Here is a 55750-nt window from a genome sequence, read left to right as displayed (position 1 = left end):
AGTCGCCAACCCGAGGAATGATGGGATATACCGCAAACCACAGATAGTCACGGCTGGGCATATTAGGGTTAGACGGCATTGGAATTTTTGCTAGCACCTGAACTTTATAGCCGTTCCCTGAGTATGCGGTCGGTGACAGCGGGGCTGGCTGGCTGGTGCGTTTTCGTTGGGTGCTAGGACGAGATTTAGCTGTAGACGATTTCGAGGCTGATTTGGATAGTGATTTCGACGATTTGGCAGGCTTGGCTGATTTTTTAGATGGTTCGGTCGGGGAGTTGAGTGGCTCGGGAGACGCTAAAGATAATTCTGTTGGAGTCTGGGGCTTAGGAATATCCTCGACAGGCGGTGTTTTTTTACCCTTTTGCATAAAGGGATTGCCGATAAACGGATTACCTTGCGCATCATCCATAGCTACCCCCAAAATTTGTTGTGGCTAACGTAGCACAGGTTGCCAACTCATAGGCAAGTTGGCTTGACATCTAGCCCTAGGGGTTAGATCGAGCTGGCCCCAACTCGATGGGGAAACCCAAGTTTCCCCATCAGTCGCCGAAAAGCGGTGCAAAATATAGTTCATGGGCAATTATTGGTCTTCACAGACATTCATATACGCTTCAGCATGCTTTATTCATCAGGTTCACGTTCAGTCAATCTCACGTATTTGATCTTAGAAGCGCTGAGAATGGCTCCGGCGTCGATTCCTTATTATGTCAGTCAGTTTTTGGCAGAGAGCTTTCCTGGGAAAGTCATTTTAGAAGGGGATAGCTACTACTTTGACTTACGTAAATATGCTGAAGAGGGGCTATGCACAACCCAAGTAATCAGTACGGTTGAGCTGCCACCAGGATATGCGGCCAGTGCCCGTGAAGCGGTTGTGCATAACCATGTGATGACCCTATGGGACGCAAAAAAACAAAAGCTTCGCTATGAGCAGAAGAACTTTTGTTTTGAGGTGCAGTGGCAAAGCCATAGATTAATGGTTTTGCAGCTTTCTTGGCCCCAAGGCTATTTTGACGACTGCGAATATTATTGGATTTTGGCAGATACCCAGGCTATTGCCGATGACTTTTTTACAGCCGTTTGTAAGTGGAATTCCCAGGTACGCGAAGAGGTTTTGGTATTTGAAGGTGGATTTTGGCAAAAAAACCGTGACCTGTATGCATCGATTAAAAGCGCTACGTTAGAAAATCTGGTGTTAGCTGGCACTCTTAAGGAGGATATTTATGAAGATGCCCAGCGATTTTTTGAATCTCAGTCAATGTACGCTGAGTACGATGTGCCCTGGAAACGAGGGTTGTTATTTATTGGCCCACCAGGGAATGGCAAAACCCACATGGTGAAGGCCCTGGTGAATTCATTGGGGTATCCCTGCTTATATATCAAAAGCTTTAAAACTCGTCAGAGCAGTGATACGGACAATATGCGTCTTGCCTTTAATCGAGTTCGGGAGGCAGCGCCATGTATCGTAGTCATTGAGGACTTAGATGCTCTGGTGGATGATGAAAACCGTTCGTTCTTTTTGAATGAATTGGATGGGTTTGCCCTCAACGATGGGGTGTTGATGATTGCTTCAACCAATCATCCGGAACGGTTGGATATTGCAATTTTGGAGCGGCCCAGTCGATTTGATCGTAAGTATCATTTTGAAGCACCGGAGGTTGCGGATCGGGTGGCATATTTGCAGCTGTGGAATCAAAAGTTGAACCCAGTAATGCAGCTCTCGATGCCTGAAATTAATGCGATCGCAACTGCCGCTGGAAACTTTTCCTATGCATATCTCAAAGAGCTACTCCTATCAGCCAGTATGGTTTGGGTACAAAAGCGTACACCGGGAACCATGGCTAGCATTATGACTGAGCAGCTTGAAAAGTTAAAAACCCAAATGGAGAGCCAATCCTCTGAAACTGCTTCTGAGGCGAGTGCTCGTAGCAACCACAGTGCAACTGAGGTGAATGGTACGGTGCCGGAACAATCGGCGGCTGAAGCAATGACTTCAGACCCTTAAGCGATGCAGCCGTAAGTGCTGCTGCTCTAGGACCGCAAATAGCTCACTAGAGCCCGTAGGCCTAAATCATAGCTATTGACACCAAAACCACAAATTTGCCCAATGGCAACGGGAGCAATGTAGGAATGGTGGCGAAAGGCCTCGCGCTTATGAATATTACTCAGATGGACTTCAACCGTTGGTAGCGCCACTGCTGCGATCGCATCACGAATAGCCACACTTGTATGGGTATAAGCTCCAGGATTTATTAACAATCCCTGATACTTGTCAACAGCTGCCTGTATAGCATCTACCAGGTCACCCTCATGATTAGACTGATAACAACTAACACTAACGCCTAAATCCTTCGATAGAGCGTGCAAAGCGTTATTTATATCCTCAAGGGTTTGACGACCGTATACCTCAGGTTCGCGCTTCCCTAACATATTCAAGTTGGGGCCATGAAGCACCAAAACAGTATCCAATGAGTTACCTAAAAACTACACATTGAATACTATCAGACTTAACTTATCAGAGCCTAGCCATCGTAGCGATACACGCTAGAAATCAAATAAAGCCAGTCAAATTAATGTTTTATAACTATCAAACGTTAACGACGACGATCGTTAACTGGGATAGGAATTGCTTCTGGCTCCGGCTGTGCTGAAGGGCCAAGGAGAGAATCTAAAACTCGGTTTACCCAGTTCTTCAGCTTTTCCAGAATTTTGCCAATATCCATGAGCCAGGTTGCTCCTAATCTCATCTGATGCGGTTCATTTGAAGAACCATTATAAGTTCCAAAAACAGTAGATCAACTCGAAGTAAACTTCAGTGAAGTTATTTATGGAATTATTCACTATGATAACGAATTGGCAGAAATGATCAAGGTACGGCCAGCGCTACTTTGGCATCTATGCAGAACAGGCACTATTCAACAGCGCTCGCCGTAGGACATCTAATGCCGTATTGCGGCTCATTAATCGAATCCACTCACGACTTTTACGATGGCCAAAACGACACTCAATGTGCCACGTCTTGGTTCGGTTGGCCACACCGATAAATACTAAGCCTACGGGTTTCTCAGCGCTACCACCACCAGGTCCAGCCACACCTGTAATGCTGACTCCCCAATCGGTGGCCAGTCGTTGGCGGACACCGGCTGCCATTTGTTGAGCTACTGGTGCACTGACAGCCCCATGACTGGCCAAGTCCTTCGCAGAAACGTCAAGGAGGTGTTCTTTAACGGCGTTGTCATAGGAAATAATCCCGCCCATAAAATAGGCTGAACTACCTGGAACAGCTGTAATCATGGCACCTAATCCGCCGCCGGTACAGGATTCGGCTATGGCCAGGGTGGCTTGGTGTGCTAAGAGCAGACGACCAACGGCATCGCCCAGGGTGTCATCGTCTTCTCCAAAGCAATCGATGCCGCCGATAGCTTTGATTTCCTTAGCAACAGGGTCGATTAGCTGTGCAGCTTCTGCCAGACTGTTGGCCTTAGCGGACACCCGCAGCTTGATCACACCATCACTGGCATAGGGGGCTACCGTAGGGTTCTCCAACTTAAGCAAGGTATCAACTTTGGCTGCTAGTCCTGATTCACTGGCACCCCAAAACTTCAGGGTGCGGCTGTGGATAATCCCGTTGCTCCATCCTTGGGCTTGCAGATATGGAATTGCCGTGGTTTGCCACATGGTATGCAATTCACGCGGCACCCCTGGAAAGGTGAGCATGTGCAATCCGGGGCGTGGTTGCCACAGAATGCCAGGAGCCGTACCTTGAGGGTTAGGTAGCACATCTGCCCCCTCAGGCATTAATGCCTGCTTACGGTTGTTGGCACTCATGGTGCGATCTCGCTGCGCCAATTTTGCTGTAATGTCAGCCAAAACTTCAGCATTTTCGACTAAGGGTACCCCAAAAAAGTCCGCAATTGTTTCGGTTGTAATGTCATCTGGTGTGGGACCTAGGCCACCGGTAAAAATTAGCAATCGTGATCGTTCACAGGCAATTGCAATGGCCCGCGCTAACCGCAGGGGATTATCACCAACAACGGTTTGATAATGATGGGAAATCCCGAGCTTAGCTAACTGTTGGGCTAAGTATTGGGCATTGCTGTTGAGAATGTCACCTAAAAGTAGCTCAGTTCCCACGCATATGATTTCTGCACTGCCGGTCATGATGGTTGGACAGGGGATAAGGGGATAAAAAAATGCTGTTTAAACTGCCCTGTGTTGGTTGATGGTAAAGCATTTCTTGCTGGTTTGATCCGATACTTGAAAGGTATAGGCGCTTGTCGGCAAGGGTGACACTATGGTCGCTGGAAAAAGAATGGGCTGGCCCAGGTGGTTAATTGGCATTGTCATCGGTTCCTGGGTACTGCGGATACTGATTGCATGGCTATTACCCCCTGGATTTGATGAAGCCTACTATTTTTTGTACACCCAGCATTGGGATTGGAGCTATTTTGATCATCCTGTGATGGTGGCGCTGACAACGGCGTTAGGGCCTTGGCTAACGGGATATATTTCCCCGTTGACTATACGGTTGGGGGCGCTGGTGCTGTATGGGGTGAGCACCGGGTTGCTCTATCTCAGTGCTCGACGGTTGTTTGATGCAACTGTGGCGATGTGGACAGTTGCGATCGCATCTCTGTGCCCCCTGTTTATCTTTAGCTTCGGTCTGCTAGCAGCTCCAGATAACGCGTTGATCCTTTGGTGGTCGGCAGCTGCCTATGTGGCCACAGTAGAGTTTTTTCCGAAGGATCAATCATATCGGCCCACGGCCAAACTTGTGTTGATAGGGTTACTGCTGGGTCTTGCCTGTTTGAGTAAATACCATGGCTTTATCCTCGGGCTGAGTGTAGTCGGGTTTTGCTTAACCAGTGTCCGACATCGACGAGCGCTGCTATCTCCATGGACTGGTGTAGCGCTGTTAGTGTTTTTCCTGACGCTGTTACCGCTGATTTACTGGAATATTCAACATAATTGGCTGTCCTTTGGATTTCACTTGTCTACCCGGTTTGATAACGACACCAGCAGGCTGCAGTTTAACGTACTGAATATGGTCGGTGTGTGGCTGGTGGGGATAGCGTATTTGTTTCCGTCCTTGGGTTTCCCCCTATGGTGGGTCAGTGGTCGCAGTCTTTGGCAAAGCCCGAAGGGCGGGTTACGGCAGCGGTTTGTGCTGTGGTTGGGGTTACCTATCGCGGCTGGGTTTACTTTGCTAGGCGGCGTCACTCATATCTATCCAGCCTGGCCTGCCCCAGGGTTGTGGAGCCTAAGCTTGTTGCTGGCGAGTGCTATGACGGCCTGGTCGTTGCGCACCATCAGACGTTGGTTGGTGGGGAGTGCCCTGGTGATGGCAGCGTTATTGTTGTTTGCCCTGGGGCATGTGGTACTGGGAACTTTGCAGCGTCCCGGTGGCGTGTTGCCATTGATTGCGCCGGAGGTAGATCCGACTACAACGATGATTGATGTGGTGCAGTTGCGACGGTTGTTGCAAGATGGGGAGTTGGGAGATGCGATCGCAACAACTGATTTTCTAGTAACCAATGAGTTTTGGCTCAGCGGCTATGTAGACATGGCCATTAGCCCTATGACCTCAGCCCCTGTGATGGCCTTCACCCAAGACCCCCGCGGTCACGCTATCTGGTTTACACCAGCTGATTGGGCTGGCACTTCAGGCTTATTTCTAACTATTGCCGACTACGACCAAAGCCAAATTCGAGCAACCTATGTTCCATATTTTGAAAAGTTCGATCTCCTCAAAAGCGTCGCAACACAGCGAGCAGGAGGAACTACCGAAACATTCTATATCTACGACGTGGGTGAGTTACGCCAGCCCTACGAATATCCCTATTAAAATCAACCAGTAGACGTAAGCTGGAGCCGGTATCTTTTGACTAGCCCTAGGTGCAATGAATGATGGCTGTTGAGAAGACCTATGGCTCTTTAGCGCGCATGACGCTTTGCTCGCCAGCTCGTATAACTTAGTAGTGCTGTTGAACCTAAGGCATAGACAATACCGCTGGGCATCCCCGAAAAAGCTAGTGCTAGACTGCCTACCCACAAAGTCAGGGCATAAATGAACAGCACAGTAAAACGATGAGAAAGCCCGGCATTCAAGAGCCGATGGTGTAGATGGCGCTTATCCGCCACAAACGGTGACAAACCACGACGCAGGCGAGCTAGAATGACTGCCGACATATCCAGAATAGGGACAGCCAGTATCAGTAAGTAGGGTAAGAAAACAGCAGCGGTAGTCACCCCCTTCACCAGACCGATGACCCCAATCCCTGCCAGAGTAAAGCCCATGTAATAGGCTCCACCATCCCCCATAAAGATCTGAGCCGGGTTGAAATTGTACTTTAAAAAGCTCAGCGCCCCCCCAGCTAGAGCCGCCGCAATAATAGCTGCAGCTGGCTGCTCCATAAATAGAGCAACCAGCATCATCACAATGGCTGCAATGCCAGAAACCCCAGCTGCTAGGCCATCTAAACCGTCAATCCAGTTAATGGCATTGGCCATACCCACTAGCCAGACAACCGTCAGGGGTAAGCTGATCCAGGCGTCTAATTGGACAATGTCTAACCCTGGAACAGAGATAAAGGCAATATCAACTCCCACATACCAGGTAATCGATGCCACAATGGCCTGCATTAGTAAACGGCTGACGGCTGAGAGCCCAAATAAATCATCTAAAAGACCAATTAAGAAAAATGCCAGGCCCCCTAGAGTCACTCCCCAAATTTCAGCTTCAGGCTCATTGACAAGTTGTTGACCTTGCGCATCTACAAAACCGCCAGTATTCCAGACAATTAATAAAGCGACGACCGTGCCCAGAAAGATAGATACGCCTCCGAGCCTTACCATAGGAACCTTATGAACCTTACGTCCCCCAGGCATATCAACTCGACCACTGTGTAACCCAATTCTCTTGATTATCGGCGTGGCTACAAGTACCACAGCGGCTGACAGTGTAAAAGCCAGGAGGGGATATATCTGAAAGGGCATGGGTGACAGAGAATGATAGGAGACGACGTAAGCTATCTAATGAACTCAATACAAAAAAGCTGACAGCATACACAACGATCACCGTCACACTAGCAGGTTTTTTAAATCTTTCAAGCGGCTATTTATAAGGTTCAGACTGCCGTTGGCAATTTCTCAAAGAAATTTTCTATGTAAATTGCTATCCGCAGACATTTGTCAAATATCTGACACGTTATGAGCATCTGACTTCGCAGCCGTAATTTATAAAAGCATGAGCTAGCCGTAATATACATCGGCTAGCTCACTGCTAGGTGCTTCCTAAGCAAATAAAGCCTCGGCCTGGTGCAGGTGCGGATACAGTGGAAAACGCTCGCAGAGAGCTGCGACACGATTGCGACAATCAGCCTCAACACTATTATCTTCAGGGGATAACAGCCGATCAGCAATAATGTTGGCAATCTCTTTGAACTCTTCAGTGCCCAACCCGCGAGTCGTCATCGCTGGTGAGCCCAAACGCAGACCGCTGGTCACAAATGGAGATTCAGGGTCAAAAGGAACAGTATTTTTATTGGCGGTAATATTGACCATGCTGACCAAAGCATCAGCTCGTTTCCCAGTCATGCCAATAGAGCGCAAATCAACTAAAACCAAGTGATTATCAGTACCGTCTGACACCACCTTAAAGCCTCGTGCCTGTAATTGAGCTGCTAGGGCCTGGGCATTGGCAATAACTTGTGAACAGTAAGCTTTGAAATCGGGTTTGAGAGCCTCACCAAAAGCAACGGCTTTAGCGGCTATCACATGCTCTAATGGTCCTCCCTGACTACCAGGAAAGACAGCCTTGTCGAATTTTTTGCCCAAATCTGGATCGCTGGTCATAATCAATCCACCCCGAGGACCTCGCAATGTTTTGTGGGTGGTGGTGGTGACTACATGACAATGAGGAATGGGGTCAGGATGATGACCGGTAGCCACTAACCCCGCAATGTGAGCAATATCAGCCATCAGGTAAGCGTCAATCTCATCAGCAATCGCTCGGAATTTATCAAAATGAATGGTCCGAGGATAAGCAGAATAGCCACAAATAATGATTTTGGGCCGATGCTCTAGCGCTAACTTCCTGACTTCATCGTAGTCGAGCTGTTCAGTTTCCCGACTGACACCATATTGCACAACGTTGAACCATTTCCCCGAAACATTGACCGGAGAGCCATGGGTAAGATGGCCACCATGGGAAAGATCCATGCCCATGATGGTGTCGCCAGGCTGGAGCAAGGCTAGAAAAACAGCGAAATTAGCTTGGGCTCCCGAGTGGGGCTGTACATTGGCGTGGGCGGCTCCAAATAGCTGCTTAATGCGCTCAATGGCCAGGGCTTCGGCCTGATCGACAAATTCACACCCGCCGTAGTATCGCTTGTTTGGTAGGCCTTCCGCATACTTATTAGTTAAGACGGAACCTTGTGCGGCCATCACTGCAGGTGATGTAAAGTTCTCACTAGCAATAAGTTCCAAATGCTCTTGTTGCCGCTGCCGCTCGCTTTCAATGATGGCAGTGATGTCTGGGTCAGTTTGTCTCAAAAAGTCAAAATTAGTGGTCATGGGGATGGATACTTTATATGGACAGGCTTAGCTAGCTCAGGAGTCAAGACAGGGAAATGATTCTTGTCGGCTTTACCAGCAAACTATAGTACCGTGCTGCTATGGCCCCTACCAGCCTATTAATCAAAAGCCTATATCTGTTTCAAGCAGTCGATTAATTGAAACTTGCACAAAGTTAATGTTACGTTTCTGTATCAGAATGTAACGCTTGAAAATCTATAATGGATGAAATTCACGAAAACACGTGAGTAATCTCTGCTATTGGGCGCTAGCAAATGCCTAAGAGCAGTAAAGTGAATTTAATTTGCCATACTGTGGCAGAAAAATCATCCACTGCTTTTTGACTCGCTACTAGCTCTTGACGCTTTTTGCATAAGAAGGATACCCATGCTGTTGCAACCCACCACTAAAGTCTCGCCTGCGTCTAAGTTGGCTTCTGTAGACGAGTCATACGAGCGCTGCCGACAAATCACAGCTAAATACTCGAAGACATTCTATATGGGTACTATGCTCATGTCTGAGGTCAAGCGTCGTGCTATCTGGGCCATTTATGTATGGTGTCGACGGACTGATGAGTTAGTGGATGGACCGTCTGCTAAATTCACAACTGAAGCCACATTAGACGACTGGGAGGAGCAATTAGAGTCTGTATTTTCGGGCTATCCTCAAGACGATTATGATGTGGCAATGGTGGATGCTCTGGATCACTTTTCTCTAGATATTCAGCCTTTTCGCGACATGATTTCAGGCCAGCGTATGGACTTGCAATGTTCGCGATACGAGACCTTTGAGGACCTGAAGCTCTACTGCTACCGAGTTGCTGGCACGGTAGGTTTGATGTCTACAGTTGTTATGGGAGTTGATCCCGAGTACAACACAGCGCCATGGGCTAAAGCATTACCCTGTCCTAAGGAAGAAGCGATTGCTTTGGGTATTGCTAACCAGCTCACCAACATTTTGCGTGATGTGGGAGAAGACGCTCGTCGTGGTCGCATCTATTTGCCCCTTGAGGACCTTGAGCTATTCAAATATAGCGAAACAGATTTGATCAATGGGGTAATTGATGAGCGTTGGCGGTCGTTGATGCGTTTCCAGATTCAGCGTGCATTAAAGTTTTATCGGAAAGCAGAGGGTGGTATCAGCGTATTGAGTCCAGATGCTCGTTGGCCAGTTTGGTCAGCTCTCATGCTTTATCGTAAGATTCTGGATGTAATTGCTGAAAACCAGTACGACGTCTTTAATCGACGAGCGTTTGTCCCGACAGTACGTAAGCTGCTGTGTCTGCCTCCTGCATTATTACGTGCTCGTGTACTCTAACAAATGTTAGTATGGCCCCTCACCTGGCCATATAGCTCTTAAAAAAGAATGCCAAAACAAAACGGCACCGAGGCTTCAAGCCTCGGTGCCGTTTTGTTCGATTTGATTGTTGAGACTTCCCAGGTAGACGCTAAGAAATCGCTATTAGGAAGCCGTTGTTTGAGCAGCCAGCATTTCCTTTAGCTTAGCTAGATCAGAAGCCCACCGAGGATCGGGTTGAGTGCTTTCAGGAGCTGGTGAAGAGTAACTGGCAGGTTTACGTCCACCACCACGCTTATTGCCACCTTTACGGTTGCCACCAGCATTACTGCTACTTCCGCCCTCGTTTTCCTTGCTACGTGGCATAGCTTTCTCAACTTTGAGGGTAATGTCCTGTAGAGGCTGACCGTTGTACTTGCTGACAAGAACATCTGCGATTTCATCAGTTTTAACAGTGACGAAACCAAAGCCACGACATTTGCCGGTTTTCCGGTCAGCAATCAACTTGACGGAAACGATATTATCAACATCTTCTGCGAAAACAGCCTCAAACTCCTCGCGTTCTAAGTCACGGGGTAGATTGCCAATATATAAGCGCACTGACATGGGATACCTCTTAAACAAATCTAAAAAACAATTGCGGCGGATGGGTAAATAAAACTGAGCCAACTAACTTTACTAGTGGTTGAGAACCTCTAGAAGAAAACCTGGAGCTGTGGCTTTAACCGATTTGACAAGTGACGAACCGCAGCAAAAAACAATTGGCCATCGTAAGCGAGCGACTATTTTGATGAGTTCAAACCTCAACTTGGACGGTTTGCAAAAATCACCTTCAAACCCTGGTAGCAGTCAACCAAAATGACTATCCATTACTATCCCTACCAGGAATATCTCATTAGATGAAATGAGAAACAGGCCGTATATCTACACCATCAAGGTATCACGCTGTCCGATGCCAAGCCAAGCTATTCAGTGGTTTTTTTGGTGAAGGCTCTCTAAAGATAACGTAGAGTACATTAACAAGCTTAGCCCTTGTTGCCCTAGTTTTTCGATTCAAAATACCGGAGTCTGAAGATTATTGAGTGGTAAAGGTATTGAGATAAGTAAATGTTCTGGGCTCATAAGATATAGTTTGTCAACGACAGCAGATGCTAATTGTTCATAAAAAAACCAGCCACTCAAGTAGGGCTGGCTTGCTGTGTTGAGAGTAGGAGAACCCGATGCCTAACACCAAATTGCCAAAGGCTAATTTGGAAGCGAAGTTAGGCGACCAGTATTCGTTAATAAAATTTAACATTTTATAAAAATGAATGCAATGCCAGGATTTAGGCTGACTGCCTGGCATGTTTTCTGGGGTTAGATTGGTTTGAGTTCTGAATAACAGTGCTTTTGGTATCACTAAGGCTGCCAGGTGATGAATTTCAGGCAGGCTAAGCGATCGCTGTCTGATTTTGCAACTAACCCCCTCTAAAGATGATCCATAGACCGTAGCTCAGGGAAATAAGGCTAATGATGACTGACCAGATGGGATGCTGAGAGGGTTTGATTTGGTTGGGCTGGGTTTGGATCTGATCGATATCAATCCATAGCTGATGACCTCGGCGGAACCAGCCCGTGACCTGCAGGTGTTGGTTTAGTAATGGAACGAGTTCTCTGGTGTTGCTCAGAGGGCCTAGATAGGGCATATAGTGCAGGGCAATACTGCCCTGGGTCGTCTGTAGTCGCCATTCTTGACCTAACCAGTTTGCCAGGTCTGGGCGACCTGTTAAGGTGCCGCTAATTTTGATTGGTCGTTGGCTCAGGGGAATAAGTGTGGGGTCGGTTTGCCAGGTTGTCAGTTTTTTGTCGCTAGTGGGTGGTATGTCTGCGATCTCTGGAAAGAATGGGTTGATTCGCAGCAGTTGGCCGGTTGCTGCACAAATGAGGGGAATACCAATGAGAATACTTTGGTCCTGGTAGAACCAGGCGAGGAGAGGGAAGTCGAGGCTTGTTGCGATCGCACCGATCAACCACATGATTACAGCAATCCCCAGACCAATAGCCAAGCCAGACCAGGCTCCCCCCTGCACTAGCAGATTGCGCCAATCTTCTCCCGAGAGACCCCGCGAACCATTATTTAATTGTAAATGCGCAAAGCTAAGACTGGGCTTGAGTCGCCAATGCCGACCATAGGCGCTAAGGGTATAGAGTCTATCCCCTAGTGGGGGACGAGCCTGATTAATTGAGAGCCAATGACGTAATGGATTCAATGCTCCCCATGCATAATCACGGGCTGATTTGCCAGCTCGGTGTGGCCCCACTGGCAACATTAGGTCCAGGCTTTCCAACAAAGGAGGTGTATATCCCTGTTGATCAACAGCAGCGGTCATTGTATATGCAATTTTGGCCAAAGCGCGTACAAGGCCATTAGGGTTACCTGTGAGTTCAGCGGTGGTACGATCTCGATAGGGAACCCGCGTACGTGCCAACCCGCACCCTACTTTTGCCAGTAACCAGAAAAGACTGTAGCTCAGAGTCGCCACACCACCCGCTGCTAGCCGGAGGCTCCTTGATCGTTCCGTTCCCCATCGCGCCAAAAACCAATAGGCCCGATGCAACCCCTGCAATAACAACCCATGAGTAGACAAAAACACCCAATCTAACGTCGACCAGTGACTCATTTCATACATGATTAATGCCGCCAACTCGTCGGGCTCCAACTGATCAAGCAGTCCCTGACTCACTACAAGCTGGCCATAGCGAGGTCGCCATCCATAGGAAAAAATCAGAGGAAGTTCACTGCTAATCAACTGAATTTTAGGAAACGGCCAACGTCGTTTGGCGCAGAGACGTCGTAAAAGTTGTACCGCTTCTGGGCTGTAGGTTTGTAACTTTGAGCTGGTGAGTTGATCGGTGGGGCGCAGCAGCAAGGGCCACAACCATGTGGCAGCAATGGTCAGAATACCTAGACTAATTAGGACGGTCCAGTACTGGGGCTCCCAGAAAATATTGCTAACCCGAAAGTTGATGGGTAATAGTCGCCTTAGAAACTGGAGATAATTGCCCGTGGACGTTAGGGCAGTTGCTACCAGCCAGCGCACTACCAAAAAAAGAATTGGAATAGTCGTCATTTGGGCAAACCAAAGTCGCCCTACACTCACCTTGCCTAAAGATTTCAACCGATTGAGTCGATCTCCTTTGGCCCAGGTCTCAGGTCCATTGGCTGTAGACTTTAATCGATTAGGTAAAACATCTTGGGATTGCTCAGGGACAATCTGAGTAGGGTCTTCTAAGGGATTGGGGGGTGGGCTGGGTGTAGTTGCAATTGATGAACTGGGTGTAGTTGCAATTGATGAACTGGGTGTAGTTGCAATTGATGAACTGGGTGTAGTTGCGATTGATGGATTGTTGTTGTCAGACCCGTCGGGCGTTTTGGGAGCATTGCCGTCCTCAAGTTCTAGAATTTCTCGACGGTTGAGTGTTTGATAATGAAAGAGGGATGAGCGATGTGTGCCAGTAGAGTCAGAAATGTTGTCTAGGGATGGGGACTCTGTATTCGATACTTTGTTGAGACTGGGCCTGTCTTTAATAGGCTTATCTGCAGATTTGTCGGTATCACCTTCAGGTTCGCTCTGAAAGGGAACAAATCCGCTAGTCTCAGGCACAAAGCCACTAGCTACATCAGAGATGTTATGGGATTGTTGAGGAGATATCTCGGCGTCTAGCTGTTTTACTTTATCGTGAGCCCATTGCCGAATAGCGGGACTGCGACTGTTTAGCAGGGGTTGACACAGTTCGTGAGCCCGAACATTGTTTCCTTGAGCTTTATAGGCACGGATAAGTCCCATTTGGGCCTTGAGCCGATAATTGGTACTGACTTCACCAGACTGACTAAGCTGCTGAAATGTTGAGATCGCACGCTCATAGTCTTTTTGTTTAAGTGCAGCTAACCCAACTTTAATCAACTGTTCTGGCGATTTATCCAAACCCATGCAAATATCCTCTGATGTCATTGACGGCAGTGCGGGGATTGTGCCGCAATCTTAGCGCGAATGATCAGAAGATGCCCGAGAAGAGGTTGGTGGAGGGGCAGCTAACATTTGTTCTACCATTGTGTAGAGAGTCTCCTCATCATCACCAGTCAGCTGACGATCCTTCAGCTCAATTAAACCAGCAGCCAGGGGCTGTGCTCGTTTTTTATAGACATTGTTCGCTGTTAAAAGATCGACAAAAATCTCTCGTTCAATTTGATGACGATCGGCGTCATCTGGCAGTGGAGTGCCGTAAGCAACATTGTCGACTTCATACTTAAGTAGAAAAATCAATGCGTTGCAATATGTTTGCAACAAATTTTGAAGACTGCGTGTATCCAGCTCCAGACGATCAAATCCTACCTCTCCCTCGATGCGTAATTCAACAATAGGTTGTTGATCGGGGAAGAGTCGTTTTTGATTAATCGCTTGATCAATTGTCTTAAGTGAAAGTCCTTCAATATCTTCTAATGCCTCATGTCCTCGAAGTTTCAAGCTCAGTCTGGTGATGGGTCGCTGGCGGTAATTAGTCTGGAGCTGGGCATTAATCTGCCCAGCATCAATATTGACTAATAGCGCCCCTCGTTCAAAGCTAGCTTCGTCTACATTGTTAGCTTCAAGAGAGCCAGGGTTAAAGACCCAATTATCGACAGTGTAGTGTTTGTGAATATGTCCCAATCCGAGATAGTCGACACCAGCCTCTTTGAGGGGGAGTAAATCGCTATAGCGAAGTGCTCCGGAGTAGCGAGCAATTTGACCTTCTAAGCCATGGTGAAACAGTAAAACAGTTGAACCAGGACCTGTAGGCAGTGTCTCTATCGCTGTGGCAATTTGCTCAATGGCCTTAGGTGCAGCGGCACCGTACCAGCTAGCGCCCAGGACTCGTACGCCGCAATCAAGATCAATGTAGCTCCCTCGTTTTGTTTTTTCATTCCAGGGAAGATACAAGGTGTCATCAGAGCCTGGCTCTAGCAACTTGAGCAATCCCCAGTCTGAGAGGTAGCGTAGCCAGCTGGTTTTGGTTCCATAGGGACAGTTATCGTGGTTTCCTTCAATCGCGATAACTGGAATTTCAGCTGCCTGTAGTTGCTGAAGACAGAGCTGAGCCTGGTTCAAGATGGCGGGTTGAATCATCCGATGCTCAAACAGATCACCCGCAATGGCTACAAAATCTACGTTTTGCTGGATGGCGTAACGCTCAAATACATCCCACAGGGTATGAAAAAAATCCTGGGTTCGCACCTTGCTGCTATAGCGATCAAACCCCAGATGCACATCGGCAATATGTAGAAATTTCGCCATGATTTAATGTATGCCAGCACTGCCGTTGGCTAACTGTCTTAAACAGGAGTCTCAGTTTCAGCGGCCAATTGCTCTAGCTTAGCTTGTTGATCTTGAGTGATGCAGGATTGCACCATAGTCTCAATGTCTCCTTCTAGGGCGGGGGCCAGACTGAAGTTTTGTCCTAGGCGATGGTCGGTGACTCGGTTATCTTTGTAGTTATAGGTGCGAATTTTTTCTGAGCGAGAGCCTGTTCCGACCTGTGAGCGACGCATGTCGGTTACTTCAGCTTGCTGTTCCTGGAGCATCATTTCATAGAGCTTGGCTCTCAAAATTTGCATGGCTCGCTCTCGGTTTTGTAGCTGCGATCGCTCTTCGGTACAAAAAATGCGAATGCCTGTAGGTTTGTGAAACAAATCAACCGCCGTCTCCACCTTATTGACGTTTTGTCCACCGGCACCCCCAGAACGAGCCGTGGTTAACTCAATATCTTTTGGATCAATTTTGACTTCCACATCATCGACCTCTGGCATGACCGCCACAGTGGCTGTTGATGTATGCACACGACCACTCGTCTCAGTAGCAGGGACTCGCTGTACACGATGAACACCTGCCTCAAACTTGAGCTTGCTATAAACCTGATCGCCGGTAATCTCCAGAATGGCTTCTTTACAACCACCCATGTCAGCGACCGACTGGCTAACCGTCTGCACTTTCCAACCCTGACCTTCAGAGTAGCGCGAATACATTCGTAACAGGTCTCCAGCCCAGATACCCGCCTCATCACCTCCGGTACCCGCTCGAATCTCCAACATAATATTTTTATCGTCGTTGGGATCACGGGGCAGTAGCAAAATTTTGAGGCGCTTTTCTTGGGAGGCAATTGTTGCCTGCAGTTCCTTGACTTCCATGGCAGCCATTTCCCGCAGCTCTTCGTCACCCGCAGACTCTTTAAGGACCTCCTGAGCACCCTCATAGTCTGACTGAGCTTTTTTCCACTCGTTATAGGTGGTAATAGTTTCCTCTAGTGATGCTCGGGCCTTGGCAATTTTTTGAAACTCATCTGGGTCTCTAGCCACATCCGGATCGGCAAGGCGGCGGGTCAGTTCTTCAAAGGTTCGATCAACTGACTGTAGTTTGTCGAGGAGATATTGCTCAGCCATGGAATTTACCTAATAACGTCAGCAGGTTAGTGCCACAAGAAATGTCAAATAAAAAATATCCGAAAGATACAATGATCCTTCGGACACAAAATAACTTGACTAGCTGCTAGCCTTCAGCGCTGTCGGTGGTTTTTTTCGTATCGTCAGCCATGCCATACTTCCGTAGGAAGCGCTCAACACGACCTTCAGTGTCAATGATCTTCTGAGTACCGGTATAAAAGGGATGGTTACCAGACCAAACGTCCACATGGAGTTCAGGCTTAGTAGAGCCTACGGTCATAATCAATTTGCCGTCGCAGTAAACCTTAGCGTCAGGGTACCACTCAGGATGAATATCAGCTTTGGGCATTTTTCTGTTCCGGGAATGAAATAATTGGTAAAACAAACGATATCCAAACTTAACGCTTGGAGAACTGGGAGGCTTTACGGGCTTTCTTCAAACCGTACTTCTTACGCTCTTTGCAGCGAGGATCACGGGTCAAATAACCTTCAGTCTTCAAAGGGCCACGGTTAGCAGGGTCTAGTTCGCAAAGAGCCCGAGCCACACCTAGCTTGATGGCATCAGCTTGACCTGTGAGCCCACCGCCACGAACATTGACCAAAATATCGTAATCACTCTCAAGTCCGAGAGTTTCTAATGGTGCTTTGGTAGCTGACATATAGGCTGCGTTGTTTTGCAGGTGGGTTTCACCAGGTTTGCCATTGACGACGAGCTTGCCATCTCCGGGCACCAAACGGACACGGGCAACAGACGCTTTGCGTCGGCCTGTACCCCAATAAACAACGCGATCGGACTGTCCTTCTGACATGGAACTATGCTCTCCTATAAATATTACGAGGTCTGCTGGGGCTATCAGATATTGATGGCTTCAGGCTTCTGAGCTGCGTGAGGATGCTCAGGGCCAGCGTAAACTTTCAAATTTGTAAACAGCTTGCGTCCTAAAGCATTCTTAGGCAGCATTCCCTTGACAGCTTTTTCAATAATTCGTTCAGGAATTCGGTTCTGAAGTTGGTCAAATGTTTCAACCTTCATACCACCGGGACGTCCAGAATGACGACGATAGAGCTTCTGTTGGCGTTTGTTGCCAGTAACATCTACCTTCTCAGCATTAATTACAATGACAAAATCGCCAGTATCCATATTTGGAGTGAAGGTGGGCTTATTTTTCCCACGCAGAATACTGGCAATTTCAGTTGCTAGACGGCCAAGTCTTTTATCGGCGGCATCGACAACGTACCATTTCTTGTCAATTTCTTGGACTGGGGGAATGTAGGTCTTAAACATGCTTAGGCTCTGATATCAACGATCTAGATGAAAGGTGGCCGCCACGATTATGAGGATGCTGGGTGACATCTCATCAGATTGCCCACAGCAATCTAAACAGCCAAATTCTGTATGGTGGAATGCAGCGTTAGCTGTGGTTGTGTATCAAACCATGCATCCGATGCAAAGGGGAAATGCTGGTAACCTACCCGCAACAGGCATAATCCCCGAGCAGGTGCGGCATGCTTGACTAAGTCACGACGCCCTAACTGCCAAAGTTCAGTAAAAGCAGCAGGGGTCAGACGACCTCGCCCCACGTTCACTAGCAAGCCCATCACCAGGCGCACCATGCCGTAGAGAAAACCAGCAGCCTGCAGCTCAACTTGAACAAACGGTCCACGCCGGGAACACTCAGCCGCTTGCAACTCAACCCATGAATGGGCACGACTAGATCCCGCGCGATGAAACGCAGTTAACTCATGATAACCCAACATGGGGGTTAATGCTGACTGCATTAGCTGTTCGTCCAGAGGTTCATGGTAAAAGTGCCATGTATAGGGACGAACGAAAAGGTTGGGGTACGCATCGGTGTAGATGGTATAGCGATAGCGTCGCCATTTGGCCGAATACTGGGCATGCCAGTCATCCGGGACATGGGCTGACGCTCGCACGACGATGTCTTCACTTAATCGATGGTTAAGGATAGAGGCCCAACGATACGCTGGAATAACCTTAGGCGCATCAAAATGGGCTACTTGGGCGGCTGCATGTACCCCTGTATCAGTCCGCCCCGCTCCGTGGATGGTTGTGCGAGTCCCCAACAGTGACTCAATGGCTAACTCAATCTCTGCTTGCACAGTACGCTTATTTGGCTGGCGTTGCCATCCATAGAAGTTAGTGCCCTGATATTGAACAACAATAGCTACCCGCTGGGTGCCTTGGTCGGTTTCAGGTACAGCTTCAAGCTGTTTAGCAAGCATAGGATTAGCCATCAAGCAGAACTAAGTGAGCTCAATAATAGCCATGTCTGAGTTATCGCCCCGACGACTCACTGTCCGCACGATACGGGTATAGCCTCCCTGGCGTTCAGCGTAGCGAGAGGGTGCTTGCTCAAATAAAGCATGGACAAGATCTTTGTCATACATATACCCCATGGCTCGACGACGAGCAGCTAGAGAGCCTTCTTTAGCTAGGGTAATCATTCTATCCGCTTCGGAACGGACAGCTTTCGCTCGGGTAAGTGTAGTTTTGATCCGCCCGTGCCGAATGAGTTCGGTAGTAAGCGATCGCAATAAAGCACGACGCTGATCAGCAGGTTTGCCCAATTGGGGCGTACGACGGCGATGGCGCATGGGATCTCCTTGTTGACGCTATAGACAAGAAAAAACCGAAGCCTGGGGCTTCGGAAAAGTGGCCTGAATGCTTTCAAGGCCAAAAAACTACCGACCTAAGATGACTTAGCCGGTTTCTCAATAGGCAGGGTAATGCCTAGACGATGTTGCAGTGAATCAATCACCTCTTCAGCTGACTTTTGGCCAAAGTTTTTAATCTCTAGAAGATCTTCTTGGCTGTAATCCAGTAGATCAGAAACAGAGTTAATCTGAGCCCGCTTTAGGCAGTTATAGGCACGTACAGACAGCTGCAGCTCCTCAATAGGAATCTGATAAGTAGTGTCTTCCTCTTTGATGTCCTCATCGCGCTTAGGTTCAAGAGTGACATCTTTGAGTGGACTAAACAGATCCACAAGAATATCAGCGGCTTGGCTCATCGCCTGCTGAGGAGTAAGACTACCATTGGTGCTGACTTCCATCAACAAACGGTCTTTGGGCTGATCAGCCCCCACAATGGTTTCCTCAACCGAATAGTTAACCTTGCGCACTGGCATAAAGATGGCGTCGATCTGCATAAAGTCCAATGCAGTGGCTTCATCTCGATTGTTGCTTACAGACCGATACCCACGACCGTTTTCTACCCGGAACTCCATCTCAAGCGTGTAGCCTTGAGCTACCGACGCTATGTAATGATCTGGATTGATGAGCTCGACTTCAGCAGGCAACTCAAAATGGGCAGCTGTCACTGTCGCTGGACCCTGTACGGCCAACCGTCCGATCTGTGGCTGGTTAGTATACGTCTTAAGAACAACCTCTTTCAGGTTGAGAATAATATCCAGGACATCCTCACGTACACCTGGAATAGTGGCAAACTCGTGATTAGCGCCGGCTATGCGCACAGCAGTAATCGCTGCACCCTCTAGATTAGAAAGCAACACCCGCCTTAGCGCATTACCTACGGTAATACCCTGACTACGCTCAAGGGGCTCAATGACGAACCGACTAAATTGACTCTGGTCGTCATCAACAATTGATTCTACACATTCAACTTGAAACTGTCCCACTGCAGTGACCTCCCTTAGATAGCTGTTGGGTCCATCTGTTAGCTGATAAGCATCAAACCTTTAAACACGGCGACGCTTTGGTGGACGGCATCCGTTGTGGGGAATGGGAGTCACATCGCGAATCAAAGTGATTTCCAACCCGGCACCCTGCAGGGCTCGTATAGCAGTTTCACGACCAGCACCAGGACCGCTAACCATTACTTCAACCTGACGCATGCCCTGGTCCATAGCACGACGGGCGGCACTATCAGCAGCAGTCTGAGCTGCAAAAGGAGTCCCCTTCTTAGCTCCTTTAAAGCCACTGGAACCAGCGGATGCCCAAGAAATGGCATCGCCCTTGGTATCTGTGATGGTCACAATGGTGTTATTGAATGTCGATTGAATATGGACGACACCGTTGGGGACATTCTTTCTTGGTTTGCGTCCACCTGAGCGCTTGACGCCTTTAGCCATAGTTCGTGTATTCCTGAAACGTTACTTTTCCAAAAACTTGTAGATCTTAATTCCCAGTGATTAATCTGCCTGCCGATGCACTGTCCTGCTAAACCACATTTTCTGTTCTACCAGCATGGTCCAACCAGCAACCCTAGATTAAAGATTGCTTGCAGATGGCGCTGTCAGACCTACTTCTTACCAGGCTTCTTCTTGCCAGCAATGGCTAAGCGCTTGCCTCGGCGAGTGCGTGCATTAGTGCGAGTCCGCTGTCCACGTACTGGCAACCCCATACGGTGACGACGTCCTCTATAGCAGCCAATATCCATTAGCCGCTTAATGTTCATGCTCTCCCATCGTCTCAGATCGCCCTCGATCTGATAGTCGTTCTCAACGACTTCTCGGAGCTTAGCGACATCACTATCGACTAAGTCCTTGACGCGAATGTCGGCATTGACCCCAGTCTTTGCCAAGATTTCTTTTGAACGGCTTAAACCAATACCGTAAATGTAGGTTAATCCAATCTCAATGCGCTTATCCCTGGGTAGGTCAACGCCTGCAATACGTGCCACCGTGCTTTCTCCCTAGTTGTCTGCCATGCGGTCACATCAGCACTGAAAAGTCAGCGGGTAACCGCTAGTTGAATGTGAAATAAATCGTTAAACTTGTTACTGTGACTAACCCTGGCGTTGCTTATGCTTAGGGTTAGAACAAATCACCATAACCCGACCGCGCCGACGGATCACCCGGCACTTGTCACACATCTTCTTGACGGATGCCCGTACTTTCATGCTGAAAAGTAATAAAACTTGCCTACAGAAGTGTGATTCTAGCAAACAGCTTAACAAGTGGTCAATTAATTTTTGTTGCGAATGGTTGATGGGGTTTTTTGATGGTTATTCAATGTCATTGAATAACCATCAAAAAACCCCACTACGGTTGATAGCGGAGCTTTCTGGATTTTAATTTAAGTGCTTACTGGCTGTTTACTAACGGTTTAAGCCTCTCGACGCAGGGCTGCTTCAACTTGCTTGAACTCTTGCTCAAGCCGAGTCTTAAGTTTTGAGGGGATAGGACGATTGGGATAGGAGCTGTAATGTCCTGCTAATGAATTTAATGCTGTTTGCATGGTGGAAAAAGAACTGAGGCTAGCTGCACTGGCAGAGCGACGGTATCGTGCTGAAAAGGCGTTGATTTGTTGCCTGGCCTGAGCACGAACCTCAGGAAGATTTGGGGCATCTGCAGGCAATTCAATGGCGGTTCTCAGGGTCTCTACTACTGCTATGGTGTCTTGACGATAGTTGCCGCTAAGGCCATCAGCTCCCATGCCGTCCCCACCACAGCCAGTGAGGCCTAGCAGCGCCACTAGGGTAAATGCAAACAAACGAGACAAAATACGTTTCATAAACTTATTCCCAATTACAGATGGCTCTACTTTGGTGTGCCTGGCCACTGGGCCTGTGGTGATTATCTTATCTGAATGGGGTACTCAGGAAAACTGACGATGAAACCGGTCATTCAGCCTAAGGGGGCTAGGCAGGAAAGATCCGTAGTCGCCGGTTAGGTTCGTCGCCAAAACTCAAGGACTTGAGTCGGTAGTGCTCGGCCAGTTCGTGCTGCATTTTTCGGATTTTGGCAGAGCGGGGTAGCAATTCTACAGGTTGACCTTTGGGAATCACAATTTGTTCAACAGCCAGTCTGGCTTCTTCAAGGGCTTCTAGTTCGTCATCTTGGCCTTGGCGGGTGAAGAGGGAAAGATCAATGGCCTCTGATTGATCTCGGGGATCAATGTCGAGGAGCCGCTGCAGTGCCCGTGTGATTTGGGGGATGGTATTGGATTTGACGGTGTAGATCGGGAGTTGGCGGGATTTGGCTAATGTTTTGAGCTTAGAGTGATTACGTACATGCGATCGCAACGCTAATACTGCCTGAGCTACCCCAAGTTCCTTAGTAATGGAGACCGGTAGCTTGAGGGTGTCAATCACGTGGTGCAGCTGTTCCCGACTAATTCCATAGGGGTAAATGGTTACTAAGTCTTCGCCATTGGGGCCGACGGGTGTGGACAATTCCAGATCAGCCGTATCCATCTGCCGGTCTAGCAAAGCCTGAAAATCATCATGGGCGGTGGACAGGGGCAGGGGTGTTGGCTGTGCTGGAGCAGATTGACGCATCCGAGGAGCTACTGGCTCCATTTGTCCTGCTTCTCGCCAGCCTCGCTGCGTCCGTCTTGTAGTACGTCGTTGGCTGACAACATCAGGCAGTTCATGGGTAATCAGCACCTTGCCGTTATCACCGACGGTGCGAATTTGAGTTTCGGGAGTTCGTCCACGTAGCAGATGGTCAACGGTAGCGGCCACGTCTTCATGAACCACCCATCGCTGTCTTTCTAACATCTCGACCGCCATGTCAAACGTGGGTGGAGCCTTGCGCTCTAGCACGCTTTTTTGGCTACCTCGACGGCGAGCTTCATCGTCTCCCAAGGTAACTGTTTGAATGCCGCCGATTAAATCAGCAAGGGTGGGGTTTTTGATCAAATTTTCTAGCTGATTACCGTGGGCTGTACCTACCAGTTGTACTCCTCTTTCTGCGATGGTTCTGGCTGCCAATGCTTCAAGCTCGGTACCGATCTCATCAATGATGATCACCTCAGGTGTATGATTTTCCACGGCTTCAATCATCACCTGATGCTGCTGCTCTGGATGCGCCACCTGCATGCGACGGGCCCGCCCAATAGCAGGGTGGGGAATGTCCCCATCCCCAGCAATTTCATTGGATGTGTCGATAATCACCACGCGTTTACTTAAGTCGTCGGCCAGCACCCGAGCAATTTCCCGTAGAGCCGTGGTTTTCCCTACCCCTGGTCGACCCAATAACAAAATTGATTGACCTGCTTCTACCAGGTCGCGAATCATTTCTACGGTGCCAAAAACAGCTCGACCTACCCGACAGGTCAGGCCAATGATGGTGCCAGCCCGATTTCGCATGGCACTGATTCGATGTAGGGTCTTTTCAATGCCGGCCCGATTATCGCCACCAAAAGTACCGACTCGCTCAATGCAGTGTTCTAAATCTGTTTTGGAGATGACCTGTTCTGCAAGATACTCGGCCTGTCCTGGAAATCTGGCTTCAGGTCGTCTGCCCAAGTCGAGAATGACTTCAATCAGCTGAGATCGCTTGGGATGGTCACTAAGAGGTTGACGCAGCTCAGGGGGCAGGATGCTGAGTAGCTGATTTAAATCATCGTGAATTGGAGCATTACTGCTAGAGAACGCAGAAATCGATTCAGGCGCAGATCCGTATTCGTCTGAACGAGCCATAAATTTGGAAACAGAAAGAAGCTTGAGTGGTTAGTAGAATCAACGGCTGTAACCGCAGCAGCCATGACAGGTGCTAGGTCTATAGCTGTCCTCCCATTCAGGCTAGGGGGGAATGGCGGTGGCTGAGGTTTGTGCTGAGCAATGGGACTGCTTTAAGAATTGTGAAATTTGATACTTTCTCAATTCATTAGGCTTAATTTGGCTGACGAGTGCATGGGCTAATTGCACCTGTTGCCATAGTTGCTCGGGCCGTTTCTCCAGTGGGCTGTCCCCCACATTGACCAATCGCCGTGCGTAGCTACCGTAGGCAATACCATGAATGCTAGGCGTTTCAGTTTGTTCCTGGCCGCTAGTGCTTGGGGGGGGGCTGAGCAGATCTAGCGATCGCAATTTCGCCACCGTATAATCGTTCGTACCGCCTGCCAGTTGAACATAGCCAGGTAAACGAGCGTTTAAGACTTTTTCCGCCAACCGGATCGTTGCGCGGGTAGTACCTTTGCCAATATCCCCGCTCATCGGTCGGCCATCTGTTTGCCACAGTAGCTGGCTGGGTTTAGGCTCCATTAACTGATAGAGCTGCGTCAAATAATCAACAATGGCATTACTCTGAATGTCACTGTCAGGACAGCTAATGGCCACTAGTTTGAGGTGTGGGATATAAGCAGCAAGCTGATGCCAAAGATGCTCAAACTCATTTTGCCTGCCAACTTGAGTATGGATTTCAATAGCGTCGATGTAGGGCATCAGGGTAGGTAAAACATCACCCGCAGCCACCGTAAACGCATGTTCTTTCAAGAGCCCATAGGGACACACTGGCACACAACGACCGCAGCCATAACAGCGTTCAGTTAGCACCCCTGGCACTGCCACCTGACTCAGGCCGATACTTAAAGACGGTGAAACTGGCAAGATAGCATCGGCTGGACAGATCCTTTCGCAGGGGCGAGAGCAATCAGTAGGACAGCTTTGAATATCAAACCAAGCTTTCCGAAAATGAGGATCTGCACCATCGTTAAAGCTCACCATTAACCATGGACGCTGGCCACAAAACGCTGGCGCAATAGTCTGTGATATCGCAATGCCTTCAACCGCTGCTCTAACTACGGCTAAATCAGCCGCTACATCAATACAATCTGCCCCTGCAAGGCTATACACCAGGGACAAATTTCGGACTTTTGAAACATCTTGGTAGCTAGCGCCGCAAATAAGTTTGAACCATTGACCAAACTTAAGAGCCTCTAACGAATTTCGGGGAATAATCACCCACCTATGCTATCTCTTCGCAAATCAATCTGAAATCATTGTAGAACAAGTGTTCTTGTTTTGGTTCGTGCCTTAGCATTTATCTACTGTGGCAAGTTACGCAGATTGCACAGCATCTTTTAGTGGGAACCACTTAAATGAGCGATCGCCTCCAAGTTCAACCACAACCTTGATGCGTGAATCAGATGCACACAGTGCTGCCAAAAATGCTAACTCTTGGCTCGAAAGAATATTTCCCTCAATTAGCCAAAGCACAATTCCTTTCATGCCTGGAGCTATTTGCTCTAGCCGATATCCCAACACTGGAGGCAGAAAATAGCGATCGCCAACTGCAGCCTGCCCCATACTTTTCTTGCCTAGGTGGGGGGGGCGAACACCATGGACATCGCCCAAGTAGGCTGATAAATCTCCCAGACCACGAGCTGTCATGTGTAAGCTTTCATAGCCTGCTGCTCGCATACGTCGCTGATAGCGTCCTTCAAAGCCACCCTCCAAAGGAACCCGTACTGCCAGCGCACCATTGCTTTCCAAATCACGAACAAATCGATTGCCTAATACAAGTAATCCCATAGCTTATGCAAACAGTGCCTATATGGTTTAGTTGATTCAGTACCACCTATATATTAGGACTGTTAACCACCAGCTTTCACAAAAGCATTACTAGTATTCCTATAAATACAACTCATACAGAATAGTGATTCAAACTAATCTCAAAAAAATAATGGACAAGTACGTCAAATCTCTGTACTATTAGAGACCGCTGCCAAGTTAGATACTAAGTGGTACATCTGCTTAAGTCTAAGGCATGCGTTTTGGGCTCAAAGAGTTTTAGTCCTTGTGCATTTCCTTGCATCTAAGGTTTGTCTGCTCTAGCCACTAACTAACGTATTCAATCAAATAAGGTTGAATTTCTAGGAAGGCAATCAAGTTCCTTGATTTTTTCGTGCTTTCCTAGGCAACTGCCCCCGCTGTGAAAAAACAAGGGGCTACAAACGCTGACTGCGAGTAATTGCAGTACAGCAAACTGTTTAGGGAGATTGATTGTGTCTGTCGGTATTCTCGGGACAAAGCTGGGAATGACTCAGGTGTTTGATGATGCTGGTAATGCAGTGCCAGTCACTGTCATCAAAGCAGGACCCTGTGTTGTGACCCAAGTAAAAACTCAGCAGACCGATGGCTACTGCGCCGTGCAGATTGGCTATCAGGAAGTTGCAGAAAAGGCATTGAGTAAGCCTGAGTTAGGTCACCTTAAAAAGTCAGGGGCTGCTGGCTTGCGTCATCTACGTGAATATCGTGTTGACGACAGTTCGACATTTGAACTGGGACAGACCCTGTCTGCAGATATTTTTGAGGCTGGTCAGTTAGTAGATGTTTCTGGAAAAAGCATTGGTAAAGGCTTTGCCGGCAACCAGAAGCGTCATAACTTTAGACGCGGTCCTATGACTCACGGTTCTAAGAATCATCGACTGCCTGGTTCGATTGGACCTGGTACAACACCTGGCCGAGTCTACCCTGGTAAGAAAATGGCTGGTCAGCTAGGTAACGTGCAAGTCACTATCCGCAAGTTGTCTGTTGTCAAGGTTGATGGTGAGCATAATGTTTTGCTAGTCAAGGGTGCCGTTCCTGGCAAGCCAGGCTCACTGTTGAATATTGCCCCTGCAAATATTGTTGGCAAGAAGTAAGAGGGCTAGGAACTCATCATGGTTGATTGCGTAGTAAAAGATTGGCAGGGCGCTGATGCCGGTACAGCCACCCTCGATCTAAGTGTGGCCAGCGAAGATAATGCGGCTCATATCGTGCATCGTGCCATCGTTCGTCAGATGCACAATGCACGTCAGGGTACCCTATCTTCCAAGACGCGTTCTGAGGTGCGCGGTGGTGGTCGTAAGCCTTGGCGGCAAAAAGGAACTGGACGTGCTCGGGCTGGTTCAAACCGTTCTCCATTGTGGCGCGGCGGTGGTGTTATTTTTGGCCCCAAGCCTCGTGACTTTGCAGTCAAAATGAATCGCAAAGAGCGACGCTTAGCTTTGCGTACTGCGTTTCAGAGTCGCGTTGACGACATGGTTGTAGTGCAGGGGTTTGAAGAGCAACTTTCAGCACCTAAGACTAAAGAGGTGCTCTCTGCCATGCAGCGTTGGGGAATTGAGCCTGATCAGAAAGTTTTGATGATTACGGCTGAAAAAAGCGATGTGATTCATCGTTCTGTGCGGAATGTGCCTAGCATTAAGCTTATTCTGGCTACAAACCTGAATGCTTATGACATTGTTTTAGCCGATCGTTTAGTGGTGACATCTGCTGCTCTCGAAAAAATTCAGGAGGTGTACAGTGCCTAAGGATATCAACTCCCGAGATCTTCCCGATATTATTCGGAAGCCTCTCATTACGGAGAAGGCGACTCTAAATCTAGAAAATAATCAATACACCTTTGAAGTCGCTCCAAAAGCAACAAAACCTGAAATTAAGGCAGCGGTTGAGGCTTTGTTTGAGGTCAAGGTGACTGGTATTAGCACTATGAACCCACCTCGTAAGAAGAAGCGTCTTGGTCGTTTTATCGGTTATAAGCCTACTTATAAGCGGGCGGTTGTGACTCTCGCTGAGGGCGATAGCATTCCCCTCTTCCCAGATGTTTAGTCCTGGCTTTAGCACTCAATTAGTTTGCAGATAAAATCATGGGAATTCGTACTTATCGGCCTCTGACTCCAGGTACTCGTGAGCGCAGTGTTTCTGACTTTTCAGAAATCACTCGGAGCAAGCCGGAAAAGAAACTAACGCGCTCTATTCATCGTGCTAAAGGCAGAAACAACCGTGGTGTCATTACTTGCCGCCATCGTGGTGGTGGTCACAAACGTCTCTACCGCGTGATCGACTTTAAGCGCGATAAGCGAGAGATGACTGCTGAGATCCTTTCAGTTGAATATGATCCCAATAGAAATGCTCGCATCTCCCTGGCTCAGTACGAGGATGGTGAGAAGCGCTACATCTTACATCCTGCAGGTTTAGCCGTAGGGGCGACTATTGTGGCTGGTCCTGATGCGCCACTTGAGGTGGGCAACGCGCTACCGCTGCATAAGATGCCCTTAGGTACTTCTGTACATAATGTGGAACTCTACCCTGGACGCGGTGGTCAGATTGTTCGTGCTGCTGGTGCTTCTGCCCAGGTGATGGCAAAAGAGGGTGGTTATGTCACACTCAAATTGCCTTCGAGTGAGGTGCGTATGGTTCGCCGCGAGTGCTATGCCACGATCGGTCAAGTGGGCAATGTGGAAGCTCGCAACGTCACCCTTGGTAAGGCTGGACGCAAACGCTGGTTAGGAAGACGTCCAGAAGTTCGGGGTAGTGTAATGAACCCGGTTGATCACCCCCACGGTGGTGGTGAAGGACGGGCTCCAATTGGTCGTAGTGGCCCTGTGACTCCTTGGGGTAAGCCAGCACTGGGTTACAAGACGCGTGACAAGAAAAAAGCCAGTACATCTTTGATTGTGCGTCGCCGTCGTCGCTCTTCTAAACGTGGTCGCGGTGGTCGTGATTCATAGATGTCTGTCCAATAGTTTGGGCTCGACAAGGTATCGATAGTTCTTTTTGTTATTCAACCGATTGTTTTTAGGCTGGCGAAACTATGGCTCGCTCTCTCAAAAAAGGTCCTTTTGTAGCAGATCACTTGCTCAAAAAGATTGAAAAGCTCAATGTCAAAGGAGACAAGCAGGTAATTAAAACCTGGTCTCGTGCTTCTACTATCATCCCTCAGATGATTGGTCATACCATTGCTGTCCACAATGGTCGGCAACATGTGCCAGTGTACGTGAGTGAACAGATGGTAGGGCACAAGCTAGGTGAATTTGCTCCCACACGCACGTTTCGTGGGCATGTCAAGAGTGATAAGAAGGCACGACGCTAGGGAGGTTAGCCATGGTTGAAATCGATAGTAGTAATCAAGTTAAGTCTGTCGCTCGCTACATTCGGATGTCTCCCCACAAGGTGCGTCGAGTGTTGGACCAAATTCGTGGTCTTTCTTACCGTGAGGCATTAATTATTCTTGAATTTATGCCTTACAGAGCTTGTGAGCCTATTCTTAAGGTCCTTCGTTCTGCTGTTGCTAATGCTGAACATAACAACGGCATGGATCCTGTCGATCTTTACATTAGTGAGGCTTTTGCTGATCAAGGTCCTGTGCTGAAGCGTTATCGCCCTAGAGCCCAGGGGCGTGCTTATCAAATTAGAAAACCAACTTGTCACATCACAATCGCTGTAGCTCCTGGCTCCGCTAGTTAAGGTCGATTGTTTTTAACTGTTAGCTCTGTATAAGGAAGGATCTGTGGGACAGAAAATTCACCCAATTGGCTTTCGGCTTGGTATTACTAAGGAACATGCATCTTGTTGGTATGCCGATTCAAAGCAATACCCGGCTCAGCTTGAAGAGGACCATGTCATTCGTCAGTTTATTGAGAAAACTCTCAATAATGCTGGTATTTCTGACATTAAGATTGCTCGCAAGGCTGACCAGATTGATTTAGAAGTGTACACTGCTCGGCCCGGTGTTGTCGTAGGGCGTGGTGGTACTGGTATTGAATCATTACGAGCTGGATTGCAGAAAAAGCTCAAAGACAATACCCGTCAGATTCGGATCAATGTAATTGAAGTTGCTCGTGTTGATGCTGAAGCAGCTCTGATTGCTGAATACATTACTCAACAGTTAGAACGTCGCGTATCTTTCCGTCGAGTTGTTCGACAGACGATTCAGCGTGCACAGCGTGCAGGTGTTGAAGGTATCAAGATTCAAGTTAGTGGTCGCCTGAATGGTGCTGAGATCGCTCGTACTGAGTGGACGCGTGAAGGTCGTGTGCCATTACATACCCTTCGTGCAAATATCGACTACGCCTATAAAACAGCTCAGACTACTTATGGAATCTTAGGAATTAAAGTCTGGGTTTTCAAGGGTGAAATTATTCCTGGTCAGGAAGATACTCCTCAGCCTGCTAATAATCAGCCACGTCGTCGTCAGCCACGTCGCCGTCAGCAGTTCGAGGATCGTTCTAACGATTCATAATTATTTCTCTTTAGCTGTTTAGCCTGTTTAAGCATCATGCTGAGTCCTAGAAGAACAAAATTTCGTAAACAGCATCGCGGGCGTATGCGCGGTATGGCCCACCGAGGTAGCACAATCAACTTCGGTGATTATGCTCTCCAGGCTACTGAGTGTTCCTGGATGACCTCTCGGCAAATTGAGGCTGCTCGTCGTGCAATGACCCGTTATGTAAAGCGTGGCGGCAAAATCTGGATTCGTGTTTTCCCAGATAAGCCTGTGACAATGCGTCCGGCTGAAACTCGTATGGGTTCTGGTAAAGGTAATCCGGAATTCTGGGTTGCTGTGATCAAACCTGGTCGGATTGTTTTTGAAATTACAGGTGTGCCTGAGGAAATTGCTCGTGAGGCAATGCGTTTGGCTTCCTTCAAGCTGCCATTTAAGACAAAATTTGTTGCCCGTGAAGGATTGGAGGGTTAAGTAATGGCGCTTTCTAAGGCTAAAGAGTTAAGAAAACTCAGCGATGAAGAGCTGGCTGCTGAAATCGCTGGTATCAAGCGTGAATTGTTTGATTTGCGGTTTCAACAGGCTACTCGGCAAATGGAAACCGGGTTTCATCAGTTTAAGCATGCTCGCCGTAAGTTGGCTCAGCTGATGACTATCGAGCGTGAGCGTCAATTAGCTGGTGGTGGTGTAACCGGCGATGATGCGGCAGTAAGTAGCGAGCAGTAGGAGTTAAACAGTTATGGCAGCTAAGGAACTAACGGGGCGAGTTGTTAGCGACAAGATGGACAAGACAGTAGTAGTAGCTGTCGAAAATCGTGTCCCCCACCCTAAGTATCAAAAAATTGTCGTCCGTACTAAGAAGTACAAGGCCCACGACGACTCTAACGAGTGTAAGGCCGGGGATATTGTGCGCATTCGTGAAACTCGTCCCCTAAGTCGGACTAAGTGCTGGGTTGTTGCCGATATTGTAGGCCGTTCTGAAAAAGTGTAGTGGAGCCAATCAATGATTCAGCAGGAAACATATCTGAATGTGGCGGATAACAGTGGTGCACGTAAGCTAATGTGTATCCGCGTTTTAGGCGGTAATCGTCGCTACGCTAGTGTGGGCGATGTCATTATCGCGGTGGTTAAAGATGCGCTGCCCAACATGGGTGTGAAGAAGTCTGATGTTGTGCGGGCTGTTGTGGTGCGTACCAAAAAGAACCTTCGCCGCAGTAGCGGTATGAGTATTCGTTTTGATGATAATGCTGCTGTGTTAATCAATAACGATAATAATCCTAAGGGGACCCGAGTTTTTGGACCTGTTGCTCGTGAACTTCGCGATCGCAACTTTACCAAAATTGTTTCACTAGCACCGGAGGTACTGTAGTGGCTAGCAAACAATCTGTGCGTCATAAAATGCACATCAAGAAGGGCGATACCGTACAGGTGATCACTGGTAAAGATAAGGGTAAAGTTGGCGAAGTTACAGCTGTCTTTCCCAAGAAAAGCCAAGTGATTGTTGAGGGTGTCAACATCTGTACGAAGCACGTAAAGCCTCGTCAGGAAGGAGAATCTGGTCAGATTGTTACGTCTGAGTTTCCGGTTCATAGTTCCAACGTGATGCTCTATTCCGAAAAGGAAAAAGTAGCCAGTCGCGTTGGCCATACCTTTACCGAAGATGGTCGTAAAGTCCGAATTTTGAAGAAGACGGGCGAAATCATTGATTAGCTTACTATTTGTCCCTGACCAAGCCCAGGGAAAGGAACGTGAAAATGGCTGAACAGCTAAAGGATTTTTATAATACGAAAGTTGTTCCTAAACTTATGGAGCAATTTGAGTACAAGAATGTCCATCAAGTACCCAAAGTCCTCAAGATAACTGTGAACCGCGGGTTAGGTGAAGCTTCACAAAATGCTAAGGCTCTAGAAGCGTCAGTGAGTGAGGTAGGTGTAATCACTGGTCAGCGACCGGTAATTACTCGAGCAAAAAAAGCAATTGCTGGATTTAAGATTCGTCAAGGTATGCCGGTTGGGGTGATGGTGACCCTGCGTTCTGAGCGAATGTATGCATTCTTAAATCGTCTAATTAATTTGGTTTTACCCCGTATTCGTGACTTTCGCGGTGTAAGCCCTAAGAGTTTTGATGGTCGGGGAAATTACACCCTGGGACTGCGTGAGCAGTTGATTTTCCCCGAGGTTGATTACGACGGCGTTGATCAGATTCGTGGCATGGACATCACTATCGTGACCAATGCCAAGACTGATGAGGAAGGGCGTGCTCTTCTAAAAGAGTTGGGAATGCCGTTCCGGGATAGCTGAGGTTTATACGAGAGAGAAATATGGCGTCTAACGATACGATTTCAGACATGCTGACGCGCATTCGAAATGCAAATCTTGCGCGGCATAGGACTGTCCAAATTCCATCTACCAAAGTTACCCGTAATATCGCCAAGGTGCTTCAAGAAGAAGGCTTTATTGGTGATACCTCGGAGTCAACTGAAGGGGTAGCACGAATGATGACCGTGAGCCTGAGGTATAAAGGCAAGATGCAGCAGCCGATCATTCGCAACCTGACTCGCGTCAGTAAACCAGGTTTGCGAGTCTATTCAAGCTGTAAGGACTTACCTCGCGTCTTGGGAGGTATCGGTATTGCCATTGTTTCTACCTCAAGTGGCATCATGACTGACAGAGCTGCCCGCAGTCAGGGCGTTGGCGGAGAAGTGCTCTGTTATATCTGGTAACGTGTTGCCTTACTTGTATTAGTTGTTATCATGGCCGCTGCTGGCGTTAGGGAAGATTAAAATGTCTCGGATTGGTAAAAAGCCGGTACCTGTACCTTCAGGTGTAACTGTGTCTATTGATGCTCAATCAGTAGTCGTCAAAGGTCCAAAGGGAGAGCTATCTCGTGTCCTCCCTGGGGAAGTCAACATTGCTCAAGAGGGTGAGCAAGTTGTTGTGACTCGCCAAGATGATTCACGGACAGCCCGTGCTCGTCATGGTTTATCACGCACTCTAATTGCCAACATGGTGGAAGGTGTGTCTAAAGGGTTTGAGAAGCGTCTGGAAATCAAGGGCGTGGGTTATCGAGCTGCTGTTAAAGGCAAGACATTAACCATGAACCTGGGCTATAGCCATCCGGTTGAGTTTGAACCGCCAGCAGGCATTGAGTTTAAAGTAGAAAGCAACACCAACGTGACTGTTTCTGGAATTGATAAGGAATTAGTAGGAACCGTTGCTGCCAAAATTCGTGATGCTCGTCCTCCTGAGCCATATAAGGGTAAAGGAGTGCGATACTCCGGTGAGATGGTTAGACGTAAGGCTGGTAAAGCAGGGAAGTAATTGAGTTATGAAAGCTACGCGTAAACAATCTACCCGCCGTCGCCACTCACGTATCCGTCGTCGAGTTAAAGGCACGGCTGAGCGGCCTCGTCTAGCGGTGTATCGCTCTAACAATCATATCTATGCTCAAGTCATTGATGACTATAAACACCACACTTTGGCGGCTGCGTCTACTTTAGATGCCGATTTAAAAGGCGAAGACAGTAGTTCTACAAAAGATGCTTCAGCGCAAGTGGGTAAGCTTATTGCTGAGCGTTCCTTGGCCAAGGGGGTTAAGCAGGTCGTTTTTGATCGTGGTGGTAAGCTTTATCACGGTCGAGTAGCGGCCCTGGCAGAGGCTGCTCGTGAAGCTGGGTTGGATTTCTAAGACTTCTACAAAGGTTGAATCATGGCAAAGGAACGTCGCAAAAGTAACAAGGGCAAGGAAAAAGAGTCAGAGTGGCAGGAAAGAGTGGTGCAAATCCGCCGCGTGACTAAGGTGGTTAAAGGTGGTAAGAAGCTGAGCTTTCGCGCCATTGTCGTGATTGGCAATGAAAAAGGCCAAGTTGGTGTGGGTGTTGGTAAGGCAAGTGATGTCATTGGTGCCGTTAAAAAAGGCGTAGCTGATGGCAAAAAAAATCTTGTGGATGTACCACTAAACAAGGCTTATTCCCTTCCTCATCCTGCTATTGGTGAGGCCGGTGGTGCTCGTGTCTTTATGCGTCCGGCAGCCCCTGGTACTGGTGTAATCGCTGGTGGTGCGGTACGTACTGTGCTTGAACTGGCAGGTGTACGAAACGTTTTAGCTAAGCAGCTGGGTTCTGGTAACCAGCTTAATAATGCTCGTGCAGCCGCTGATGCACTGGCTTCCTTGAGAACCTTTTCTGAGGTTGCTAAAGAGCGGGGCGTTTCCCTTGAGAAGCTCTACGCTTAAGTCTGAAATAGTTGAATTTGTTGGGATTTAGAACCATGAGACTAGAGGATGTTCAGCCAAAAGCCGGTTCCAGGCGTCGGCGTCGACGTTTGGGCCGTGGAATTGCAGCAGGACAGGGTGCTACCTGCGGCTTTGGTATGCGTGGCCAAAAAGCTCGTTCGGGACGTCCTACACGACCTGGATTTGAGGGTGGTCAGCTGCCGTTGTATCGCCGAATTCCAAAATTGAAGCACTTTCCTATTGTTAATCAGAAGGTCTTCACTATCCTCAATGTGTCACGGCTGGCTGAGCTGTCTGCTGGCTCGGAAGTTACTATGGAATCTTTGCTGGAGGCTGGCATCATTACATCTAATGACGGACCTCTGAAGATTTTGGGTAATGGTGAGCTAAGTGTTGCTTTGACAGTGAAAGCAGCGGCATTTACACAAAGTGCCAAAGCTAAAATCGAGGCAGCTGGCGGCACCTGTGAAATCGTGGCGTAAGCCTTTAGAATAAGCATATATCCCAATTGGCTGTGCCTTGGTTTTGGCCTGGGTGCAGCTTACGTGTAGATAGAATCTAAAATTATGGTTGTCAGTCGAGGAAAGACACCCACCGCCCAAGAAACTTTCTTGCAGATGGCTCAGGCTGCTGGTCTGCGTGGACGTTTGTTGGTGACTTTAGGGTTATTGGTGCTGGTACGCTTGGGAATGTATATTCCTGTGCCAGGGATTGATCGTGTTGCGTTCTCACAACAGGTTGATGCTGGAGGTCTTCTGGGCTTTTTAGACATCTTTGTGGGTGGTGGCTTGTCCCTGCTGGGTATTTTTGCACTGGGCATTTTGCCTTACATCAATGCCTCCATCATCATGCAGTTGCTGACAGCCGCAATTCCTCAGCTGGAAGATCTCCAAAAAAATGAGGGTGAAGCTGGGCGTCGAAAAATTTCTCAAATTACTCGCTATGTAGCAGTGGGTTGGGCAGTTTTGCAGAGTACCTTGTTGGCTAGCTTTTTACTGAGCCCCTTCGCAAATCAACCTGGTATTCCATTTGTTGTTGAAACTGCAGTCGCTCTGACGGCGGGGTCAATGTTTGTCATGTGGGTAGGTGAGTTAATCACCGAGCGTGGTGTTGGTAATGGTGCGTCATTGCTGATTTTTCTGAACATTGTGTCATCTCTGCCCCGTCTCCTAAACAGCGCTGTTACGGTAGCTCAATCACCTACATCATCTCGGCAAGATGTGGCAGGCATTATTATTGTTAGCCTGGTCTACTTGGCCATGATTGTGGGGATTGTGTTCGTTCAAGAGGGCATGCGTCGGATTCCGATTGTATCGGCACGACGTCAGGTAGGTCGTAAGCTTTATCTGGAGAAGAGTAATTATTTGCCCTTGCGACTTAATCAGGGTGGAGTGATGCCGATCATTTTTGCCTCGGCTATCCTGGTTTTGCCTTTGCAGGCAGCTCCTTACATTGCGACTACTTTGGCTAATCCAGGTGTTTCGGATTTCGTGAACCGGTTTTTGAGTCCAGGTTCGATTCCGTACAACTTGATGTATCTAGTAATGATTCTTTTCTTCAGCTACTTCTATGCGTCGCTGGTTGTAGATCCTGAGGATATGTCACGAAATTTGAAAAAAATGGGAGCAAGTATCCCAGGAATTCGGCCTGGAAAAGCCACCAGTGATTTCATTGGTAAGGTATTGAATCGACTAACTTTCTTAGGGGCTTTGTTTCTTGGAGTAGTTGCTGTAGTGCCAAGTATGGTGGAAAGTGGTTTGCGCGTAACTGTTTTCCAAGGCTTAGGTGCTACGTCTTTGCTGATTTTGGTGGGTGTTGCCATTGACACAGCGAAGCAAATTCAAACCTATGTGATTTCTCAACGTTACGAAGGCATGGTGAAAAAGTAGTGATAAGAGTAATTTTTTTGGGGCCTCCTGGGGCCGGTAAGGGGACTCAAGCCGCAGTTTTGTCTAAGGATTTTGAGGTTCCCCACATTTCAACTGGCGACATTTTACGTTCAGCAGTTGCCGATAAAACTGATCTGGGAACGAAAGCAGAATCTTACATGAATGCGGGAGAACTAGTTCCCGATGATTTAATTCTGGATCTCATCCGTGAGCGTTTAGGTCAAAAAGATGCTGATAAGGGTTGGATTTTAGATGGATTTCCTCGTAATGTTAGTCAGGCAAATTTTTTAGATAAGCTACTGGCAGAGATTGAGCAGCCTTGCGAGTGTGTGCTGAATTTGGAAGTACCGGATAAGGTACTCATATCGCGACTACTGGCACGTGGTCGTAAGGATGATAATGAAGAGGTGATTCGTCATCGATTGGAGGTTTATCGTCAGCAGACGGAACCTTTGATTGAGTTCTTTAGAAGTCGCCAGCAGCTGGTATCAATTAATGGCCACCAGCCTATGGATTCGGTAGCATCTGACTTGACGCAGGTTTTGCAAGCATAGAACAGATGCTAACTACCAACTGATTCTGGTTGTGGGTTTTGAAAGTTATTTACAGGGGACTGTTCCATGGCATTAGGAGTATCGTTTGTTACTCTTATAACGTTGACCCCGTTAGCTAGAGTTAGGAACAGCCTTGAAGACTTTCGATGATGCTAATGGGGTAAAAGTAGACCTAAAGTGTTGGGACTGCTGCTTGGAAGCGGGGGGACGGTTAGGGTCCGTCCGCTTCGTGTTTGCTTGTTTATTGAATTGAGGAATAGCTACTTGTCTAAGCAGGATTTAATTGAAATGGAAGGGACTGTTACCGAATCTCTTCCCAATGCTATGTTTCGGGTTGATTTAGATAATGGGTTTAACGTCTTGGCCCATATTTCTGGAAAAATCCGTCGTAATTACATCAAGATTTTGCCCGGAGATCGAGTCAAGGTGGAATTGACTCCCTATGACTTGACTAAGGGGCGTATTACCTATCGTTTAAGGAAGAAGTAACTTCAGAAATCTTCTATTTAAGTTCTAAAGCCAGATACTAGATCGTTAGGTATTTAAGATTGCATCTAAAATTGGGGCTGGGTTAAATCGGACAACGTCTGTACAGGGAAGACCTGTGATTTTTGTGAGATTAGAGATCGCATCTCTGGCCTCATCTTCATCCACACCAAAGGTATTTAGAGCAATGCCGGCAATATGAGGAGAGGTGAATGTCCCTCCTGCGGTGGCTACGGTTTGATATAAGTTAAGCACCTCCTGAATTGGAGGGATACTAAAGTCTGGAAAGTGTTGAATACGCTCCAGGTTGACTTTGTGTACCAGTACAAGATGGGTAGGCTGAGACCCACGCATAAGAGGTAATGTAGCGGTTGAGGCCGGGTTTAGTAGAGACCCTTGACCTTCTACATAGAGCACATCCTTGTCTTCTCCATGGGTAAGGACTGTTTGCTCAACGGCTCCAGCTGCAAAATCTACCCGCACGGCATCCAGTGCGATACCGGGTGATCCCAGCATTAGAGCGGTCTGTCCTGTAGCAATCAATTGCGATCGCAGTCCCCGAGTCTGAGTAGCGCGATTCAGCTCAATGCAGGTAGACATTTTGCCCACCGCCATGTCGGTGCCGACGGCTAATACCCGACGACAGTTAAGGTGACGGGCCTGGCCAGAGCCCACCGTGAGCCCACCGGGTTCCTGGCGCATATCCCAAATCCATTGGTTGGGATAACGATCGGAGTCAATGTGCTGGGTAAGGCTGGGATCATCATTAAAGTAGGTATGCAGGCCATTCATGATATTGAGACCTGCTGCGATCGCCACCCTGACATCTTCTATCCATGGAGCTGGCAAGCGGCCCCCAGATGGAGCTAAACCAATTGCCAGCACATCTGGCCCATAGTCCAAAGCATCTGCCATCGTCGCCACAATTGGCACATTTCGATCAATGCCGGTCAGGTCCTGAAGCGATCGACCAGCACATGTTTCGTCAATGACGACGGCGATGGGATTTTGGCTGTACCGTAGCAGTGCCAGCCCGGTTTTACCTTTAGTTCCAGTAATCCCGTTGTGAAGCAGAATAGCGATGCGGTGATGCGATTGGAGATGCATGGTAGGGAGCACTTTGGGGCGAAAAGTTTGGAGTTCTGAATAATGAGTTTTACACCTTAACGCTTTCCGGACTGTGTAAAGCGTTTTAACCGAAATAACTCAAAATTCAAGCCATAAACCTCAAAACTGGAGCCTAAGCAGTGCCTTCTAAGATAAGAGTGGATACCCGACTAAACCAAGGATGGCACCGCCAAGAATGAGCTTCCAGGCGGTTACCTTAAAGCGGATGATGGCAGTCAGAGATGCGATCGCGATAATTACCGCTAAGACTGACAAAGCCCACGTTTCCCGCCCAAAAGCCGTTTGTCCCAACGGTACTGCAGCTGCCATAATTGCCCCGACTACTGCCGGTTTAATACCCTTTAGAAACCCCTGTACCCAAGGGTTGCGACGCAGTCGAACCAACACGGGCGCTGCCAACATAATAAATAGAAACGACGGCGTAAAAATGCCTATAGCCGAAATCAGGGCCCCGAAAAATCCAGCCATTTTGTAGCCAACAAATGCTGCTGTGAGTACTACTGGCCCCGGACTGAGCTGTCCGATGGCGACGCCATTGATAAAGTCGGCAGTAGACAGCCAGCCTAGCTGTTCTACCACCTCAAACTCCAGTAGTGGGATGATCACCAACCCACCGCCAAAAATAAACGTGCCTACCTTTAAGAAGAACGTAAATAGAGGCCAGCCATATTCTGATAAGCGTTCGGTCCCCCAAAAGCTTGTCTGCTGCAATGTTGCTAGGACTCCAAGCGGCATAAAGCTATTGAGACGTAACCCTTTAGGACCATAAAGCCCCATACCCAAAAATCCTGCTAGCAAAAATAAAATGGGTGTGCTCAAGTCACTAAACGCACTGGCTAAAAAAGCTAAAACAGCTATGGTAATTCCTATCCAATTGCGAATAGATTTACGGCCCAACTTGTAGCAAAACCCTAGAATGATGGCGATCATCACAGGTGACAGGCCAAAAAATAAAGCAATTAGCTGAGGTAGCTGCTGAAACTGAAAATATACCCAGCTCAGACCCACCACAATAAAAAATGCAGGTGTAATAAAGGCTAAACCAGCTACCAAGGCCCCCAGCCAACCCCCGTAAACATAGCCAGTGTAAATGCCCATCTGCGTAGAGGCTGGCCCTGGCAACATCTCACATACTGCAAGACCATCGCTAAACTCATCAGCATCCAACCAGCCCCGATGCTCCACAGCTTCATCGTTAATCATGGCAATGTGAGCTTGGGGCCCACCGAAACCAATCGCCCCCAACTTTAAAAAGAGCCCCGCCAATTCCTGCAACCGACTAATCTGGGGATTCATAGAAAAATACCACTCAAATAGGTTTCTTTGATAGAATAGACTCTATCGAACGATACGTTACGATTGATTATCACTAACTGCAACGAGGATTCAGACCGTGATTCATGCGACGCTCCATCAGCTCAAAGTATTTGAAGCCACTGCGCGCCACGGTAGTTTTACCCGTGCAGCTGAAGAACTCTATTTAACCCAGCCGACTGTATCGATACAAGTCAAGCAGCTTACAAAAGCTGTAGGACTGCCCTTATTTGAACAAATTGGTAAGCGGTTATACCTAACTCAAGCCGGTAAGAAACTACTGGAAACCTGTCAAGAAATTTTTCAAGGTCTGTCTCAGTTTGAGATGTCCATTGCCGACCTCAAGGGCATGAAGCAGGGGCGCTTGAGTATAGCCGTCATCACCACAGCAAAATACTTTGTACCAAGGCTGCTAGGTCCATTCTGCAAACGTTATCCTGGCATCGATATTTCCCTCAAGGTAACCAATCATCAAAACATCCAGGAGCGGATGCTGAACAATCGCGATGATTTGTTTATCTTTAGTCAGTTGCCCAGCCAGCCCGACCTCAAAACCTATCCCTTTTTAGATAATCCGCTGGTGGTAATTGCGCCGACGGATCACCCCTTGGCTGGGAAGAGAAACATCCCGATTGAGGCTCTCAATAATGAGCCCTTTATTATGCGTGAGCCAGGGTCAGGTACTCGTGAAGCGGTACAAAAACTTTTCTCCGCGAACAATATAGATGTCAAAGTTCGCTTAGAGCTCGGTAGCAACGAAGCGATTAAGCAAGGTATTGCAGGTGGACTGGGGGTTTCTGTCCTATCCCAACACACTATCATCTCCGAAGGAACTACGGGTGAGTTTGCCATTCTTGATGTACAGGGCTTCCCTATTCCTCGCCAGTGGTATGTAGGTCACCTGGCTGGTAAGCAGCTGTCTGTAGTCGCTGAAAGCTTTTTAAACTACCTACTTGAAGAAAGCCCAGCGATGGCGAAGAAGTTTTTACCCGGACTTGGCCAGACACTGGCTGATAAAGAGGCTGCGATAGTTGGCTAGTCTGCGCTCAGGTTCAGAAAGTTGTTGTTGGTATAAGCAGTGGATACTGGTTTCAGGATTATCCACTGCTTTATCTGAGTTTGCCGGTTGCTGGATGGAGGAGCTGTAACGACGGTTATGAGGTCAGTGCTTGTTCTGCATTGCCAGCTGCCTCTGCCACTTCTCGTTCCTTGTCTAGACGACGCTTGCGAGCATAAAGCTGGATAGTTGCTAAAAACGAGATCGTTAAGCCCACAATCAGCCATGTGGTTGCGTTTGTAGGAAACTGACCCTTGAAAATGACCAGCATGACAATAACCACTAGCAGCAACGTTGGGCCTTCATTAAAAAGCCGTAGAGTTTTACTGTTCCACTTGCACTCGCCATTCTCTAACTGCTTGATCAAGCGACCGCAGTAAACGTGATAGGCCAATAGTAGGCCAACAAACCCTAACTTGGCATGCATCCAACCTTGGTGTAAATATTCGGGCATGACGTACAAGAGCCCTGCGGCCATCGCCACAGTCAGTACCATAGCGGGTGTCGTAATAATGTTGTACAGCCGTTTTTCCATAATGCTGTACTGCTTTTTCAAGATGCTTTGGGCAGGTTCAATCTCCATGTCCGCTTCAACGTGGTAGATGAATAACCGAGCCAGATAAAAAAGACCTGCAAACCAGGCCACAACACCAAAGATATGAAACGATTTAAACCAGTAGTACGCCATGGATGTAAACGGTCAAAAATTAAAATTGCTTTCTCTCTAGCGACTATTCTCCCGTAGATGCCATGACTTTGGCGGTGGAGTCATAGCTTTGTAACAGCCTTGTAATGATTAGATGCGATCGCCAAACTGACATAATATCTGTGGTTTTTAATGCACACTAATCAACAGATACACCATGCAAGTCGATTGGCAATCGGTCAAATCCTACGAAGATATCTTTTATCACAAAGCCAACGGCATCGCGAAAATCACCATCAATCGTCCCCATAAGCGCAATGCCTTTCGTCCCAAAACTGTCTTTGAACTGTATGACGCGTTTTGTGATGCCCGTGAAGACACCTCTATTGGTGTTGTGTTATTCACTGGGGCAGGGCCTCACACAGATGGCAAATATGCATTTTGTGCCGGGGGTGATCAAAGTGTGCGTGGCAAAGCAGGCTATGTAGGTGACGATGGCATTCCTCGTCTCAATGTCCTGGATCTGCAGCGTCTGATTCGGTCGATGCCGAAGGTGGTGATCGCCCTGGTGGCAGGGTACGCCATTGGGGGTGGCCATGTGCTCCATCTGATTTGCGACCTGACCATTGCTGCCGATAACGCTATTTTTGGTCAGACTGGCCCCAAAGTTGGCAGCTTTGACGGGGGCTTTGGAGCCAGCTACCTAGCTCGCATTGTGGGTCAGAAAAAAGCCCGAGAAATCTGGTTTCTCTGTCGGCAGTACGATGCGAGCCAGGCGCTAGATATGGGTCTGGTAAATCATGTAGTCCCTGTTGACCAGCTTGAGGCTGAAGGAATTCAATGGGCTCAGGAAGTGCTACAAAAAAGCCCCACGGCTATTCGCTGTCTTAAGTCTGCGTTTAATGCTGACTGCGATGGTCAGGCGGGTTTGCAAGAGCTGGCAGGTAATGCCACGTTGCTTTACTACTTGACCGAAGAAGGTGCTGAAGGGAAACAGGCATTCCTTGAAAAGCGTCCTCCAGATTTTAGCAAGTATCCCTGGCTTCCTTAGACGATGCATTGCTTGTCAGCAAACTAACTCAAGAGCTTGGCAACGGAGACTAAAATCTCAGGAAATGCGAGAGGTATAATCTCACCCGACTGGTGAATAGTTTCCGTTTGATAAGCTTTGTCTGCTGTTGGATTGCGAAAAACTCTAAGCTGCTTTGCTGCCAGGTCCAATACCCAATATTCAGGAATCTTCGCAGCAGCATATACTTCAGCTTTAACAGTCAGATCTTTTTGCAAACTAGAGTTAGCGACTTCAACAACCCAATAAATATCGTCTGGATAGGGATGACGATTGTCGTAGGCAGATTCTGGTAAGCGGACAATGGCGATATCGGGTTCTGGTTCGGAATTCTCCAAGGTAATTGGGCCATTAAACCGAACGTCGGCTTTGCTCTGAAGTAAAGTTTCTAAATACCGAGAATCACGCTTGGCCACGTTGTAATGGAGCGGTGTTTCCGGTGCCATCTCGATAATTTCCCCTGCTAGCAGTTCAACCTGGCGATTATCTAAAATGCCCGCTGTGACCATTTGGTGATATTCACTGATGGACCATTTTGCAAGGGTTTTCATCCTGTCATTGCTCCTAAGCGGCTGCCTGTGAGTATCCTAATGATGAAGGCTAATCCATAGTGCGGGTGTATCCCGGTTCTAAATAGAGTTTGTAGGCTAACCGTCATAAACCATCGCCACAACTGGATGTGACAGTCGCCACATGCTAGGCGCTCTCTAGGAAGGCACTAAATCTTTGGTCTGTTCAGTATCGGGTTGTTGAGTGCTCAAGTCGTCCAGTAGGGCCACCAGTTCTCGCTCAAAGACAACTTGAGCCCGGTTAGTACGACCGCCAACATAAAGCTGCTTGCCATCTTGTAAAGCCCATACCTGGGAATGGGAAACGTAGCTCATGATCACACCCAGCATCAGCAATCCAAACCCCAGATAGACAATGGGTACGCCTGGGTCTGCTTTGATTTGTAGTCCAGTGCTACCAATAATTTCAGCTACGGATAGTGTTACCCCGTTGACATCTACCGACATCCCTTCGCGTACGGTAGAAACCAGTTCGCCCTGTTCGCTGTAGACCAGCAACGTGCCCTGTAGGTCTTGGGCAATTAGTGAGACACCACTGCTCATATCTGGCTTGGTGGGGACCCAAGTGCCCCAGAGTTTGCCACCGTCTTCAGTCTCAAGCGGTGCCATAGGTAATTGTAAAATCGGGCTGTTGTTAACTTTGACCCGTACCCCAGCAATGGACCAATCGGCCTGGTACATGGTGACGTTGCGGTAGCGCAGGGGCTCATTGACCCAGACAGTTTTACGCTTAACCTCGTCGCCCTGGTCGTTCAAAACTGATAGGTCTGAGTAAAACTGGTCTACTCGTCCTTCAGGGCTGTAGTCGATCCAAAATCGGTTGACTTTCACCGACCAGTCTCTGGGAATTTGAGGGTCTGCCCAAGGACCGGCGTCAAAGATATTCTGAACTGTAAAGGTGTTGCCACTGGGTACCATCTCCTGGGCAAAGAACCCGGTCATGGCCCCATACATCGCCCCTAGCAAAATGATCAGCATGCTGGCATGAACCACAATGGGGCCGATACGACCGGCCAGACCCTTATGGGCATAGAGCATGGTGCCGTCTTTGTGGAAGGTTTTGTAGCGTTTTGCTTCCAACAGCTCAGTAAGCTGGGTAAGATCACCCTGGCTTAGTTCTGTGCTGAGGGCCATTTTTTCAAACTGGCGGGGTTTGCTGTAAAAGTTCCAGGTGCGTGAAAACCAGCGTAGGGCTGTGATTTGTCGGGTGAATGTGCAGGCAGTAAGGCTGCTACCAAACAGAATTAGCAGTGAGAGGTACCACCAGGTGCGATATACGTGATCTAAGCCTGCTGTGAGTAATACTTTCCAGCTAAGAAATCCAAATAGGGCTGGGTCTTCTGGATAGTTCTCTTGATAAAAGGTCAAGCTCTGCCCTTGCTCAATGACAGTGCCTAGAATGCTGAATACTGCAATGACCAGCAGCAAAACGATGGCAAGACGCAGGTCAGCAAGTAGGGGAATCAGTTCTTTTTTGAAGTAGCGTTTGAGGGCAGCAGGCATAGGAAAAATCTGTAATGGTCAACGGATGGGTAGTGTCCACCTTACGCAACCGGCATAAACCGTGATAGTAGCGAAAAGACGCCAAAGCCGATTAACAAAACGCCACTAGTTGGGGTAATCCAACCCGACCATTGGCGAATAGCCAGAATTTTTTTGATTGAAGCTGTAAAAATACCGGCAATCACTAGGGGAGCAACATAGCCGATAGTATAGGCCAGCAGTAGAGAGCTACCAAGAATTGGATCGCCTTTTTGGCCTACCCAGGCAAGCAGAGTGGCTAGGACGGGAGTGCTGCAGGGGGAGGCTACTAAGCCGAAGGTCAGACCTAATAAATAGGACTTTAGCGATCGCGGCATCTTGTTTTCCATAAACCCCATGCCGGTGTAGGAGGGGAGTGGCGGTAAAGGGAGGGCTTCAAGCAGATTGAGCCCCATGATGATTGCGATCGCGCTCACCACAATCGGTAAACCCACACCCACCTGACCATAGACCCAACCCAAACTACTGGCCACAATACCTAGACCGGCCAGGGTAGTCGCCAGCCCAAGTGCAAACCAACTCGATTGCCCGACAGCCTGCCAACGAGTTTCCAGTTCATAACTCCCCATGTAACCGACTGTAATCGGCAGCATAGAAAGCATACAGGGGGTCAGACTAGTCAGTAAGCCGGCTGCAGCAATCACCAAGATACTGACCAATGAAAGATGATCAAGCTGAGCACCAACCCACTGATTGGCTAACTGGCTCAGGTTATAAAGACTAAGCTGAAGCGTTTCCCACATAAAAAATCGGCTAAGCAAACCCATAAAGCCCATTGAACTCATGTCAAAAGGCCCTAGCTCTCTAATTGTAGTTGTATCGAAACATTAAAGACTTTGTATTCGTTTCCGCTTGCGGCTTGGTTTACGACTCAGCTTTGGTTCCAGTGTAACTTCAGGCCGAATACCAGTACGCGTATGACGGCGCACCCTCTTCTTTTGGGCGGGGGTGTGTTCAGCAGCAGTAGCCTCTTGTTGTGGTTGCTCATGACGACGACGACGGCTACCCGGTCGATGCCGTCGGGGCCGCATAGGTTGCTCAGTCATTGCCACAATATCTGCCTCATGCGCTTCACGGGCAACACGAATTAACAAGCCAGCAATGATCAAACTCGACATCATTGAGCTACCGCCATAACTCATCATTGGAAACGGTAGTCCAGTGGTGGGTAAAGATCCTGTTGCCACCCCAATATTAATCAGCGACTGTCCCACCAATAGCACCATGCAACCAATGGCAATGAGACGATTAACCGAAGACTTAGCCTTCAACGCGACCAGTAGTGCCACGGTACTAAAAACTGCTAGAAACAGCAGCAACATGACTGCTCCAACAAATCCAAATTCTTCAGCGTAAACCGAAAAAATAAAATCAGTGTACTGAATCGGCAAATACCCCAACTTTTGTTGACCCATACCAAAGCCAGTACCCCATAAGCCACCCGAGCCAATAGCATACAGACTCTGCACCAGCTGGTAGCCGTTATCGCTGGCCTGAGCCCAGGGATCAAGAAACGAAATAATCCGTTCACGTTGGTAAGCCTTAATGCTAATACTCATGACGGCAGCTAGTGCTCCAGCCCCAGCTGTTATGAATAAATGTTTGTAAGGCCGTCCCGAAGCCCAAGCAATCAGCCAAAGCGTAAACCCACAGACCGCAGTTGTACTTAAATTCGGTTGGATTAGAATCGCAATTAAACAAATGGCAAATACCCCAAGCCATAGCCAACGGGTACTAACGCGAAACCGATGCCATTGGCCAAACAATCTGGCACTTTGCAGAATCAAAAAAGGCTTAAGCAGCTCGGAGGGCTGGATCAAGAAAGGCCCTAATGGTAGCCAGCGGGTGGCCCCATTGACAGTGACCCCCATACTAGGAATATGGGTTGCGATGATGAGCCCCAAACACACAAACAGGCCTAATCCAGAGAACTGCATAATCAGCCGCAGCGGATGACGTGTAATCCACCGAGACATCAGCAAACCCACAAAAATCCATAAAATCTGAACTTTGAAATAACGAGCACCATCACCGACTTCTGCATCAGCCACTGGAAAGGAGGCTGAAAACAAAACCACTAAGCCAATAGTTAACCAAAGCATTGTTAACCATCGCAGCAGTCTAGCTTCCAGTGCCCAATCTTGCACCGAAAAAAAATTAATGACACCTGCAAAGCGATTCAAATTCAATGGACGATCTGGATGTAAGGGTGCTTAAGAGATAAATAAAACCACTGGAGCTTGTCAAGGGGCAATTACCGATAAGCTCGGTGGTTCATGTTGGATCATCCACAGATTAGACAGTTCTGGCAAAAATCTGGCCCACCATCGCAGAGGAATCTAGCCTACACATTATTGTTCAGGATTCATCCGTTGCCCGTAAATCTGCTCGCATCAGCAAAGAAAATTTTCGTCGTCGCTGATGCGAGCAGATGCAACCGATCTAGCAGCAATGCCATTTACCTGCAGCTTGTAGATGAAATCATCCCAAGGAGCAGCAACGCCAAATTTCCTTATGCAAAGGTCGTATTGTAATGATTGAATTCCAGGGTGTAACTAGTATTACTACTCAACTCATTGCTGTTACCTGCCGCCAGGGAACTGGCCACAAGAATATCATCACTAAAAGGGTGCATGTCATCCGACATGCACCCTTTACGCACCATTGCTATCTATGTAAGAGAGTAACGAGGCCTAGTTGGCAATAGTTGGAGCTTTGGTGGTGGGTATTGTGCCAATTGGCAATGGTGGGGTGCTATCAGCAATGGCAAATAGCTCTGTCCGCAACTCTTCACTGATCTGTATGGTCTTGGCATCGTAGACCTGGGTGAGGAGCTTGGGATAAAGACCAAACCCAACGATGGGCACCAGCAAGCATGCGACGATAAATACCTCACGGGGTTCCGCATCAATTAATGCTTGATGTTCAATTAGGTCTTTATTCTCGGGGCCAAAGAAAATTTCCCGCAGCATGGAAAGCAGGTAGATAGGTGTCAAAATAACACCCACAGCCATCAGCAGAATCATGACCAGCTTAAAATTAAAGCTGTAAGCATCGCTGTTGGCAAAGCCGACAAACACCATGAGCTCGGCGACAAATCCACTCATGCCGGGAAGGGCTAGAGATGCCATGGAGCAGGCGGTAAACATCGCGAAGATTTTTGGCATCTTAGTACCAACACCGCCCATTTCTGGCAAAACCAGAGTGTGGGTGCGATCATAAGTGGCTCCTACCAGGAAGAACAGGCTAGCTCCAATTAGTCCGTGGGATACCATCTGCAAAACTGCACCACTCATGCCCAGGTTGGTAAACGATGCAATACCGATAATCACAAATCCCATGTGGGAGATGGATGAGTAGGCAATCTTTCGTTTGAGGTTGCGTTGGGCAAAGGAGGTCAACGCAGCGTAAATAATGTTGATTACTCCGAAGAGAATCAACCCTGGTGCCACAATTGCATGGGCATCGGGCAGCATCTCTACATTCATGCGGATCAGAGCATAGCCACCCATCTTGAGCAGGATGCCTGCCAGCAGCATGTGTACCGGGGCTGTGGCTTCACCATGGGCATCGGGTAGCCAAGTGTGTAGTGGAAAGATCGGTAGTTTGACCGCATAGGCCACTAAAAATGCTGTATATAGCCAGAGCTGCAGACGTACAGGAAATTCCTTAGCCATCAGGGCCTGCATATCGAAGGTGACTGTGTCACCGTAGAAGGCCATAGCCAGGGCCGCCACTAGGATAAACAGTGAGCCGCCCGCTGTGTAAAGAATAAACTTAGTCGCTGCATAAAGACGTCGCTTACCCCCCCAGATTGACAGCAGCAGATATACCGGGATCAGCTCCAGTTCCCATACTAGGAAGAAGAGCAGCATGTCCTGCACGGCAAAGACTGCAATTTGAGCCCCGTACATTGACAGCAGTAGAAAATAGAAAAGTTTAGGTTTGAGGGTAACCGGCCAGGCTGCCAGAGTGGCTAGTGTGGTGATAAAGCCAGTTAACAAAACTAGCGGCATTGATAGACCATCCACACCCACGGACCACTTGAGGTCGAGAGCAGGTACCCAGCTATAGCTTTCTACTAGCTGCATCCCAGAGCTACTGGGATCATAGACAGTGACAAAAGCGGTGACAATCAGGGCAAAATCAATCAGTCCGACAATCAGGGAATACCACCGCACCGTTTTGCCATCCTTGTCGGGAATGATGGGGAGGATCAATGCGGCCACAATGGGCAGCAAAATGATGGTGGTTAACCAAGGAAATGTTGCAAAGTCCATAGACATAAGGCCAGTTTTTATAGCATTGACCACACCGCTCAGAGTATTCTCGAACCCTTTACAAGTGCTCCCTTCACAAGTGCTATGGAGCAACGATGACGATGTGGCTTTACGGGGTCGGCTGTCGCATGGTGCTGCTAAAAGCAGCAACCATCAGGCCTCAATTAACCACTGTATGAATAAAAATATTGATCCCCTGTTATCTGCTGGATTTCTTAAAGGTGTGTAATGGGAACGTTACAAGTGATTAATAAAAGTGAGCAATTTTTAGACTGATAAATTGGCATCAGCCCTTGAATTCGCTGATACCTGGCGGCTGCGGTTAGATGCTGAGCTGCTAGCCTGAGCTAAGCAGGCTTTTGGGCGATGACCACGCGATGCCTGGATGTGTTGGTAGCTTGGCTGGGTTGAGAAAACCCTCTCTCCATGAGAGCCTGATGTAGATCTAAGGCAAAGTATTGATCGAGATAGGGTTCAGTGCTTTTGAGTAACGTCAGCACATAGGCGGGCAGTTTTTTGTAGACCTCTGACTGAGGATTCATTTCCATGATGGTGAAGTGACCGCCGGGACGCAGGATGCGGTAGGCTTCGCGGATGATCTCCAGGGCTGCTGAGGTGGGTAGTTCGTGGAATAGTAAGGACGCCGACACTAAATCCACTGAGCTATCAGCAAGACCCGTATTTTCTGCGGCGGCGTGTAGCCATTGGGGGCTATTGGTGAGCTGTGTACTGTCTAACGCTACGTTGGTTTGGTAGTTGGCCACTGTTAGAAAATAATCTGACAGTTCTACGCCGATAATTTTGGCCTTGGGATAGGCCTGCTGCAGGGCATGGGTGCTGAGGCCGGTGCTGCAGCCTAAATCCACGATGGTTTCAGGGGTTTGGGGTAACTGCTCTAGTAAAACATCTAGATAGCTTTGCCGCAGACGGATATCGCCACGGGCATCGCCTTCGGGCCATAGTCGGGCATGGACGGCTTTCGCGGCGACGGTGGCTTCTAGCGCGGGTTCCCAGCCGAGATTGCCTTCTTCGTAGGCGTGGAAACTGGTGAGGTAATAGTTGGGATAGGTGAGGGCGCGATCGCAAATTTCCGCTCTTTCCTGTTCCCAAATCGGATTAAACGCCGCATCGCCATCCCGAGCCCTAAGCTGAGCTACCTCATCAAGCCAATACACCCCAATGGATTCCGCCCGTTTAATCATCATGTTCCTGGCCCGGTCCTTAGCAAAGTTGGCCAGCGGCTTAATCGCCAGAGCTCCATTAATCAGGCGAGTAATCGAACGAGAAGCAATAGCATTCATTTAGATAACGACGCAGACAACAACGGATCGAAGGATGGGCACGCGTACCACTTTAAGTATCCCAAAGCATGGCAGCGCAATCGTTGAGAAAACGTTAACCTAGATAGCCAAAATCACCCCAAACTCACCACAAATCTTCTATGTCCGTCGCTGCCTATTTCAACGCCGATGAAAACGGCCATAAGTCTTTTGAGCTGCCTGGTGCGTCGCCCCATTACAATCCTGATCGCCCTGGCCAAGTTGAGCACATTGCTCTGGATCTAGACTTTGATATTCCTAAAAAAAGCTATCGGGGTACCTGTACGATTCGTCTCAATCCAGTGCGCAACGGTGTAGACAGTTTGACCCTGGATGCTGTCAGTCTGTCCATTGATGCCATCACCATTGGCAATGAACAACAGAGCTTTGACTACGACGGTGAACAGCTTCATATTCACCTCAGCAAGCCCACCCTGGCAGGTCAGCCCATTACCCTGGCCATTGCCTACGCTGTTAAAGAACCCCAGCGCGGTATCTACTTTATTGCCCCAGACGAACACTATCCCGATAAGCCTTATCAGGTCTGGACCCAGGGTGAAGATGAAGACTCTCGCTTCTGGTTCCCTTGCTTTGACTATCCAGGCCAGCTAGCCACGTCTGAAGTGCGGGTGCGAGTACCGAAAAAGTATTTTGCCCTATCCAATGGCGAACTAGTCTCCACTGAAGAAGACGGCAAGGCCAAAATCTATCACTGGCAGCTGGATAAGGTTCACCCTAGCTATCTGATGACCCTGGCCATTGGTGAATATGACAGTATTGAAAACGAGTGGCGGGGACGTCCTGTACGCTACTACGTGGCCAAAGGCCGTAAGGACCAAATCGAGCTGACCATGGGCAAAACGCCCCAGATGATGGAGCGATTTAGCCAGGTATTTGGCTACGACTATCCTTTCTCCAACTATGATCAGGCCTGCCCTGCCGACTTCATCTTTGGCGGCATGGAGAATACGACTACCACATTACTCACCGATCGCTGTCTGCTAGATCAACGGGCCGCTATCGATAACCTGCGTTCTGAAACCCTGGTGGCCCATGAGCTGGCTCACCAGTGGTTTGGCGACCTGATTGTAATTAACCACTGGTCCCATGCCTGGGTCAAAGAAGGCATGGCCACCTATTCAGAAGTGCTGTGGCTAGAAGCAGCCTACGGTCGTGACGAGGCTATGTACTATCACCTCAACCACGCCCGTGCCTATCTTGCGGAAGATGCTAGCCGCTATCGTCGTCCGCTAGTGACCCACATTTATCGTGAGCCCATCGAGCTGTACGACCGCCACATTTACGAAAAAGGCTCCTGTGTTTATCACATGATCCGTCAGGCCCTGGGGGATCAGCTGTTTACCAAGACGTTAAAAACTCTTTTAACTGACAATGCCCACAGCACGGTAGAAACGGTCGATGTGTTGCGGGCTATCGACAAAGCCACTGGCAAGAATCTGCGCTATCTGTTTGACCAGTATGTCTATCGCGGTGGGCATCCCGATTATGCTGTCAGCTATAGCTGGGATGGGGATAGCAATCTTGTTAAGTTAATGGTGACCCAGACCCAGGTGGCCGATGGCAAATCTCAGGTCCAAGAGGGTTTGTTTGACCTGCAGATTCCTATCGGATTTGGCTATGTGGAGAACGACACTGCCAATGTGCAAACCGTAACGGTGAGAATTCACGAGCGGCAGCAGGCGTTCTATTTCCCACTGCAGAAAAAGCCAGACTTTATGAGTTTTGACGTGGGTAACCACACGCTCAAAACTGTCAAACTGGAGTATCCGTTAAAAGAACTACAGGCCCAGCTCAAGTATGATCCGGAGCCAATCTCTCGTTTGTATGCGGCCAAAGCGATCGCAAAAAAAGGCACGCTGGAAGCGGTGGAAACTCTGAGCGCGGCTCTGATTAACGACTCTTTTTGGGCTGTGCGAGCAGAAGTGGCAGAAGCGTTAGCTACGATTCAGTTAGATCAAGCGGTTGAGGGGCTGCTAAAAGGCTTAAACGACAAACATCCCAAGGTACGACGAGCGGTTGTTAATGCCCTGGCCGGGGTGAAAACAGCTGCCAGCTACAAGGCTCTAAAATCTGTTGTTGAAAACGGTGATGAGAGTTACTACGTTGAAGGGGCGGCTGTTAATGCCCTGGGTAAAGTAGGCTCTAGCACTTTAGACAATGGCAAAAGCAAAGAGAAAAAGACTCTGAAGCTATTAAAAATGGTGTTGGAGGAGCGGGCAGGCTGGAATGAAGTGGTGCGCTCTGGCGCGATCGCAGGTCTAAGCGTATTCAAATCCTCAGAAGCCGCCTTAGATTTGTTGCTACCCTATACCGAGATTGGCGTACCTCAGGCGCTGCGGCTCAATGCCATTCGCTCATTAGGGAAGATTGCGGCAGGTCAGAGTAAAGTGGGGTGCGATCGCATCCTGGATCGCCTGGAGGCCATCGCCCGTGAAGAATTCTTCCTCACCCAGGTAGCTGTCGTTATGGCCCTGGGGCAAATGGAAGTCTCCGGTGCCGTGCGAGTCCTCCAAGGATTGGCCGAACAAAGTCCAGATGGACGCGTCAAACGCCGTGCCGAAGAAGCCATGGGCAAGGTGCGCAAAGCAATTGGCGCAGATAAAGCCGTCGATGAGCTCCGCAAAGATCTCGATGAACTCAAGCAGTTAAACCGGGATCTAAAGAGTCGGTTAGAAACCTTGGAAGCCAAGGCCAAAGCAGAGAAAAAGGCCAAGGAGAAATAAACACCTGTAGGGGCTGCCCTTGTGGCTGCCCCTACGGCGTACAGACTATTCCTACCAACCCATGGCCGCTAACTGGGATGTCTGATCAAATGCCTCAACCGCTGCGGTATCTTCCAAAGGCGTTCCTGCGATCGCTTTGCCATCCACCACCCGAGTTTCAGCACAAAACGACGCCGTATTAAACCCACCAAAGCGTTTCACAATGCTGCTCCGCATGCGTAGATCCGGTGTCACAAACCAAAACCGCTCTACCGAACTCATGGTGTCATACTCAGTTTCCAGCACCAGACCGTCTTCATCATCCATTTCATAACGGCCAACTACTGGCACAATTTCCGCATAGCCCCGCTCCCGCAGCAGCCGACCCTTGCGAGGATTATCCTCATCAGGAACCAGCGCAAAAATAGTTGTCCCTTCATGGTTGCCCTCGCCATCACGGTCCCAGGCCATTTCACCATTCCAGGCCACATAGGCACCACCGACAGCCAGCGCCGGTTCAATTTCGTGGAGTTCGCAAATGGCAATAATTTTTTCGTTATCTTTGTCGAGGGCTTCGACCGTAATATTAGAGCCGCCTAATTCTGCACGGCGGAACGGTAAATGATGAGTGGTGCGTTGCGATTGCCATTGCCCAGCACTGTGCTGGAAGAATTCCATTACATCCATAAGGAAGGCGTTATGAGGGTTTGGTATTTTTCCTTTATGATAAACCGCTGGTGAAATGTAAACTACGGCTCACGGCGAATTTGATCGCCGTTTAGGTTAGTCCGGTAAACGTAGGTTTGATTAGTATCAGTATCGACTGCTTCGACTTGCCAGCCTTCGGTAAGAGCGGCCAGACACAGCTCAGCAGGCCCCCCCAGGCCCAGGCAGCCATCGGACCAGGTTTGGCGACTATAGCTCTGGATCGTAATTTGGTCGACGGAGATGCCAAGGTGATTAGCGAGGTTGGTGCGGACCTGGGTTTGGATATTCTCGGATAGCTCGGTTTGGGAATTATCAGCCACAGGTATGGTAGGCATGGGTTTGGTCTCTGCCTGGAGCGCTTCCCAGCCCTGGGTAACAGTTTGGAGTTGGGGAGGCACATCGCTAAAGATAAAGTCGGCAAAAGCTACCTGGCTGGCTCCATTTGTGAGGGTAACAATCCCGTAGTCTGCTGCATCTACTTTAGGTAAATAGAGCAGGCCATTAAAGCTATTAAAGTTGTTTTCTGTGAGCTGATTGTAGAAGCCATCAAGCTGTTGCGGACTGATGTTAGCCGTGTTTCTGTTGTGAATCTGTTGGTCAGGGCTATGGCTATAGACCAGCAGTTCACCATCGTTGTTTAAGCGAGAAACCGTGGTTAAGCCGATAATGCCTCCCATCACGTTGCTATAAAAAGTGGTTTCGCTGCCCAGTTCTTCAAACTCAGCGTCGTTAATAAATGTGGGTACAGCAGTGTTGGTGCTAGCGATATCATTAAGCCGAATCGTGTTGCCAAGATTGTCGGTGTGATAAATCCAATAATGGTCACCGTCGGTAACAATAGCTTGCCAGCCGTAAATTCCAATAGCGCTACAGATATCGGCTGTGGTGGGTAGACCATAGCAGCTGTCCCATAGTTTGGGCTGAGCTTCAACAATGGATAGGTCTTCGCCAAATCCTGCGGCTTCAGCAGTTTGTAAAAGTCGGGTTTGGAGAGAAGAGGGCAGATTGTTGTCCAGGGTGGAGCGGCGGATTTGGTTGCCGCTGAGGTCAGTGTGGTAGAAGAAAGATTGGCCTTGATAGATGGCTTCTATCTGCCAGCCTTCGGTCGGGGTGGCCAGGCATGATTCGGCTGGGCCACCTAGCCCTAAGCAGCTATCGGACCAGGTTTCGCGGCTGTAGCGATCAATGCTGATGTCTTCAATGGTGATGTTATTTTTGAAGACAAAGCTGAGGATTTGGGCGAGGTCGGTGTGTACTTGCTGGCTGACGATATCGGGTAAACGCTCTGTTTCGGTAATTGTGGTTTCGGGAGAGCTGATGGTGCCAGCATTGGGCTGAGCAACGGTGCGATGGAGGGGGCTGCTGAGGAGCAGGGTGGTGAGGACCAGAGTAGGTAGGTGACGCATGGGGAATACCTGAGGAGCTTATGGGCCTACTCTAGCTTCGGTAATTAGAAGAATGGGGAGACGTTACAGATTTTGAGACGAAGTTAGTAATGCCCTGTATACACAGCTTCATAGCCGACCTTTCGCTTTAGCAGACAGTCTTCGATTAGCGCTAGATTTTGAATCTGGCGCGAGCTGATGCTTCACTAACGAAATATTGTGGGAGGCAACTATGAGTCAATTTCAGTTATTTGATGCGGTCAAACTTAGGGAAAGTCTTGTCTTGGAAGATGGCAATACTGCGCCTGTGGGTACGGCTGGGGCGATTGTCGAGGTGTTTAATAATGGTGAAGCCTACATGGTAGAGCTGTTTGGCCGTTGGGTGACGGCTGAACCGGGTGGTGATTTTGTAGATAGCTCGGCTGATGAACCAGAGGCCTTTATGGAGACTATTGGTGTAGAAACAGTTAGTCCTGAGCAGATTCATTTGGTAACGCCTGCTCGTGAGACGGTAGGGGTGAGGGCTGAGTTGTTGGCGTTGATGGAAGAATTATCTGAAGAGAAACTTGAAGCGGTACTTCATTTTGCTGAGTTTTTGAAGTACAAGGGGACTCAGGCGGCCAAGGCATCTTAAACAGTCAGATTAGGAATAAGGATTTTATAGTATCCACATTTGCACAGGTAGGATAGCCTAAAAAATAGGTAGTTTCAGAGAACCAATGCTTGTGTCCTATTCTGCTGAAATCGAAGTCCAGATGCAGCGTTATTACCAGTCACTGTCAGAAAAAGATCGTCGTCGCTATGCGGGCATTGAAGCAGTCAAATTAGGT

62 protein-coding genes (1 of these 62 cut by a window edge) are annotated in these 55750 nt (G+C 48.5%); 28 read left to right on the top strand and 34 right to left on the bottom strand.

Features of this window, described 5'->3' with window-relative positions; translation table 11 throughout:
- Positions 1-409, bottom strand: partial view of a hypothetical protein gene (locus N836_RS77400; RefSeq protein WP_023071190.1) — the 5' portion only. It extends 113 nt beyond the left edge of the window; the window shows 409 of its 522 coding nt (coding positions 1-409); it begins with the start codon at positions 407-409; its stop codon lies off the left edge, out of view.
- A 270-nt stretch (positions 410-679) separates the two neighbouring features.
- Here N836_RS77400 and N836_RS44980 point away from each other — a divergent pair, with 270 nt between their 5' ends.
- On the top strand, positions 680-2002 hold the full coding sequence (locus tag N836_RS44980; protein ID WP_023071189.1) for an AAA family ATPase: 1323 nt from the start codon (positions 680-682) through the stop codon (positions 2000-2002).
- Positions 2003-2028: 26 nt separating this feature from the next.
- Here the strand turns inward: N836_RS44980 and aroQ are convergent, their stop codons facing one another.
- The 3 genes from aroQ to N836_RS44970 all read right to left on the bottom strand — a co-directional run bounded on the left by aroQ (position 2029) and on the right by N836_RS44970 (position 4158).
- Complete coding sequence (aroQ, locus tag N836_RS44975) at positions 2029-2466, bottom strand: type II 3-dehydroquinate dehydratase (protein ID WP_031291783.1); 438 nt, start codon at positions 2464-2466, stop codon at positions 2029-2031.
- 125 nt (positions 2467-2591) lie between these two features.
- Positions 2592-2744 (bottom strand): hypothetical protein, encoded by a 153-nt coding sequence (locus N836_RS76930; protein WP_200867389.1) that lies wholly within the window; start codon positions 2742-2744, stop codon positions 2592-2594.
- A 148-nt stretch (positions 2745-2892) separates the two neighbouring features.
- Complete coding sequence (locus tag N836_RS44970; RefSeq protein WP_023071186.1) at positions 2893-4158, bottom strand: competence/damage-inducible protein A; 1266 nt, start codon at positions 4156-4158, stop codon at positions 2893-2895.
- A gap of 133 nt (positions 4159-4291) precedes the next feature.
- Here N836_RS44970 and N836_RS44965 point away from each other — a divergent pair, with 133 nt between their 5' ends.
- On the top strand, positions 4292-5842 hold the full coding sequence (locus tag N836_RS44965; RefSeq protein WP_063624657.1) for an ArnT family glycosyltransferase: 1551 nt from the start codon (positions 4292-4294) through the stop codon (positions 5840-5842).
- Positions 5843-5931: 89 nt separating this feature from the next.
- Here the strand turns inward: N836_RS44965 and N836_RS44960 are convergent, their stop codons facing one another.
- Both N836_RS44960 and glyA read right to left on the bottom strand, forming a co-directional pair.
- A complete protein-coding gene (locus N836_RS44960) occupies positions 5932-6993 on the bottom strand; it encodes a glycosyltransferase family 4 protein (protein WP_031291781.1) in 1062 nt (353 codons plus the stop codon).
- Between the two features lie 297 nt (positions 6994-7290).
- Positions 7291-8571, bottom strand: a complete 1281-nt coding sequence (glyA, locus tag N836_RS44955) for a serine hydroxymethyltransferase (protein ID WP_023071183.1) — start codon at positions 8569-8571, stop codon at positions 7291-7293.
- Positions 8572-8958: 387 nt separating this feature from the next.
- On the opposite strand from glyA, the gene crtB reads away from it, so the two are divergent.
- Positions 8959-9888, top strand: a complete 930-nt coding sequence (gene crtB, locus N836_RS44950) for a 15-cis-phytoene synthase CrtB (RefSeq protein WP_031291778.1) — start codon at positions 8959-8961, stop codon at positions 9886-9888.
- A gap of 144 nt (positions 9889-10032) precedes the next feature.
- Here the strand turns inward: crtB and N836_RS44945 are convergent, their stop codons facing one another.
- The 17 genes from N836_RS44945 to N836_RS44865 form a co-directional block, all read right to left on the bottom strand.
- The gene (locus N836_RS44945) at positions 10033-10473 is read right to left on the bottom strand and encodes an RNA recognition motif domain-containing protein (RefSeq protein ID WP_023071181.1); all 441 of its coding nucleotides are present in this window, start codon (positions 10471-10473) and stop codon (positions 10033-10035) included.
- Positions 10474-11324: 851 nt separating this feature from the next.
- A complete protein-coding gene (locus tag N836_RS44935; protein WP_023071179.1) occupies positions 11325-13838 on the bottom strand; it encodes a M48 family metalloprotease in 2514 nt (837 codons plus the stop codon).
- A gap of 51 nt (positions 13839-13889) precedes the next feature.
- Positions 13890-15179, bottom strand: coding sequence for a metallophosphoesterase family protein (locus N836_RS44930; RefSeq protein ID WP_023071178.1), 1290 nt, complete (start codon positions 15177-15179; stop codon positions 13890-13892).
- A 38-nt stretch (positions 15180-15217) separates the two neighbouring features.
- A complete protein-coding gene (gene prfA, locus N836_RS44925; protein ID WP_023071177.1) occupies positions 15218-16321 on the bottom strand; it encodes a peptide chain release factor 1 in 1104 nt (367 codons plus the stop codon).
- Between the two features lie 106 nt (positions 16322-16427).
- Positions 16428-16670, bottom strand: a complete 243-nt coding sequence (gene rpmE / locus N836_RS44920) for a 50S ribosomal protein L31 (RefSeq protein ID WP_023071176.1) — start codon at positions 16668-16670, stop codon at positions 16428-16430.
- Positions 16671-16719: 49 nt separating this feature from the next.
- Positions 16720-17130 (bottom strand): 30S ribosomal protein S9, encoded by a 411-nt coding sequence (gene rpsI, locus N836_RS44915; RefSeq protein ID WP_023071175.1) that lies wholly within the window; start codon positions 17128-17130, stop codon positions 16720-16722.
- Between the two features lie 44 nt (positions 17131-17174).
- Entirely contained in the window at positions 17175-17606 is a 432-nt protein-coding gene (gene rplM, locus N836_RS44910) for a 50S ribosomal protein L13 (RefSeq protein WP_023071174.1), read from the bottom strand.
- A gap of 92 nt (positions 17607-17698) precedes the next feature.
- A complete protein-coding gene (truA, locus tag N836_RS44905; RefSeq protein ID WP_036052447.1) occupies positions 17699-18565 on the bottom strand; it encodes a tRNA pseudouridine(38-40) synthase TruA in 867 nt (288 codons plus the stop codon).
- A gap of 21 nt (positions 18566-18586) precedes the next feature.
- On the bottom strand, positions 18587-18937 hold the full coding sequence (gene rplQ, locus N836_RS44900; protein ID WP_023071172.1) for a 50S ribosomal protein L17: 351 nt from the start codon (positions 18935-18937) through the stop codon (positions 18587-18589).
- Between the two features lie 95 nt (positions 18938-19032).
- Positions 19033-19980 carry a DNA-directed RNA polymerase subunit alpha gene (locus N836_RS44895; RefSeq protein WP_023071171.1) on the bottom strand — a complete coding sequence of 316 codons (948 nt, stop codon included), beginning with the start codon at positions 19978-19980 and terminating at the stop codon, positions 19033-19035.
- Positions 19981-20040: 60 nt separating this feature from the next.
- Entirely contained in the window at positions 20041-20433 is a 393-nt protein-coding gene (gene rpsK, locus N836_RS44890) for a 30S ribosomal protein S11 (protein ID WP_023071170.1), read from the bottom strand.
- 170 nt (positions 20434-20603) lie between these two features.
- The gene (gene rpsM / locus N836_RS44885; RefSeq protein ID WP_023071169.1) at positions 20604-20984 is read right to left on the bottom strand and encodes a 30S ribosomal protein S13; all 381 of its coding nucleotides are present in this window, start codon (positions 20982-20984) and stop codon (positions 20604-20606) included.
- Positions 20985-21089: 105 nt separating this feature from the next.
- Positions 21090-21203 carry a 50S ribosomal protein L36 gene (gene rpmJ, locus N836_RS74410; protein WP_006515920.1) on the bottom strand — a complete coding sequence of 38 codons (114 nt, stop codon included), beginning with the start codon at positions 21201-21203 and terminating at the stop codon, positions 21090-21092.
- 206 nt (positions 21204-21409) lie between these two features.
- Positions 21410-21817, bottom strand: a complete 408-nt coding sequence (gene psb27, locus N836_RS44880; protein ID WP_023071168.1) for a photosystem II protein Psb27 — start codon at positions 21815-21817, stop codon at positions 21410-21412.
- A gap of 127 nt (positions 21818-21944) precedes the next feature.
- A complete protein-coding gene (locus N836_RS44875; protein WP_023071167.1) occupies positions 21945-23729 on the bottom strand; it encodes a R3H domain-containing nucleic acid-binding protein in 1785 nt (594 codons plus the stop codon).
- Positions 23730-23831: 102 nt separating this feature from the next.
- Positions 23832-24992, bottom strand: a complete 1161-nt coding sequence (ldpA, locus tag N836_RS44870; protein WP_023071166.1) for a circadian clock protein LdpA — start codon at positions 24990-24992, stop codon at positions 23832-23834.
- Between the two features lie 96 nt (positions 24993-25088).
- On the bottom strand, positions 25089-25562 hold the full coding sequence (locus N836_RS44865) for an NAD(P)H-quinone oxidoreductase subunit N (protein ID WP_023071165.1): 474 nt from the start codon (positions 25560-25562) through the stop codon (positions 25089-25091).
- Positions 25563-26035: 473 nt separating this feature from the next.
- Between N836_RS44865 and rplC the strand changes: the two genes are divergently transcribed.
- The 21 genes from rplC (at position 26036) to infA (ending at position 37183) form a co-directional block, all read left to right on the top strand.
- Complete coding sequence (gene rplC / locus N836_RS44860; RefSeq protein WP_023071164.1) at positions 26036-26674, top strand: 50S ribosomal protein L3; 639 nt, start codon at positions 26036-26038, stop codon at positions 26672-26674.
- 18 nt (positions 26675-26692) lie between these two features.
- Positions 26693-27325 carry a 50S ribosomal protein L4 gene (rplD, locus tag N836_RS44855; RefSeq protein ID WP_023071163.1) on the top strand — a complete coding sequence of 211 codons (633 nt, stop codon included), beginning with the start codon at positions 26693-26695 and terminating at the stop codon, positions 27323-27325.
- On the top strand, positions 27318-27623 hold the full coding sequence (locus N836_RS44850) for a 50S ribosomal protein L23 (protein WP_023071162.1): 306 nt from the start codon (positions 27318-27320) through the stop codon (positions 27621-27623). The genes rplD and N836_RS44850 overlap by 8 nt, the downstream gene beginning before the upstream one ends.
- Positions 27624-27661: 38 nt before the next feature.
- Complete coding sequence (gene rplB, locus N836_RS44845) at positions 27662-28525, top strand: 50S ribosomal protein L2 (RefSeq protein ID WP_023071161.1); 864 nt, start codon at positions 27662-27664, stop codon at positions 28523-28525.
- Between the two features lie 83 nt (positions 28526-28608).
- Complete coding sequence (rpsS, locus tag N836_RS44840) at positions 28609-28887, top strand: 30S ribosomal protein S19 (RefSeq protein WP_023071160.1); 279 nt, start codon at positions 28609-28611, stop codon at positions 28885-28887.
- An 11-nt stretch (positions 28888-28898) separates the two neighbouring features.
- Positions 28899-29261, top strand: coding sequence for a 50S ribosomal protein L22 (gene rplV, locus N836_RS44835; RefSeq protein WP_023071159.1), 363 nt, complete (start codon positions 28899-28901; stop codon positions 29259-29261).
- Positions 29262-29304: 43 nt separating this feature from the next.
- On the top strand, positions 29305-30036 hold the full coding sequence (gene rpsC, locus N836_RS44830; protein WP_023071158.1) for a 30S ribosomal protein S3: 732 nt from the start codon (positions 29305-29307) through the stop codon (positions 30034-30036).
- A gap of 36 nt (positions 30037-30072) precedes the next feature.
- Positions 30073-30492: a 50S ribosomal protein L16 gene (gene rplP, locus N836_RS44825; protein WP_031291771.1), complete on the top strand. Its 420-nt coding sequence runs from the start codon at positions 30073-30075 to the stop codon at positions 30490-30492.
- A 3-nt stretch (positions 30493-30495) separates the two neighbouring features.
- A complete protein-coding gene (gene rpmC / locus N836_RS44820) occupies positions 30496-30744 on the top strand; it encodes a 50S ribosomal protein L29 (protein WP_023071156.1) in 249 nt (82 codons plus the stop codon).
- 13 nt (positions 30745-30757) lie between these two features.
- Positions 30758-31009: a 30S ribosomal protein S17 gene (rpsQ, locus tag N836_RS75175; RefSeq protein ID WP_023071155.1), complete on the top strand. Its 252-nt coding sequence runs from the start codon at positions 30758-30760 to the stop codon at positions 31007-31009.
- Positions 31010-31021: 12 nt separating this feature from the next.
- Complete coding sequence (gene rplN, locus N836_RS75170; protein WP_023071154.1) at positions 31022-31387, top strand: 50S ribosomal protein L14; 366 nt, start codon at positions 31022-31024, stop codon at positions 31385-31387.
- 29 nt (positions 31388-31416) lie between these two features.
- Positions 31417-31728 carry a 50S ribosomal protein L24 gene (gene rplX, locus N836_RS44805; protein WP_152532063.1) on the top strand — a complete coding sequence of 104 codons (312 nt, stop codon included), beginning with the start codon at positions 31417-31419 and terminating at the stop codon, positions 31726-31728.
- A gap of 44 nt (positions 31729-31772) precedes the next feature.
- On the top strand, positions 31773-32318 hold the full coding sequence (rplE, locus tag N836_RS44800; RefSeq protein ID WP_023071152.1) for a 50S ribosomal protein L5: 546 nt from the start codon (positions 31773-31775) through the stop codon (positions 32316-32318).
- Between the two features lie 20 nt (positions 32319-32338).
- Positions 32339-32740 (top strand): 30S ribosomal protein S8, encoded by a 402-nt coding sequence (gene rpsH, locus N836_RS44795; RefSeq protein WP_023071151.1) that lies wholly within the window; start codon positions 32339-32341, stop codon positions 32738-32740.
- A gap of 61 nt (positions 32741-32801) precedes the next feature.
- Positions 32802-33338: a 50S ribosomal protein L6 gene (gene rplF, locus N836_RS44790; protein WP_023071150.1), complete on the top strand. Its 537-nt coding sequence runs from the start codon at positions 32802-32804 to the stop codon at positions 33336-33338.
- 7 nt (positions 33339-33345) lie between these two features.
- Entirely contained in the window at positions 33346-33705 is a 360-nt protein-coding gene (gene rplR, locus N836_RS44785; protein ID WP_023071149.1) for a 50S ribosomal protein L18, read from the top strand.
- Positions 33706-33726: 21 nt separating this feature from the next.
- Positions 33727-34251, top strand: coding sequence for a 30S ribosomal protein S5 (rpsE, locus tag N836_RS44780; RefSeq protein WP_023071148.1), 525 nt, complete (start codon positions 33727-33729; stop codon positions 34249-34251).
- Positions 34252-34286: 35 nt separating this feature from the next.
- Positions 34287-34733: a 50S ribosomal protein L15 gene (rplO, locus tag N836_RS44775; RefSeq protein WP_023071147.1), complete on the top strand. Its 447-nt coding sequence runs from the start codon at positions 34287-34289 to the stop codon at positions 34731-34733.
- Positions 34734-34817: 84 nt separating this feature from the next.
- Positions 34818-36140 (top strand): preprotein translocase subunit SecY, encoded by a 1323-nt coding sequence (gene secY, locus N836_RS44770; protein ID WP_023071146.1) that lies wholly within the window; start codon positions 34818-34820, stop codon positions 36138-36140.
- Positions 36140-36694 (top strand): adenylate kinase, encoded by a 555-nt coding sequence (locus tag N836_RS44765; protein WP_023071145.1) that lies wholly within the window; start codon positions 36140-36142, stop codon positions 36692-36694. The genes secY and N836_RS44765 overlap by 1 nt, the downstream gene beginning before the upstream one ends.
- A gap of 264 nt (positions 36695-36958) precedes the next feature.
- Positions 36959-37183, top strand: a complete 225-nt coding sequence (gene infA / locus N836_RS44760) for a translation initiation factor IF-1 (RefSeq protein WP_006276978.1) — start codon at positions 36959-36961, stop codon at positions 37181-37183.
- Positions 37184-37228: 45 nt separating this feature from the next.
- Here the strand turns inward: infA and N836_RS44755 are convergent, their stop codons facing one another.
- Together N836_RS44755 and chrA are read right to left on the bottom strand one after the other, a co-directional pair.
- A complete protein-coding gene (locus N836_RS44755) occupies positions 37229-38287 on the bottom strand; it encodes a DUF1611 domain-containing protein (protein ID WP_023071144.1) in 1059 nt (352 codons plus the stop codon).
- Positions 38288-38434: 147 nt separating this feature from the next.
- Positions 38435-39604, bottom strand: coding sequence for a chromate efflux transporter (chrA, locus tag N836_RS44750; RefSeq protein ID WP_023071143.1), 1170 nt, complete (start codon positions 39602-39604; stop codon positions 38435-38437).
- 97 nt (positions 39605-39701) lie between these two features.
- Between chrA and N836_RS44745 the strand changes: the two genes are divergently transcribed.
- Complete coding sequence (locus tag N836_RS44745) at positions 39702-40661, top strand: LysR family transcriptional regulator (protein ID WP_023071142.1); 960 nt, start codon at positions 39702-39704, stop codon at positions 40659-40661.
- A 115-nt stretch (positions 40662-40776) separates the two neighbouring features.
- Here the strand turns inward: N836_RS44745 and hemJ are convergent, their stop codons facing one another.
- Positions 40777-41367: a protoporphyrinogen oxidase HemJ gene (gene hemJ, locus N836_RS44740; RefSeq protein ID WP_023071141.1), complete on the bottom strand. Its 591-nt coding sequence runs from the start codon at positions 41365-41367 to the stop codon at positions 40777-40779.
- A gap of 175 nt (positions 41368-41542) precedes the next feature.
- Here hemJ and menB point away from each other — a divergent pair, with 175 nt between their 5' ends.
- Positions 41543-42376, top strand: coding sequence for a 1,4-dihydroxy-2-naphthoyl-CoA synthase (gene menB / locus N836_RS44735; protein ID WP_023071140.1), 834 nt, complete (start codon positions 41543-41545; stop codon positions 42374-42376).
- Between the two features lie 23 nt (positions 42377-42399).
- Here the strand turns inward: menB and N836_RS44730 are convergent, their stop codons facing one another.
- From N836_RS44730 to N836_RS44705, 6 genes are all read right to left on the bottom strand, one after another.
- Positions 42400-42945, bottom strand: a complete 546-nt coding sequence (locus N836_RS44730; RefSeq protein ID WP_023071139.1) for a Uma2 family endonuclease — start codon at positions 42943-42945, stop codon at positions 42400-42402.
- 156 nt (positions 42946-43101) lie between these two features.
- The gene (locus tag N836_RS44725) at positions 43102-44466 is read right to left on the bottom strand and encodes a cytochrome c biogenesis protein (RefSeq protein WP_023071138.1); all 1365 of its coding nucleotides are present in this window, start codon (positions 44464-44466) and stop codon (positions 43102-43104) included.
- Positions 44467-44507: 41 nt separating this feature from the next.
- Positions 44508-45248, bottom strand: coding sequence for a cytochrome c biogenesis protein CcdA (locus tag N836_RS44720; protein WP_031291761.1), 741 nt, complete (start codon positions 45246-45248; stop codon positions 44508-44510).
- A gap of 84 nt (positions 45249-45332) precedes the next feature.
- On the bottom strand, positions 45333-46694 hold the full coding sequence (locus N836_RS44715) for an FtsW/RodA/SpoVE family cell cycle protein (protein ID WP_031291759.1): 1362 nt from the start codon (positions 46692-46694) through the stop codon (positions 45333-45335).
- 504 nt (positions 46695-47198) lie between these two features.
- On the bottom strand, positions 47199-48785 hold the full coding sequence (locus tag N836_RS44710; protein WP_023071134.1) for an NAD(P)H-quinone oxidoreductase subunit 4: 1587 nt from the start codon (positions 48783-48785) through the stop codon (positions 47199-47201).
- A gap of 347 nt (positions 48786-49132) precedes the next feature.
- The gene (locus N836_RS44705) at positions 49133-50086 is read right to left on the bottom strand and encodes a class I SAM-dependent methyltransferase (RefSeq protein ID WP_023071132.1); all 954 of its coding nucleotides are present in this window, start codon (positions 50084-50086) and stop codon (positions 49133-49135) included.
- Between the two features lie 140 nt (positions 50087-50226).
- Between N836_RS44705 and N836_RS44700 the strand changes: the two genes are divergently transcribed.
- Positions 50227-52848, top strand: a complete 2622-nt coding sequence (locus N836_RS44700; RefSeq protein ID WP_023071131.1) for a M1 family metallopeptidase — start codon at positions 50227-50229, stop codon at positions 52846-52848.
- 51 nt (positions 52849-52899) lie between these two features.
- On the opposite strand, the gene N836_RS44695 is transcribed toward N836_RS44700, so the two are convergent.
- Positions 52900-53505: a phycobiliprotein lyase gene (locus N836_RS44695; protein WP_327058683.1), complete on the bottom strand. Its 606-nt coding sequence runs from the start codon at positions 53503-53505 to the stop codon at positions 52900-52902.
- Between the two features lie 71 nt (positions 53506-53576).
- Entirely contained in the window at positions 53577-54941 is a 1365-nt protein-coding gene (locus N836_RS44690; RefSeq protein ID WP_023071129.1) for a hypothetical protein, read from the bottom strand.
- Positions 54942-55152: 211 nt separating this feature from the next.
- Here N836_RS44690 and N836_RS44685 point away from each other — a divergent pair, with 211 nt between their 5' ends.
- Positions 55153-55554, top strand: coding sequence for a hypothetical protein (locus tag N836_RS44685; protein WP_023071128.1), 402 nt, complete (start codon positions 55153-55155; stop codon positions 55552-55554).
- Positions 55555-55750 lie beyond the last annotated feature (196 nt).

Source organism: Leptolyngbya sp. Heron Island J (assembly GCF_000482245.1).
Taxonomy (GTDB): Bacteria; Cyanobacteriota; Cyanobacteriia; order Phormidesmidales; family Phormidesmidaceae; genus Leptothoe.
The sequence above is the reverse complement of the archived record's forward strand: the minus strand, read 5'-3'. Positions and strand labels throughout refer to the sequence as shown.

What these genes read in the sequence shown, in the direction of transcription:
- psb27 (WP_023071168.1), bottom strand. Translation starts at nt 21,817, where the DNA reads ATGAAACGTATTTTGTCTCGTTTGTTTGCATTTACCCTAGTGGCGCTG.
- rpmC (WP_023071156.1), top strand. Translation starts at nt 30,496, where the DNA reads ATGGCGCTTTCTAAGGCTAAAGAGTTAAGAAAACTCAGCGATGAAGAG.
- N836_RS76930 (WP_200867389.1), bottom strand. Translation starts at nt 2,744, where the DNA reads ATGAGATTAGGAGCAACCTGGCTCATGGATATTGGCAAAATTCTGGAA.
- N836_RS44700 (WP_023071131.1), top strand. Translation starts at nt 50,227, where the DNA reads ATGTCCGTCGCTGCCTATTTCAACGCCGATGAAAACGGCCATAAGTCT.
- N836_RS44730 (WP_023071139.1), bottom strand. Translation starts at nt 42,945, where the DNA reads ATGAAAACCCTTGCAAAATGGTCCATCAGTGAATATCACCAAATGGTC.
- N836_RS44945 (WP_023071181.1), bottom strand. Translation starts at nt 10,473, where the DNA reads ATGTCAGTGCGCTTATATATTGGCAATCTACCCCGTGACTTAGAACGC.
- hemJ (WP_023071141.1), bottom strand. Translation starts at nt 41,367, where the DNA reads ATGGCGTACTACTGGTTTAAATCGTTTCATATCTTTGGTGTTGTGGCC.
- menB (WP_023071140.1), top strand. Translation starts at nt 41,543, where the DNA reads ATGCAAGTCGATTGGCAATCGGTCAAATCCTACGAAGATATCTTTTAT.
- N836_RS44980 (WP_023071189.1), top strand. Translation starts at nt 680, where the DNA reads ATGGCTCCGGCGTCGATTCCTTATTATGTCAGTCAGTTTTTGGCAGAG.
- rpsI (WP_023071175.1), bottom strand. Translation starts at nt 17,130, where the DNA reads ATGTCAGAAGGACAGTCCGATCGCGTTGTTTATTGGGGTACAGGCCGA.
- N836_RS44755 (WP_023071144.1), bottom strand. Translation starts at nt 38,287, where the DNA reads ATGCATCTCCAATCGCATCACCGCATCGCTATTCTGCTTCACAACGGG.
- N836_RS44960 (WP_031291781.1), bottom strand. Translation starts at nt 6,993, where the DNA reads ATGCCCTTTCAGATATATCCCCTCCTGGCTTTTACACTGTCAGCCGCT.
- N836_RS44690 (WP_023071129.1), bottom strand. Translation starts at nt 54,941, where the DNA reads ATGCGTCACCTACCTACTCTGGTCCTCACCACCCTGCTCCTCAGCAGC.
- rplM (WP_023071174.1), bottom strand. Translation starts at nt 17,606, where the DNA reads ATGTTTAAGACCTACATTCCCCCAGTCCAAGAAATTGACAAGAAATGG.
- N836_RS44930 (WP_023071178.1), bottom strand. Translation starts at nt 15,179, where the DNA reads ATGGCGAAATTTCTACATATTGCCGATGTGCATCTGGGGTTTGATCGC.
- rplV (WP_023071159.1), top strand. Translation starts at nt 28,899, where the DNA reads ATGGTTGAAATCGATAGTAGTAATCAAGTTAAGTCTGTCGCTCGCTAC.
- N836_RS44875 (WP_023071167.1), bottom strand. Translation starts at nt 23,729, where the DNA reads ATGGCTCGTTCAGACGAATACGGATCTGCGCCTGAATCGATTTCTGCG.
- rplN (WP_023071154.1), top strand. Translation starts at nt 31,022, where the DNA reads ATGATTCAGCAGGAAACATATCTGAATGTGGCGGATAACAGTGGTGCA.
- rpmJ (WP_006515920.1), bottom strand. Translation starts at nt 21,203, where the DNA reads ATGAAAGTACGGGCATCCGTCAAGAAGATGTGTGACAAGTGCCGGGTG.
- rplD (WP_023071163.1), top strand. Translation starts at nt 26,693, where the DNA reads ATGGTTGATTGCGTAGTAAAAGATTGGCAGGGCGCTGATGCCGGTACA.
- rplQ (WP_023071172.1), bottom strand. Translation starts at nt 18,937, where the DNA reads ATGCGCCATCGCCGTCGTACGCCCCAATTGGGCAAACCTGCTGATCAG.
- chrA (WP_023071143.1), bottom strand. Translation starts at nt 39,604, where the DNA reads ATGAATCCCCAGATTAGTCGGTTGCAGGAATTGGCGGGGCTCTTTTTA.
- rplX (WP_152532063.1), top strand. Translation starts at nt 31,417, where the DNA reads ATGCACATCAAGAAGGGCGATACCGTACAGGTGATCACTGGTAAAGAT.
- crtB (WP_031291778.1), top strand. Translation starts at nt 8,959, where the DNA reads ATGCTGTTGCAACCCACCACTAAAGTCTCGCCTGCGTCTAAGTTGGCT.
- N836_RS44965 (WP_063624657.1), top strand. Translation starts at nt 4,292, where the DNA reads ATGGTCGCTGGAAAAAGAATGGGCTGGCCCAGGTGGTTAATTGGCATT.
- rplP (WP_031291771.1), top strand. Translation starts at nt 30,073, where the DNA reads ATGCTGAGTCCTAGAAGAACAAAATTTCGTAAACAGCATCGCGGGCGT.
- rpsK (WP_023071170.1), bottom strand. Translation starts at nt 20,433, where the DNA reads ATGGCTAAAGGCGTCAAGCGCTCAGGTGGACGCAAACCAAGAAAGAAT.
- rplR (WP_023071149.1), top strand. Translation starts at nt 33,346, where the DNA reads ATGAAAGCTACGCGTAAACAATCTACCCGCCGTCGCCACTCACGTATC.
- prfA (WP_023071177.1), bottom strand. Translation starts at nt 16,321, where the DNA reads ATGGCTGAGCAATATCTCCTCGACAAACTACAGTCAGTTGATCGAACC.
- N836_RS44970 (WP_023071186.1), bottom strand. Translation starts at nt 4,158, where the DNA reads ATGACCGGCAGTGCAGAAATCATATGCGTGGGAACTGAGCTACTTTTA.
- rpsQ (WP_023071155.1), top strand. Translation starts at nt 30,758, where the DNA reads ATGGCAGCTAAGGAACTAACGGGGCGAGTTGTTAGCGACAAGATGGAC.
- N836_RS44685 (WP_023071128.1), top strand. Translation starts at nt 55,153, where the DNA reads ATGAGTCAATTTCAGTTATTTGATGCGGTCAAACTTAGGGAAAGTCTT.
- rpsS (WP_023071160.1), top strand. Translation starts at nt 28,609, where the DNA reads ATGGCTCGCTCTCTCAAAAAAGGTCCTTTTGTAGCAGATCACTTGCTC.
- rpsH (WP_023071151.1), top strand. Translation starts at nt 32,339, where the DNA reads ATGGCGTCTAACGATACGATTTCAGACATGCTGACGCGCATTCGAAAT.
- rplO (WP_023071147.1), top strand. Translation starts at nt 34,287, where the DNA reads ATGAGACTAGAGGATGTTCAGCCAAAAGCCGGTTCCAGGCGTCGGCGT.
- truA (WP_036052447.1), bottom strand. Translation starts at nt 18,565, where the DNA reads ATGCTTGCTAAACAGCTTGAAGCTGTACCTGAAACCGACCAAGGCACC.
- rpmE (WP_023071176.1), bottom strand. Translation starts at nt 16,670, where the DNA reads ATGCCCAAAGCTGATATTCATCCTGAGTGGTACCCTGACGCTAAGGTT.
- N836_RS44720 (WP_031291761.1), bottom strand. Translation starts at nt 45,248, where the DNA reads ATGTGGGAAACGCTTCAGCTTAGTCTTTATAACCTGAGCCAGTTAGCC.
- rplE (WP_023071152.1), top strand. Translation starts at nt 31,773, where the DNA reads ATGGCTGAACAGCTAAAGGATTTTTATAATACGAAAGTTGTTCCTAAA.
- secY (WP_023071146.1), top strand. Translation starts at nt 34,818, where the DNA reads ATGGTTGTCAGTCGAGGAAAGACACCCACCGCCCAAGAAACTTTCTTG.
- glyA (WP_023071183.1), bottom strand. Translation starts at nt 8,571, where the DNA reads ATGACCACTAATTTTGACTTTTTGAGACAAACTGACCCAGACATCACT.
- N836_RS44710 (WP_023071134.1), bottom strand. Translation starts at nt 48,785, where the DNA reads ATGGACTTTGCAACATTTCCTTGGTTAACCACCATCATTTTGCTGCCC.
- rpsE (WP_023071148.1), top strand. Translation starts at nt 33,727, where the DNA reads ATGGCAAAGGAACGTCGCAAAAGTAACAAGGGCAAGGAAAAAGAGTCA.
- rplF (WP_023071150.1), top strand. Translation starts at nt 32,802, where the DNA reads ATGTCTCGGATTGGTAAAAAGCCGGTACCTGTACCTTCAGGTGTAACT.
- N836_RS44935 (WP_023071179.1), bottom strand. Translation starts at nt 13,838, where the DNA reads ATGGGTTTGGATAAATCGCCAGAACAGTTGATTAAAGTTGGGTTAGCT.
- rplB (WP_023071161.1), top strand. Translation starts at nt 27,662, where the DNA reads ATGGGAATTCGTACTTATCGGCCTCTGACTCCAGGTACTCGTGAGCGC.
- N836_RS44705 (WP_023071132.1), bottom strand. Translation starts at nt 50,086, where the DNA reads ATGAATGCTATTGCTTCTCGTTCGATTACTCGCCTGATTAATGGAGCT.
- N836_RS44695 (WP_327058683.1), bottom strand. Translation starts at nt 53,505, where the DNA reads ATGGAATTCTTCCAGCACAGTGCTGGGCAATGGCAATCGCAACGCACC.
- N836_RS44725 (WP_023071138.1), bottom strand. Translation starts at nt 44,466, where the DNA reads ATGCCTGCTGCCCTCAAACGCTACTTCAAAAAAGAACTGATTCCCCTA.
- N836_RS44865 (WP_023071165.1), bottom strand. Translation starts at nt 25,562, where the DNA reads ATGGGATTACTTGTATTAGGCAATCGATTTGTTCGTGATTTGGAAAGC.